Below are 56126 nucleotides of genomic sequence, written 5' to 3' on the forward strand. Positions count from 1 at the left end.
GCGCTCGCCGGGGACATCCGAATACACCATGCGGATCGCCTTGCTGCCGAGCGAGCGGCGCAGGATCGCCGGCTTGCCGGCCTGCAGGGTGGGCTTGTAGACGTAGTACTCGTCCGGGTTGACCGCGCCCTGCACGACCATCTCGCCCAGGCCGAACGAAGAGGTGACGAACACCACGTCGCGGAAGCCGGACTCGGTGTCCAGGGTGAACAGCACGCCGGAGGAACCGACGCCGGAACGCACCATCAGCTGCACGCCGGCCGACAGGAACACGTCTTCATGCTTGAAGCCGTGGTGCACGCGATAGGCGATGGCGCGGTCGTTGTACAGCGAGGCGAACACTTCCTTGACCTTGTGCACGACATCGTCGGCGCCGGTGACGTTGAGGAAGGTTTCCTGCTGGCCGGCGAAGGACGCATCCGGCAGATCCTCGGCGGTGGCCGACGAGCGCACGGCCACGGCCACGTCGCCGCCGCCGTTGTCGGCGCTCAGCTGGGCGTAGGCCGTGCGGATGTCCTGGTCCAGCTGCGGCTGCAGCGGGGCATCGATCACCCAGGTGCGGATTTCCTTGCCCGCGGCGGTCAGCGCGTTGACGTCCTCGACGTCCAGCGTGGCCAGCTTGTCGAAGATGCGCTTGGACAGGTCGTTGTGCGCGATGAAGTCCTTGAAGGCTTCAGCGGTGGTGGCATAACCGCCCGGCACCGACACGCCCAGACCGGCAAGGTTGCCGATCATCTCGCCCAGCGACGAATTCTTGCCGCCTACGCGGGCCAGGTCGGCCAGACGCAGTTCGTGCAACCACAGGATGTTCTCGTTCAAGCGCGATGCTCCGTTTGGCCATCGCCCGAGGCGGGCTGGAATGGCCGCGTCCGTAGGAAGAAGCCGATATGATGCCGGGCAGACCACCGTCGGCACAAGCTTGTGCTGACGGCCTTTTTAGGCTTCGTAGGGGGTAAAAGCGCGCATGTCGACCATCCGTCCGGTGTTCTACGTTTCCGATGGAACCGGTATCACCGCTGAAACCATTGGGCATAGCCTGCTGACCCAGTTCTCCGGGTTCAGCTTCATTACCGACCGCATGTCGTTTGTCGACGACCCCGAAAAGGCGCGTGAAGCCTGTGCCCGGATCCAGGCGGCAGGGGAGCGGTACCAGGTCCGGCCGATCGTGGTGAACTCCTGCGTGGACCAGAGCCTGAGCCTGATCCTGGCCGACAGCGGGGCGCTGATGCTGGATGTGTTCGCACCGTTCATCGAGCCGCTGGAACGCGAGCTGGCCAGCCCGCGCCTGGCGCGGGTCGGCCAGGCCCACGGCATGGTCGATTTCGACACCTACCACCGCCGCATCAACGCGATGAACTTCGCCCTGACCCATGACGATGGCATCGCGGTGAACTACGACGATGCCGACGTGATCCTGGTGGCGGTGTCGCGCGCCGGCAAGACGCCTACCTGCATCTACCTGGCCCTGCATTACGGCGTGCGCGCGGCCAACTACCCGCTGACCGACGAAGACCTGGAAAGCGACCGCCTGCCGCCGCGCCTGCGCAACTACCGGCGCAAACTGTTCGGGCTGACCATCGACCCGGACCGCCTGCAGCAGATCCGCCAGGAACGGCGCCCGAATTCGCGCTACGCCAACCTGGATACCTGCAAGCGCGAGGTGGCCGCGGCCGAAGTGATGTTCCAGATGGAGCGCATTCCGACCCTGAGCACCACCCACACCTCGATCGAGGAGATTTCCAGCAAGGTGCTGGCCACGCTGGGGCTGCAGCGCGAGCTGTATTGATCCTGGTCTGGTAGAGCCGGCCGCTGGCCGGCTGGCTGATGAACCCTCGGCCGCGACGGAGGGCTGCCGGCCAGCGGCCGGCACTACCCAGGGGTTGGCTTGCACGTGTGCGCCCCCACGTTGAATCACCAACGTGTAGGATCGACCCATGGCCCACGCCTCGCCCCGCACCGAACGTATCCCCCGCCTGAGCCGGCTGAGCTGGCTCATGGGCCTGTACGCGGAAAACTACCGCCACCTGGTGCGCCTGTTCGCGCCGGCCGAGCTGGTTGCGGGCAGCTACATCTCTTCGGTGGGCGACGGCCTGGACGTGCGCCTGGACGTGATCGAATGCCACCGCTACACGGTGGAACTGCGCCTGACCTACGACCTGGCCGACCCGGTCACCGGCGAGCCCGATCCGTCGGCCTATGTGCGCCTGTACCGCGACGCGCGCCAGGCCGAGACCACCCACTGCTACGTCGGCCGCCGCTGGCAGGACACGATGGGCCTGTATCCGCCGCCGGCAGAGCTGATCAGCCACCGCATGCGGATGAACACCTTCCTCGGCAAGTGGCTGGAATACCTGGCCGAGCGCGGCCACGGCGTCGCCACCCTGCGTCGCGATTCCGACGGCATCCGCACGCCGACCGAGCGCCGCCTGTCGCTGGTGCGCTGATCGGCCATAATCCGGGGCTGACCTGCCGCTGGATGCTGCCCCATGCCGTACACCCCGATCGTCGCCACCCTGGGCTACGTGCTTTCGCCTGATCGTCGCCAGGTGCTGATGATCCACCGCAATACCCGCCCGGGAGACCACCACCTGGGCAAGTACAACGGGCTGGGCGGCAAGATCGAAGCGGACGAGGACGTGGCCGCGAGCATGCGCCGCGAGATCCAGGAGGAGGCCGGCATCGACTGCACCGGCATGCGCCTGCGCGGCACCATCAGCTGGCCCGGCTTCGGCAAGCACGGCGAGGATTGGCTCGGCTTCGTGTTCGTCATCGATGGCTTCGAAGGTACTCCGCACGGTGGCAACCATGAAGGCACGCTGGAGTGGGTGGAGCTGGACAAGCTGGACACGCTGCCGATGTGGGAGGGCGACCGCAATTTCCTGCCGCTGGTGTTCGATGCCGACCCGCGCCCTTTCCACGGCGTGATGCCGTACAAGGACGGCCGCATGGTGAGCTGGTCCTTCAGCCGGCTGTAACCCGGCGAATCGGGTGGGTGCCGACCTTTCGGGTGGGTGCCAACCCTTCTGGTGGATGCCAACCTTGGTTGGCACGCTCTTCCGGCCAATTAATACCCGGACAATATTGACAGTCACAAATTACCCGGGCAATATTTGCGCATCGCCTCCGATGCCCTTGCCATGCCTGCGTCCCGACTTCCTCCGTTCAGCTGTTTCGACGGCCATCGCCTGGTGGCGTCCGGTACCCCGGAAGTCGCCGCGTTGGCGCTGAAACAGCTGCGCGCCGACAACGCCGCCGGTCCGCTGCTGGTGTTCGACAACGCCACCGGCCGCACCCGCGATTTCGATACGCGCGGCACGGATGCGCAGCTGCTGGCGCGGGTGGCCGAGGCGTTCCCGCCGGCCGTGGAAGCGGATCCGGAAACCCCGTTCGACGATACACCTGCAATCCCACGCGGCCGCGGTCGACCCAAGCTGGGCGTGGTTGCCCGCGAAGTGACACTGCTGCCGCGCCATTGGGCGTGGCTGGCCGAACAGCCGGGCGGGGCCTCGGTGGTGCTGCGCAGGCTGGTGGAATCGGCCAGCCGTGCCGGCGCGGACAGGGACCGGCAGCGCCGGAACAGCGAGCGTGCCTATCACTTCCTGCAGACCATCGGCGGCGACCTGCCGGGCTTCGAGGACGCCATCCGCCTCCTGTTCGCGCATGACCGCGCGGGTTTTGAAACGGCATTGCATGCGTGGCCCGACGACGTGCGCACGCATGCCCTGCGCCTGGCGTTCGATGACCCTGCCGGCATTGCCGACGGCTGAAACACCCCGCGCTCGCTGAGCGACCGCTTCACCTGATCGCGGGCCACGGCCCGTTCCCTTCGTGCGCGCTCTTTGCTGGCTGAAACGCCGGGCAGGGCAGCGCCTTGCCCAGAGACTCCGATGAACCCTCCTGCATCTGCTGCTGCGCCGGTTGCGCAGCCGCTGTGGCGCACCTATCTGACCCTGCTGCTTCCGATGCTGCTGACCAATGCGCTGCAGTTGGCCGCAGGCACACTGGACAACATCTATCTGGGGCACCTGCTTGGCACGCAGGCCGTGGCCGCCGCCGCCGCATTCTTCCCGGCTTTTTTCCTGCTGCTGGCGCTGGTGATGGGCCTGGCGACCGGTGCGATGGTGCTGATCGGCCAGGCCTGGGGCGCCGGTCGGCCACACCAGGCGCGAGCGGTGGCAGGCAGCGCGGTGGCGCTGGTGCTGTCGCTGTCGGTGCTGGTGATGGCGGTGGGCGGCCTCTTCGCGCCGCAGCTGCTGGCAGCACTGGGTACGCCGGCACCGATCCTGGACGAGGCCATCGCCTATGCGCGCGTGTTGTTGCTGGGGGCGCCGGCCTTCTTCCTGCTGTGGCTGGCGACCGCCGTAAGCCGCGCGGTGGGCGATGCGAAGACGCCATTGCACGCGCTGCTGCTGGCCACAGGGGTGGGACTGTTGTGCACGCCACTGCTGATCCTGGGCTGGGCCGGCCTGCCGCGGCTGGGTGCGGCCAGTGCGGCGGTCTCGGCGGTGTTCGCTTCGCTGCTGGCCCTGGTCTGGTTGCTGTGGCGCTGGCATCGTCTGGCACACCCGTTGGCACCGGGCCACGATCTGCTGCGCGCTATCCGTTTCGATCGGGGGCTGATCCGCTCGATGCTGCACATCGGCGTACCGTCTTCGCTGCAGATGTTCAGCCTGGCCATTGCCGAGATTGTGTTGCTGGGCTGGATCAACCGCTACGGCTACACGGCCACGGCGGCCTACGGTGCGGTCAACCAGTTGATGAGCTGGGTGCAGTTGCCAGCCATGTCGCTGGGCATCACCGCCACCATCCTTGCGGCCCACGCGATGGGCGCGGGGCGTGCGGCGCGGTTGCCGGCCATCGCCCGCACCGGCGTGCTGCTGGGGCTGGCGTTGCTGGCGGCGGTGGTGATGCTGGTGATGGCATTGGCGCCCTGGCTGAGCGGCCTGATCCTGGCGGCGCCGGAGGTGCGCGAACTGGCCGCGCTGCAGCTGCGTACGGTGGTCTGGGGCGTGCTGGCAATGGGGGTTGCCGGGGTGCTGGTTGGGGTGATGCGCGGCAGCGGCACGGTTTTGCTGCCAGCGTTGCTGGGCATGTCGGCGGTGTTGCTGGTGGAACTGCCGCTGGCGATGTGGCTGCAGGCGCGGCATGGGCTGGCCGGGCTGTGGTGGGCGTGGCCGCTGGGATTGCTGGCGATGCTGGTGATGCAGGTGTTCTGTTTCGCGCGTTGGCGGCGACGGGTGCAAGGCGGGTAATACCGACCGCTGGCCGGCAACCCGTAACGTTCCGGGCAGCCGGCCAGCGGCCGGCTCTACCACGCGGTCGGATCACAGTCGTTGCGGCGGCTGCGGTGGGCCGGCCACTGGTGATGCAGGTGTTCTGTGTTGCTCGCTGGCGACGGGTGCAGGTTGGGTAGTGCCGGCCGCTGGCCGGCAACGCGGAACGGTCGGGGCAGCCGGCCAGCGGCCGGCTCTACAACGCGGTCGGATCACAGTCGTTGCGGCGGCTGCGCTGGGCCGGCCACTGGTGATGCAGGTGTTCTGTGTTGCTCGCTGGCGACGGGTGCAGGTTGGGTAGTGCCGGCCGCTGGCCGGCAACGCGGAACGGTCGGGGCAGCCGGCCAGCGGCCGGCTCTACAACGTCAGCGCCGCTGTGCCAGCAGCAGATGGAAGTGCTTTTCGCGGGCCTGGCCATCGTTGCCGGGCGCGGTTTCGCGGTGGCTGCGCCAGGCAGAAACGCCGAACCCGGCGACACGCAGCGCCAGCTCCACTGCATCCAGCTCGTGCAGCTGGAAATCGGCGGTGAACGGCAGGCTGCGCATGAAGGTGGCATCGCCGAAGGCCAGGCATAGCCGGCCACCCCGACGCACGACCCGTGCCAGTTCGCCCAGCACCGGCGCCAGGTCTGGCCAGAAGTACAGGGTGTTGACGGCCAGTGCCGCGTCCATCGCGGCATCGGCGATCGGCAGGGCATGGGCGTCGCCATGGCGCATCCCGGCCCGCTCGGCCAGCCCGGCGGCGACGAGCTGCCGGTTGCCGGCCTCGACCATGGCGCTGGACAGTTCGATGCCCAGGTAGCGGCTGTCGCTGGCCTGCAGAAGCAGCGGCGCAAACGCAGCGTTGCCGGGGCCGATCTCCAGCACCCGTTCGCCTGAGGTCACCGCCAGCAGGCCGATCGCGGCCCGGTTGAGCGCGCCATTGCTGCGGTTCATCGATTCGGCCACAGCCTGTGCGGCGTCGCCGTGGGGGTGCCGCAGCTGCGCGGCCAGGGTGGAAGCATCCAGCATCATCATCGTCCGTCGCGGGAATCTGGACGTGGCGGCGGCGGGGTCCGCCGACGACCATAGCGCTGCCTTCGCAGCTTGGGAAGTAGGGGAACCCCGCTTCAGGGTGATGAGGAAATGTCCAGCGTCGCAGTCGGTGAGATCTGGTTGTCCACAGGGGGTGTGGATTACGCGTGGGCAACTTTGTGGATAAGCGGCGACAGGCGCCACCCCCCTAGGCTGTCAAGATGGGTGGCGAAAAATTCACCGCCGGTGAGGACAGGTGAGGGAGCGGTGAAGGATCGGCGCGGCCAGTGCTGTCGCCAGCGGCGGCGCTCGCGGTAACCTGTCGGCCTTGATGCTCCGTGAGACCCCATGAAACGTCACTTCTCGATGCTGCGCGAATTCCAGCTGGCCGACTGGTTCACCCTGGCCAATGCTTTCTGCGGCACCGGTGCGGTGTTCGCCGCTATGCGCTTCCTGCAGGACGGCGAGCGCGGCTACCTGATGTTCGGCATGGCGCTGATCCCGCTGGCCTTCATCTTCGACGCGCTGGACGGGCGCATCGCGCGCTGGCGCAAATCCAGCTCCACCCTGGGCCGCGAGCTGGATTCGCTGTCGGACGTGATCTCCTTCGGTGTGGCCCCGGCCGCACTGGCCTATGCCTGTGGCATGCAGGGCGGGTGGGACTGGCTGGTGCTGAGCTATTTCGTCTGCTGCGGCGTCAGCCGCCTGGCGCGCTACAACGTCACCGCCGAGGCAATGACGGGCGACGAGGGCAAGGTCACGTATTTCGAGGGCACCCCGATCCCGACCAGCCTGGTACTGGTGATCGTGCTGGCGATCGCGGCAGGCACCGGCGCCATCGGCCAGGAAATCTGGTTCGGCCAATGGCAGATCGGCCCGTGGCAGCTGCACCCGATGGTGCTGCTGTTCGCCCTGTCCGGGTCGCTGATGATCAGCAAGACCCTGCGTATTCCCAAGCCATGACCCAGCCTTGCGGAGGCCTGCGATGACCAGCTCGGCCCACGATGCCGGCAGCAGCGATTTCGAAGCCCTGGCCCGGCAGTACTTCGGCGCCTGGGGAGATGCCCTGCGCCACGCGGCGACGCCTGGCGCCCCGGCTGGCGATGGCCCGGGCAGCTGGCAGCGGCTGTTCGACGGGTGGGGCCAGCTGCTGCCCGAACAGGGGCCGGGCGCGCCGGAAGACGCGGTGCGCCGGTTCCGCGAACAGGCCGGTAGCTGGTACGGCACCATGCAGGACGTGGCCGCGCGATTCGCCGGCCGCGACGCCAGCAGCGCCGACGTGGCCCAGGCCTGGCGCGAGGCGGTGCAGGGGCAGGGCGATGGCATGCTGCAATGGATGCTGCAGGGCGCTCGTGGCAGCACCCACGCCGGCGCCGCCGTGCCCGAATTCGCCGCCTGGCTGCAGCAGTTCCAGCTGCAGGCGGGCCCATGGCTGCAGAGCCCGGCGTTTGGTCCGGGCCGTGAGCACCAGGCGCGCTGGCAGGCGCTGCTGCGCGCGCAGGAGGAATACCAGCAGCATTCGCGCGCTTACGTCGAGCAGATCAAGCAGGCGCTGGACGAGGCCTTCGCGTTGTTCGAGCAGCGCCTGGCCCAGCACGAGCAGCCCGGCAGCCAATTGACCAGCGCCCGCGCGATGTTCGACCTGTGGATCGAAGTAGCCGAAGAGGCCTACGCCAAGGTCGCCATATCCGAGCCGTTCCAGCAGGTGTATGCCTCGCTGGGCAACGCACAGATGCGCCTGCGCGCCGGCCTGCAGCGCGAGGTGGAACAGATGAGTGAGCGCGTCGGCCTGCCGACCCGCAGCGAGATGGACGCCGCGCACCGCCGCATCGCCGAGCTGGAGCGCAGCCTGCGTCGACTGCAGGCGCAGGTGGCGGTGCTGGCGGGTACCGCCACCGTGGATCCCGTGGCGCAGCCGGCCCCGGCGAAAGTGAAGCCGGCCGCGCGCAAGGCGGTGAAGAAGGCCGCACCTGCCAACAAGGCGGCCCCCAGCAAGGCGCCTGCAAAAAAAGTGCCCGCAAGGAAGGCGCCTGCGAAGAAGGCCGCCGCCCGCACCTCGTCACGGACGCGTGACCGATGAAGGGACCGCTGGGCTTCAACGCCGACGACCTGATGCAGGAAACCCTGGCCATGCAGCGCAAGCTGCTGGAAGGGCTCACGCTGCTGCCGCAGGTGGAGGACGTGGATTATGGCGTGACCGCCCGCGAGGAAGTCTGGCGCGACGGCAAGGTGGTGCTGTACCGCTTCGTCGGCGAACAGGCGCCGACCCGGCGCACGCCGTTGCTGATTGTCTACGCGCTGGTCAACCGGCCGTACATGGTCGATCTGCAGGCCGATCGCTCACTGGTGCAGAAGCTGCTGGCGCTGGGCCAGGACGTGTACGTGCTGGACTGGGGCTACCCGGACCGCTCCGAGCGCTTCCAGACCCTGGAGGATTATCTGCTGCGCTATGTCGATGGCGCGGTGGACGTGCTGCGCCAGCGCAGTGGTGGACCGGTGGACCTGCTCGGCATCTGCCAGGGCGGCGTGTTCGCGCTGTGCTACGCCGCGCTGCGCCGGCACAAGCTGGGCAAGCTGATCACCATGGTCACCCCGGTCGATTTCCAGACCGCCGACAACATGCTCTCGCACTGGGCGCGGCAGGTGGACGTGGACCTGCTGGTCGACACGCTGGGCAACATCCCGGCCGATCTGATGAATGCCAGCTACCTGATGCTCAAGCCGTTCCGCCTGAACGTGCAGAAGTACGTGGGCCTGCTCGACATCCTCGATGACAAGGCCGCGCTGGAGGATTTCCTGCGCATGGAGAAGTGGATCTTCGACTCACCGGATCTGGCAGGCGAAGCGTTCCGTGACTTCATCAAGCAGTTCTACCAGGGCAATGGATTGGTGAACGGCACGGTGCGGATCGGCGAGGAGGCGGTGGACCTGTCGCAGGTGACCTTGCCGGTGCTGAACATCTACGCCGAGCAGGACCATCTGGTGCCGCCGGATGCGTCGCGTGCGATGCGCGGGCGTCTGGGCACCGAGGACTACACCGAGTCCAGTTTCCGCGGCGGCCATATCGGTATTTACGTGTCCGGTCGCGCACAACGCGAAGTGCCGGCCACGATCGATGGCTGGCTGAAGGCTCGCGACCTGTAGAGTCGAGCTTGCTCGACTGCCCTTGGGGGGATGATGACGTACCGGATTTCGTTGATTCTTGCCGCACTGCTGGCGGCACCCCTGGCCCACGCCGCCCCCGGCCCGCAGGCGCAACGCGAGATCGCCCAGTTGATCTCCAGCCTCGACGGTTCGCAGTGCCGGTTCCAGCGCAATGGCAGCTGGTACGACGGCAGCGATGCGCGCGCGCACCTGCAGCGCAAGTACGACTACCTGCTGAAGAAGGACATGGTCGACAGCGCCGAGCAGTTCATCGAGCGCGCGGCCAGCCAGAGCAGCATGAGCGGCAAGCCCTATCGCATCCAATGTCCCGGGCAGCCTGAACAGACGGCTGCGGCCTGGTTCGGCGCCCGCCTGCAGGCCCTGCGCCAACGCGCGCCGTAGACATGGCCGGGGTGTAGAGTCGAGCCGCGCTCGACTGCGCTTTCTGGTTCCCGAGGAGATGCCACCATGAACACCACACCACGCACGCTGTCGCGTTCACTGAACGACCGCATGATTGCCGGCGTGATGGGTGGCATTGCCCATCGCTTTGGCTGGAACGCCACACTGGTACGGATCGTGTTCGTGCTGGTCTCGATCGGCTCGGCGGCCTTCCCCGGCATCCTGGTCTACCTGATCCTGTGGCTGCTGATCCCGAACGAGGCCGATTGAACGCCGCCTCCCGGCCCTGGCCACTCTGGCTGCGCGCGCTGCAGGTGCTGGGCGCGGTGTGGACGCTGCCCAATACGCTGATCGGCCTGATCGGTGGCCTGGCGGGCCTGCTGGGTGGGGCGACGCTGCGCTGGAGCGCCCGCGACTGTGCACTCATCTTCGATCACTGGCCGTGGGGGCCGGGCGGGGCGATCACGCTGGGCAATGTGATCCTGCATACCGGGCACGACCTGGGCATGTCCTGCCGCACCTATGCGCATCAGGCCGGGTGGGGCGTGGAGCCGCTGATCCGGCTGGACGACCACGAGCGCGCGCACGTCTACCAGTATCTGGTGCTGGGGCCGCTGTACCTGCCGGTGTACCTGCTCTGCGGCGGGGTGAGCGCGCGCAATCCGTTCGAGCGCGCGGCGGATCATTACGCCCGGTTCGGGCAGGGTTGGTGGCCGTAGGTTTCCAGCCAACGGCGCAGCCCCTCGTGGCTTGGTCGCGGAATCCCTGCTTCCTGGGGGCTGGCCGGGTGGGTGGGGCTGGCGGGGACGCCGTGAACCCATCCATGGGGGCTTAGCCGCGGCATCCATGCCGCGGATACCCCGCCACCCCCACCCACCCGGCCGCTGACAGTTTCCGTGCGCGTCCAGCCACGGAAAAGAAAAAAGAAAATCAAAAGCAAAAGCGGCCTGGCCGGCTGCTTTGTTGCTTCCTGTAGAGCCAAGCGATGCCCGGCTCACGAGCAAGCGCAGCGCGCGACCCGCTTTTGCTGTTCTTTTTCTTCTCCGTGGGTGGACGCGCCCGGAAACTGTCAGGGGGCAGTCGGGGTGGGTTCGCGGGACCGTTGGCGCCATGGATGGCGCCATCGAGCCCCCATGGACGGGTTTACGGCGTGTCCCGCGAACCCACCCCGACCGACCCAATCACATGAAACGCATTCTGCGACCAAGCCACGAGGGGCTGCGCCGTTGGCGGGAATCCCCCGCGGATTCGTTAGCCGGAAGTTAAAGATCCGTAAGCATTCTGCTGCGATCCCGCAGTCATCTGCATGCAACCGATCGTCATTAGCCTTCGTGACGTTCCAGTCAGGTTCGACGCGGTAAGCTCTCCCTCGATGAGCTCGCAGCATCGCTCATCGAGTGCAGTACGCAGTAGCAATTTGGAGGAATACATCACATGGCAATCGTTCTTTATGTCGGTGGTAGCAAGGATGGCGAGAAGGGCGTGGTGCCCTACGGCTTCAGCAAATCCCGCGCCGACACCGCGCTGGGGCCGGAGTTCTACACGGAGCGGTTCATGGAACTGCAGGGTGTCGGCAAGGTCCGCCTGATGGCCCTGGAAAGCATGCGTGACGACATCGTCATGCAGCGCGCCGCCCGCCACTACCGCTGACCTTCGCAACACGCGGCAGGGCGCGCCCACCATCGTGCGCCCGCGCCGGCATCCCAGCCCAGGGCCGGTCCGAGCCCTCTCTCCGCCAGGATGCCGGCGTCCACTCCGGGTACGCCGCTGAACCTCGCCGCCTGTCAATGCCTTGTCCGGCTCCGTCGTCGGTTGCCAGAATGGGGTCTTCCCGTAACGCGGCACAGACCTGAAGCAATGCACGACGCCAAGAACGCCCAGAGCGCGCTCGCCCAGCAGATCGCCCAGACCATCGCCGACGAGATCGGTGCCCAGTCGGCCCAGGTACGTGCCGCCGTCGGCCTGCTCGACGAGGGCGCCAGCGTTCCGTTCATCGCGCGCTACCGCAAGGAAGTGACCGGGGGCCTGGATGACACCCAGCTGCGCAACCTGGAAGTGCGCCTGACCTACCTGCGCGAACTGGAAGACCGGCGCGCGGCGGTGCTGGCCAGCATCGGCGAGCAGGGCAAGCTCAGCGACGAGCTGCGCAACGACATCCTGGCGGCCGATACCAAGAGCCGTCTGGAAGACCTGTACCTGCCGTACAAGCCCAGGCGCCGTACCCGCGCGCAGATCGCCCGCGAGGCCGGGCTAGAGCCGCTGGCCGATGGCCTGCTGGACGATCCGACGCAGGACCCGCAGGTGTTTGCTGCCAGCTTCGTCGATACCGACAAGGGCGTGGCCGATACCAAGGCCGCGCTGGAGGGCGCGCGCGCGATCCTGATGGAGCGCTGGGGCGAGGACGCCGCGCTGGTGGGTGAGCTGCGCACCTGGCTGGGCGAAACAGGGGTGATCCGCGCCCGCGTGGCCGAGGGCAAGGAAACCGAAGGCGCCAAGTACCGCGACTATTTCGAGCATGCCGAGGCACTGGCGAAGATCCCGTCGCACCGGTTGCTGGCGCTGTTCCGTGCGCGGCGCGAGGAAATCCTGTTCCTGGAGCTGGACCCGGGCAACGATGCCGAGGTCGGCCACCAGTACGCCGAAGGGCGCGTGGCGCGCAAGGCCGGCATCGCCGACCAGGGCCGAGCCGCTGACCGCTGGCTGCTGGATGCCTGCCGCCTGACCTGGCGCGCCAAGCTGCACACCCACCTGTTGCTGGACCTGTTCAACCAGGCCCGCGAGAAGGCCGAAGCCGAGGCCATCGCAGTCTTCGGCGACAACCTCAAGGATCTGCTGCTGGCCGCGCCGGCCGGCCCGAAGACCGTGCTGGGCCTGGACCCGGGCATCCGCACCGGCTGCAAGATCGCCGTGGTCGACGCCACCGGCAAGCTGGTCGCGACCGACACCATCTACCCGCACGAGCCGCGCCGGCAGTGGGACCAGTCGCTGCAGACGATCAAGCAGCTGTGCGCCAAGCACAACGTGGAACTGATCGCGATCGGCAACGGCACCGCCAGCCGCGAGACCGACAAGCTGGCCGGTGAAGCGATCAAAGCGGCCGCCAACCCGAAGCTGCAGAAGGTGGTGGTCAGCGAGGCCGGCGCGTCGGTGTACTCGGCGTCCGAGTTCGCCGCCAGGGAATTCCCGGGCCTGGATGTGTCGCTGCGCGGCGCAGTGTCGATCGCGCGCCGACTGCAGGATCCGCTGGCCGAACTGGTCAAGATCGAACCCAAGGCGATCGGCGTGGGCCAGTACCAGCACGACGTGGACCAGTACCGCCTGGCGCGGGCGCTGGATGCGCGGGTCGAGGATTGCGTGAACGCCGTTGGCGTCTACGTGAACACGGCCTCGGCGGCGCTGCTGTCACGCGTGTCCGGCCTGTCGGCCACGGTGGCCGAGAACATCGTCCGCCATCGGGACGACAACGGCCCGTTCAAGCGCCGCAAGGACCTGCTGAAGGTCGCGCGCCTGGGCGAAAAGACCTTCGAGCAGTGCGCCGGCTTCCTGCGCATCGCCGATGGCGACCAGCCGCTGGATGCCTCGGCGGTGCACCCGGAAGCCTACCCGGTAGTGGAGCGCATCGTGGCCAGCACCGCGCGGCCGATCAAGGCGCTGATCGGCGACGGCAGCTTCCTGCGTGGGCTGAAGGCCGAGCAGTTCACCGATGCCACCTTCGGCGTGCCGACCGTGCGCGACATCCTCAAGGAACTGGAGAAGCCGGGTCGTGACCCGCGCCCCGAGTTCAAGGCGGCGCGTTTCGCCGAGGGCGTGGAGGACATCAAGGATCTGCGCGAAGGCATGGTGCTGGAAGGCGTGGTCAGCAACGTGGCGGCCTTTGGGGCCTTTGTCGATATCGGCGTGCACCAGGACGGCCTGATCCACATCTCGGCGCTGTCCGATACGTTCGTGAAAGACCCGCGTGACGTGGTCAAGGCCGGCGACATCGTCAAGGTGAAGGTGCTGGAGGTGGACGTGGCGCGCAAGCGCATCGCCCTGACCCGGCGCCTGGACGACACCCCCGGCCAGGCCACCAGCCGCCCGGGCCAGCGCGACGAGCGCGGCCAGGGGCAGCGGCCGCGCCGTGACGTGGGCGGCCAGAACCGTGGGCCGAACCGCGGCCAGGGCAATGGCGGCCGCCCCGGCCCGTCGGCAGCACCGGCCAACAATGCCCTGGCCGAAGCCTTCGCCCGCGCCAAGCGCAGTTGAGGATCGTGGCCCCCGTCACGGTTGATCCGGGGCGGGGGGCTTGTCGGTTTTCCCCGTGATTGCGCACACTGGCGCTTGAGGGGAGGCGTTCGGCCCCCCCGCTGTCGCTGGGGAGGGCCATGACGCCAGCACGACCCGCCGTCTTCGTTGCAGGCTGCAGCGCGCCGCTGCGGCAGATGCGTGCCTGCGCGGGCGGGGGAACGGGTTGATGGCGGGCCAGGGAAACAACGGCAACGGGCTGCTTGAACGACGCCTGCAGGAGTTGGCCGAAGAGCGGCGCCGGCTGGCGATGATCATCGACGGCACGGCGGCCGGTACCTGGGAATGGAACGTGCAGACCGGCCAGATGCGGGTCAATGCACGCTGGGCCGAGATCGTCGGCTACCGCCTGGAAGAGCTGCAGCCGATCTGCCAGGAAACCTTCCTGAAGCTGGTACATCCGGATGACATCGCGTTGTCTGATGCCGCGCTGGAGGATCATTTCGCCGGCCGCAGCGACAACTACGCCTGCCTGCTGCGCATGCGGCACAGGAACGGCCAGTGGATCTGGATCCAGGACCGCGGCCGGGTCTTCGAATGGGATGGGCAGGGCCGGCCGCTGTGGATGGCCGGCGCACATGCCGACGTGACCGAGCTGCAGCAGGCGCGGCAGGATGCGGCCGAAACCCGCCAGCGCCTGCAGGCGGTGGTCGATGCGTCCGACGAGGTGGCGGTGATCGCCACCGATACCGATGGCACCATCACCCTGTTCAATACCGGTGCGCAGCGCCTGCTGGGCTACAGCGCTCCGGAGGTGGTCGGCCAGCGCCGGCTCGATGCCTTCCATGATCCGGCCGAGCTGAACGCCTGGCTGCAGCCGCTGGCCGATGCCGAGGGCAACCTTCCCGGCGTGTTCGAAGCGCTGAGTGCGCGTGCCGACGGGCAGACCTACTCGCGGCAGTGGACCTTGCTGCGCAAGGATGGCCAGCCACGGCAGGTGCGCCTGTCGATCAGCCGCATGGATGGGGCCAACGGGGTGCGCATCGGCTATGTCGGCATGGCCATCGACATCACCGAGATCCTGCAGGCCCGTGCCGAGGCCCGCCTGTCGGCGGAAAAGTTCGCCGGTGCGTTCACGTCCGCCGCGCTGGGCATGGCCCTGGTTTCGCTGGAAGGGCGCTGGCTGGACGTCAACGACGCGCTGTGCCGGATCCTGGGTTACCCGCGCGAAGAGCTGCTGCAGGTCGATTTCCAGCGCCTGACCCATCCCGACGACCTGCAGGCCGATCTGGCGCTGGTGCACGATCTGCTGGCCGGGCGGCGCAGCCACTACCACCTGGAAAAACGCTATCTCGACCGCGATGGGCGGGTGATCTGGACTCGGTTGTCGGTGTCGCTGGTGCGCAACGAGCATGGCCAGCCGGTGCATTTCGTGTCGCAGATCCAGGACATCACCGCCCAGCGCAGCAGCGAGCAGCGCTTGTTCGAGAGCGAGCAGCGCAGCCGCCTTACGCTTGATGCGGTGGCTGACCTGGTGCTCAGCGTCAACCTGGATGGTCGTATCGACTATGCCAATGCTGCGGCCGTGCGCATGCTGGCCGGCGATGGCGCACTGTCGCTGGCCGGGCACAAGGTGCAGGACGTGCTGGCGCTGACCACCGAATACGCGCCGGGCTCAGTGCTGGATGTCTCGGTGCTGCTGGACCCGGAAAGCAATGCCGTGGACCTGCATGCCGATCTGCTGTTGCGGCTGGGCACGGCAACGGTACCGGTGGACCTGACCCGCGCGTGGCTGCGCGATGACGAAGGCCATGTGCGCGGTGCGGTCTGGGTGCTGCGCGACGACACCCAGCAGCGTGCGCGCCAGCGCGAGGCACGGCACCTGGCCGAGATCGACCCGCTGACCGAACTGAGCAACCGCCGTGGTTTCGAAGTACACCTGCAGCAGGCCATCACCCGCGTCGAGCGTACCGGCCAGGCGGCCTCGCTGATGTACATCGACCTGGACCGCTTCAAGCCGGTCAACGACACCTGGGGCCATCTGGCTGGTGATGCCGTGCTGTGGGCGGTGGCCAGTGTGCTGCGCCATGGCGTGCGTGACTCGGACGTGGTGGCGCGGCTGGGCGGTGACGAATTCGCGGTGATCCTGTCCGGCTGCACGCCGCGCCGTGCAGCGCGCATCGGTGGCGAACTGCTGCATACGCTGGCATCGCTGTCCATTCCCTGGGACCAGGACCGGCTGCGGGTCGGTGCCAGTATCGGTGTCGCGCCGCTGGCCGGCGGCATGAGCGTGGACCAGGCTGTGGCCGCGGCCGACGCCCAGTGCTACCGGGCCAAGGCGATGGGCCGCAACAACGTGCAGGTGCAGGGCGAACTGTCCGAGCTGCCGGGTGACGACGGCGAAACGGGCTGAACCGGCCCGCACCGTGGTGGTGGATGAAGGATGTTTCATTTGCCCGTGCCGGCTGATTTGGCGAGCATGGGCCAGTCTCGACTCCAGCGGTGCCCATGTCGCGCGTATTGACCATCGAGGATGACGCCATCACTGCCCAGGAAATCGTGGCCGAGCTGGGCAGCCATGGCCTGCACGTGGACTGGGTGGCCGATGGTCGTGAAGGCCTGGTGCGCGCGGCCAGCGGCGACTATGACGTGATCACGCTGGACCGCATGCTGCCTGGCCTGGACGGCCTGGCCATCGTCACCACGCTGCGGCGGATCGGCGTTGCCACGCCGGTGCTGATGCTCAGCGCGTTGTCCGACGTGGACGAGCGCGTGCGCGGCCTGCGCGCCGGTGGCGACGACTACCTGACCAAGCCGTTCGCCTCCGACGAGATGGCCGCGCGGGTGGAAGTGCTGTTGCGTCGCCGCCAGCAGCCGGCCAGCAACGAGACCGTGCTGCGGGTCGGCGACCTGCAGCTGGACCTGCTGGCGCGCACCGCCCACCGTGGCGGGCGCAGCCTGAGCCTGCTGCCGACCGAGTTCAAGCTGCTGGAGTACCTGATGCGCAACGCCGGGCAGGTGCTGACCCGGATGATGCTGTTCGAGGAAGTGTGGGGCTACCACTTCGACCCGGGCACCAACCTCATCGACGTGCATATCGGCCGCCTGCGGCGCAAGCTGGACCAGACCGATGCACCGTCGCTGATCCGTACCGTGCGCGGCAGTGGCTATGTCCTCAGCGAAACTGTCTGACGGCTGGCGTTCGTCCAGCAGCCGCCTGCTGGGGCTGTACAGCCTGCTGTTCGTGGCCTGGTCGTGCGTGCTGCTGGGGGTGCTGTACTGGCGGGTATCGCTGTACTTGGACGAGCTCGCGCAGTCCGCGGTGCTGCAACGCGCACATCTGTTCGAGCACTTCACCGGCGATGGGCTGACCGCGGCGCTGCGCGAGAACCGCCGCTACGACCTGCATGGCATTGATGCCTACGGCCTGTTCAACCCCGACGGAAAACCGCTTGCGGGCATGCTGAAGTCGCTGCCGGCACAGCTGCCACTCGATGGCAGCGCACACCCGGTTTCCGGATTGCCCATCGCCGATGTGAACGCGCGAGGCAAGCGCGGCTTCGGTCTGGCGATGCCGACCCGCGACGGCCGCATCCTGGTGCTGGTGCGCTACAGCGGGCCGTTGAACGAGGTCAATCACCTGATCCTCGACGCGCTGTTGTGGGGCGTTTCACTGACCCTGGTGCCGGGGCTGCTGGGCTGGCACCTGTTGCGACGGCGGCCGCTGCGACGCATCCAGGCCATCGAACAGGCGACCGCGCAGATCGTGGCCGGCAACCTCGGCCAGCGCCTGCCGCTGTCCAACCGGCGCGATGAACTGGACATGCTGGCGGCCATCGTCAACGCCATGCTCGACCGCATCGAGCAGCTGATGACCGAGGTCAAAGGGGTATGCGACAACATCGCCCACGACCTGCGCACCCCGCTGACGCGCGTGCGTGCGCAGCTGTACCGCATGCGCCAGCAGGTGGCCGACGGTGATCCACAATCGCTGCCGCTGGAGCAGGTACTGGAGGAGACAGATACCCTGATGGCACGCTTCCGCGCGCTGCTGCGGATCTCCGAGCTGGAGGATCACCAGCGTCGTTCCGGGTTCAGCATGCTGACGCCGGACACGCTGCTGCAGGAGATCCACGCCTTCTATGCACCGCTGGCGGAGGAGAAAGGGCAGGTGTTGCTGCTGGAGTTGGACGCCGATCTGCCGGGCGTGATGGGTGATCGTGGCCTGCTGTTCGAAGCGATCGGCAACCTGCTCGACAATGCGATCCGGTTCGCACCGGAGGGCGGCGGCGTGCAGCTGTCGGCGCGGGTGGAAGACGGCGCGACCTGCATCGCGGTGGAGGATTCCGGGCCGGGCATACCCGAGACGGAGCGCAGCCTGGTGTTCCAGCGTTTCCATCGCGCGGAGGCCAGCAAGGGCGGTGGATTCGGCCTGGGCCTGTCGATCGTGGCAGCCATTGCGGGGTTGCATGGGTTCCGCCTGCAGGTGACGTCGTCCTCGCTGGGCGGCGCGTGCTTCAGCCTGCTGTGCCGGCCGCAGGTGCTGTAGGGGTGTTTTTCTGCAGGACTTGCAGCCCTGCACCTGCCGCAATCAACGTCAACGTCAAAAGCGGGCAGTCCGTGGGTTGGCGGGGTGGGTCCGGTTGCGGGGGACGCCGTGAACCCGTCCCTGGGGGCTTGGCCGCGGCATCCATGCCGCGGACACCCCCGCAACCGGACCCACCCCGCCTTCGACAGATTTCTGCGATCTGTCGGAATGGCGCTCTGCTCTGGTGGGTGTCGACCTTGGTCGACACGGTAGATCTGACCCAAATTTGATTATCGATATCTGTCGGATGTGTCGACCAAGGTCGACATCCACCAACAGCCACGGGAATCTGTCAGAGGTGGGGCGGTGTCGGAGTGCGGGGTGTCAGCCGCATGGGCCCGAGGCATGCCTCGGGCGGGTTGGGCAGGACGCCCAACCCCGGTCTTGCCGTGTGCGCAGGAACGCGCACACGAGCAAGCGGCTGCCAAGCCCCCAGGGATGGGTTCACGGCGTCCCCGCACTCCGACACCGCCCCGCCATCCCACGGAATGCTGCTGTTGCTGTTGCTTGAAGGCTTCGGCAGGTGCAGGGCGCAGCCCTGCCGAACCCACTTCCTTCATGAAATATGTTTCATCTGCGGCACAGCCTTGTTTTAGCCGGTAGCGCCGATACTTGCCGGCCTGCGCTGCCCGCGGTGGGCAGTGGCACCGTCGGAGAGCCGCATGCTCGGGTTGGTCAGGACCGCGCTCAACAAGCCTTATACCTTCGTGGTGATGGCCATTTTCATCTGCATCGTCGGTCCGCTCAGCGCGCTGCGCACCCCCACCGATGTATTCCCCGATATCGGCATCCCCGTCATCGCCGTGGTCTGGCAGTACACCGGCCTGTCGCCGGATGCGATGGCCGGGCGCGTGATTTCCCCCTATGAGCGTGCGCTCAGCACCACCGTCAACGACATCGAGCACATCGAATCGCAGTCGCTGGCGGGCATGGGCGTGGTCAAGGTGTTCTTCCAGCCCGGCGTGGACATCCGCACCGCCAATGCGCAGATCACCGCCATCTCGCAGACCATCGTCAAGCAGATGCCGGCCGGCATGACCCCGCCGCTGATCCTCAACTACAGCGCCTCCACCGTGCCGGTGCTGCAGATGGCGTTCTCCAGCCCGACCCTGGGTGAATCGCAGATCCGTGACCTGGCGCAGAACACCGTGCGCCCGCCGCTGACCTCGATCCCCGGCATGGCCATCCCCGCACCCTACGGCGGCAGGCAGCGCCAGATCACCCTCGATCTGGACCCCCAGGCGATGGCGGCCAAGGGCCTGTCCGCACAGGACGTGGGCAACGCGCTGGCCGCGCAGAACCAGATCACCCCGGTCGGCACCGCCAAGCTGGGCAGCAACGAATTCACCGTGTTGCTCAACAACAGCCCCAGCGAAATCGAAGCGCTGAACGACCTGCCGATCCGCACCGTCAACGGTGCGGTGGTCACCATCGGCCAGGTCGCCCACGTGCGCGATGGCTCGCCGCCGCAGACCAACATCGTGCGGGTCAACGGTGGCCACTCGGTGCTGATGGCGGCGCTGAAGAATGGCGACGCCTCGACCCTGACCCTGGTCAGCCGTATCCGCGCCATGCTGCCGCAGATCGGCGAAACCCTGCCGCCGTCGCTGAAGATATCGTTGCTCGGCGATGCGTCCACCTTCGTGCGTGAATCGATCAGCAGCGTCGCCCGCGAGGGCATCATCGCCGCGCTGCTGACCAGCGTGATGATCCTGGTGTTCCTCGGCAGCTGGCGCTCGACCGTGATCATCGCCGCCTCGATTCCGTTGGCGGTGCTGTCGGCCATCGCACTGCTTTCCGCCGCCGGGCAGACGCTCAATGTGATGACCCTGGGTGGCCTGGCACTGGCCGTGGGCATCCTGGTCGACGATGCCACCGTCACCATCGAGAACGTCAACTGGCACCTGGAGCAGGGCAAGGGCGTACGCGAGGCGATCCTTGATGGCGCCGCGCAGATCGTTGGCCCGGCATTCGTGTCGCTGCTGTGCATCTGCATCGTGTTCGTGCCGATGTTCCTGCTCGACGGCATCGCCGGCTATCTGTTCCGACCGATGGCGCTGGCGGTGATCTTCGCCATGGCCAGCTCGTTCGTGCTGTCGCGCACGCTGGTGCCGACCATGGCGTTGTACCTGTTGCGTCCGCACCGGGTGGAGGGCGGGGCAGGCCATCATCCCGAGGATGCGTTCCTCAACCATCATGAAGGCGATCATCCGCAACCGCGTCGCGCACGGATGGCGGCCACGCTGGTGCGCTGGCAGCAGCGCTTCGAAGCCGGATTCTCCGCCACCCGCGACCGCTACCACGCGCTGCTGGGCCTGGCACTGGCGCACCGGGGCCGCTTCCTGCTCGGTTTCATGGCCTGCGTGCTGGTGTCCTTCGCGCTGCTGCCAACCCTGGGCCAGGACTTCTTCCCTGCCACCGAGGCCGGTGCATTGTCGCTGCATGTGCGCCTGCCCTTGGGCACGCGCATCGAGGAAACCGCTGCATCATTCGACCGCATCGAAGCGCGCATCCGCCAGGAACTGCCGCCGCAGGAAATCGATGCCATCGTCGACAACCTCGGCCTGCCGATGACCGGCATCAACATGGCTTACAGCGCTACCGGCACCATCGGTCCGCAGGATGGTGACATCCAGGTCTCGCTGAAACCGGGTCACGGCGATGCCGCCGAATACGCGCGACGCCTGCGCGAGGTACTGCCTTCGGCCTTCCCGGGCGCCAGCTTTGCGTTTCTGCCCGCCGATACCAGCAGCCAGATCCTCAACTTCGGTTCGCCGGCACCGCTGGACGTGCGCATCGCCGGACCGGATGCGGCCGGCAATCGCGCCTATGCGCAGGAACTGCAGCGCCGCCTGCGCCACGTGCCGGGCCTGGTCGACCTGCGCCTGCAGCAACCCGATGGCTACCCGACCCTGAAGGTGGAGGTCGATCGGCTTCGCGCCAATGGGCTGGGCATCACCGAGCGCGATGTCACCAACAGCATGGTGGCGTCGCTGGCCGGTAGCGGCCAGGTCGCCCCGACATTCTGGTTGAGCCCGAAGAACGGCATCTCCTACAGCGTGGTCGCCGCCACGCCGCAGTACCGCATGGACAGCCTGGCCGCACTTCAGGCGCTGCCGGTCACCGGCAGCGGTGGTGGCGTGCCACAGGTGCTCGGTGGCCTGGCCGAGATCCAGCGCGGCTCCAGTTCGGCGGTCGTTACCCATTACAACGTGCAACCCACGCTGGACGTATATGCCAGCGTGCAGGGCCGCGATCTCGGCGCCGTGGCGGCCGACGTGCAGAAGATCATCGATGGCATGGCAGGCCAGCGGCCGCGCGGCACCGAGGTTGGCCTGCACGGCCAGATCGATGCGTTGCACGTGGCCTTCACCGGCCTCGGCTACGGCCTGCTGGCCGCGATCGTGCTGATCTACCTGCTGATCGTCATCAACTTCCAGTCCTGGACCGATCCGTTCGTGATCATCACCGCGTTGCCGGCGGGCCTGGCAGGCGTGGTCTGGATGCTGTTCCTGACCCACACCACGTTGTCGGTGCCGGCGCTGACCGGGGCCATCCTGTGCATGGGCGTGGCCACGGCCAATTCGATCCTGGTGGTCAGTTTCTGCCGCGAGCGCCTGGCCGAGCACGGCGACGCGGTCAAGGCCGCACTGGAAGGGGGGTTTACCCGCTTCCGCCCGGTCTGCATGACCGCGCTGGCGATGATCCTGGGCATGCTGCCGACTGCACTGTCCACTGAACAGAATGCACCGCTGGGCCGCGCGGTGATCGGCGGCCTGCTGCTGGCCACGTGCGCCACGCTGCTGTTCGTGCCGGTGGTGTTCGCATTGGCCCACTCCCGTAAAACCCGTACTGCTCCTGCCGGAGAACCCCTGCATGTCTGAGTCTTCGCTGCCGCAGCATTCGCTGCGCCGTCCTCTGGTCCTGGCCGCCGCCGTGGTGGTCATCCTCGTTGCCGGTGGCCTGGCCCTGCGCGCGCAGCAGGCACACGCCGTGGTCGAGTGGACCGAGCGCCAGGCGGTGCCGTCGGTGCAGGTGGTCACCGCCGGGGCGCGGGGTGCTGCGGGAACGATGACACTGCCGTCGCACCTGAGTGCCTGGACCGAAGCACCGATCCACGCCCGCGTGGGCGGCTACCTGAAGTCGTGGAGCGCCGACATCGGCCAGCCGGTGAAGGCGGGGCAGGTGCTGGCGGTAATCGACAGCCCGGAGCTGGACCAGCAGATCGCGCAGGCGCATGCCCACCTGCTGCAGGTGCAGGCCGACGCGGCGCTGGCCAAGGTCAGCGCCGAGCGCTGGCAGGGCATGCTCGGCAGCCATTCGGTATCGCGCCAGGAAGCCGACGAGAAGCAGGCCAATGCGGTGGCCGCACAGGCCAGCGTGGAAGCGGCGCAGGCCGACTACGCGCGGCTGCAGGAACTCGGTCGTTACCGCACCTTGCGTGCGCCGTTCGATGGCACCGTCACCTCGCGGCAGACCGATGTCGGCCAGTTGATCCGCGCCGATGACAGCGGGCGCGAGTTGTTCAACATCGCCGATACCCGACGCCTGCGCCTGATGGTGCCGGTACCGCAGAACAGCGCGGCCAGCATCCATCCCGGGCTGCAGGCAACCTTGCAAGTACCGGGCCAGGAGGGACGCCACTTCACCGCGATCCTGCAGGGAGACTCCAGCGCGATCGACCGCAGTTCCGGCACCCTGCTGGCACAGTTCGTGGTCGACAATGCCGATGGCGCACTGCTGCCCGGCAGCTACGCGGAAGTGACGCTGCCACTGCAGGGCGGAGGAGCTGGCGTGAGCGTGCCAGCGGATGTGTTGATCTTCCGGGCCAAGGGCACCCAGGTGGCGGTGGTCGACAGCAAGGACATCGTGCACCTGCGCGACATCCATATCGCCAGTGACCTGGGCAGCACGCTGCGCGTCGACCGTGGCCTGCAGGCCGGGGACAGGGTCATTCCCAATCCGCCTGATGCACTGCGCGAAGGTGACCGGGTGCATGTGGTGGCCGGCGGACAGGAGCCCACGCATGCCCGCGGCTGAACGCGCTGCTGTACTGGCGGCGGTGGCGCTGGCATTGGCTGGCTGCTCGCTGGCGCCCGCCTACCAGGTGCCAGCGGTGGCAGTTCCGGTGGCCTATGAACGTGCAGGGGCCGCTGCCGGATCAGGGGCGCTGCCACAGGCGTGGTGGCAGGCCTTCCAGGACCCGGTGCTGGACCGGCTGCAACAGCAGTTGGGCGCAGCCAACCCGAGCCTGGCGTTGGCCGTGGCGCACTACGATGCAGCGCGTGCCGCAGCAGGTGAAGTGGCATCGGCGCGGGCGCCGCAGGTCGGCTTCAGTACCGGCCCGGTGCGCCAGCGGCAGTCCGATGACAAGCCGCTGCGCAGCGCCACCCAGCCAGCCATCTATGACAGCAATACCGCCACGTTCTCGCTGTCGTTCGACCTTGATCTGTGGGGCCGCCTGCGCAACGCGGCTGCCGCGGGCAAGGCGCGTGCCGAAGCCAGTGGCGATGACCTTGCCGCTGCGCGGCTGAGCCTGTCGCAGCAGTTGGCCGGGCTCTATCTGCAGCTTCGCGGCGCCGAGGCGCAGCAGGCGATCCTGCATGACAGCATCGAGGACTACCGGCAGGCGTTGGCGCTGACCGAAGACCGTTTCCGTGGCGAGATCGCTTCGCAACTGGACGTATCGCGGGCGCAGCACCAACTGGCCAGCGCGCAAGCCGATCTGGATGCGCTCGACGGCCGCCATGAACTGCTGCGGCATGCCATCGCCGAACTGGTTGGCGCGCCGGCCACCGGCTTCGTCATCGCCGACGCGGGTCTGCCAGCCCTGCCATCGGTGCCTGCCGATCTGCCCAGCAGCCTGCTGCAGCGACGGCCGGATATCGCTGCCGCTGAGCGCCGGGTGTTCGCTGCCAATGCGGGCATCGGTGTGGCGCGCGCCGCGTGGTTCCCGCAGCTCAGTCTCAGCGGCCTGCTGGGTGGCCAGACCTCGGGTGGCAGTGCCCTGCTCGACGCGGGTAACCGCTACTGGGCGCTGGGTCCGCTGGCGGCGCTGCCGGTGTTCGATGGCGGCCGTCGCAAGGCGGCCAAGGCCGAGGCCTATGCCGAGTTCGACGCGGCCTCGGCGCAGTACCGGGCCACCGTGCTGGCCGCGATCCGCCAGGTGGAAGACCAGTTGACCCTGCTGCGCCAGCTCGATGCGCAGCGCGGCCACGAGCAGGATGCGGTGACTGCGGCGCGGCGTGCCGAGCAGATCGCCAATGACCGTTACACCGGTGGTGCGGTGAGCTACCTGGACGTGGTCAGCGCGCAGACCGATGCCCGCCAGGCGCAGTTGGGGCTGCAGGACATCCAGAGCCGGCAGCTGCAGGCCAGCGCGGCGTTGATGGCGGCGCTGGGCGGAGGCTGGTCGCGATAGCCGCTGGAGGCGGTCTCAGCCTGTGAGAGGGCGGGGCGGAACAATCGCCCCATCCACCCCGGACAGGAGAGTGCACGATGATGGCCTGGAATCGAACTGTCGTCGCCGCCTACGCACCGGCGATGATTGGCTGGTGCCTGGCGCTGGCCGGCGGCTTGCGCCTGGAACAACTGCGAGGCGACCTGCATGCGCAGGCGTTGCTGCCGCTGCTGCACGGCGGCGTTGTAGCGTTGCTGGTGCTGACACTGGCCTGCACGCTGGCCGCAAGCGCGGTGCTGTGGCGGGCCAACCGGCCATCACCACGAACCGCCGCCCCGTGATCTACAGCGCAGCGGCTTCCATCAGCACGAACCGGCAGGGCGCACGCTGGAAGGCGTTGATCTGTGGCACCAGGCGCTGGAAGTGGTCGCTGGCGCAGTGGAGGTCGAGCGCGGCGCGGTCCGGCCAGAGCTCGATGAAGACGAAGTGCCCGGGATCCTTCTGGTCAACGAACAGTTCATAGCTGACGCACAGCGGCTCGCGCTGCGTGCACGCGACCAGCTCCCGGTAAAGCGGAAGCACGGTTTCCACGGCATCGGGATGGATGAAATCCTCGGCGATCACCTTGAGCATGTCGGTACCTGCAACGCGGGCCCTGCAGGATAGTGCCGACGCAGGGCCGGCACCATCCACCGTCAGCGCAATACTGCGTCCGCACTGACCAGCTGCACATCGTGCATCTGGTTGAGGTAAGCCTCGTAGTAGCCCTTGTGCGAGGCACCGACGATGGCCAGCATGCGGCTGCCGGGGTGCAGGCCCAGCACGTCGCGCATGTTGGCGACCATGCGCAGGTTGCGGGTTTCCCAATAGCCGACATACATCCTGCCGAACGCCTTGGCTGACGGCTCGACGAGTGTCGCGCCGAAGTCGCTCCGGTACGCGTCCATCGCCGCTGCGGGGCTGTTGTAGGCCCTGTACAGCGCCAGCACGCCGTCGGGCTTGTCCAGGTCGGCCACCAGGCGCTTGTCGGCGTCCCGCCGCGCCTGCGAGTGCTTGTTCTTCCAGGCGCCGGTGATGGCGGCGCTGGCCGCCGCTTCGTCCTCGGCAGGCGTGGGCGAATCGGCGGTGTGGTCGTCCACGGCCCAGAGACGCTCATGGCCGAGGCGCGCAGCGACTTCGGCAGCGATCAGATTCGTTTCATTGCGGCGAGCCAGGCCTTGGTCGAGGAACTCGACCAGGGCCGCGCTCAGCCCGTCGCCGTCCTTGCGTTCGGCGGCGGCCAGGCGCAGCCACTGCACCTGGGCCGATCCCCGTTCGCCCGCCGCCAGGAACAGTGCGGCCAGCCGACGACGCTGGGCAGGCGTCGGATCATCTGGCCAGTTCGAGAGCAGGCGCTCGACCTCGGTGTTCGCAGCGGGCACGTCCAGCCCGGTCGCGGCCTGTGCGGCCGAAGTGTCGAAGCAGTAGGTGGCCACGCTTTCCGCGTAGCGGGCGGGGTAGCGGCGCATGAAATCACACTGCAGGCCGGACAGATCCTCGGTGGCGATCAGCTCGGGTTTCCAGGCGACCAGCCGCTGCAGCAACGGCTCAAGCAGGGCCGGCTGGAAGGTCTTGGGCAGCCCGGACAAGTGCGTGCTGCCCAGTACCAGCACTTCGTTCGGGCGCCCGGCGGGCGGCCCCTTCAACTGGTCGGGATGGAAGGTCGGGCGATAGGGGGCATCGGCGGCCAGGGCGCCGGCGCTGCACAGGCCCAGGATCAGGAAGCTGGCCAAGCGTGTGAACATGCGATCTCCGTGTCAGTGAACGTCCTGCAGTCCGCTGCATGCTGGCCATTTTCATCTGCCTCGGAATCTCCCGTTGGTCATGCAAACCTTTTCGGCTTGATCTGCATCGACGTTCGGGCGAGCCTGTGCTCAATGAAGGCAACGACGACCCCTATCCCGCGTGCCAGCGACTGGACCATCGGCAGCCCGCGGCTGAGCCTTCGGCCCTTCACAACGGATGACGCAGGCGAGGCGTTCATCGCGATCACGCCGGGGCTGACCCGCTACATGGCGTTCGATCCGCCGGCATCGGAGCAGGCATTCGCCGTGGTCTGGCGCGCGTGGTTGCTCACCATCGCCGATGGTTCGGACTTCACATTCGTCATCCGCCGCCGCACGGACCACACCTTCCTTGGCCTGGCAGGCCTGCATCGTACCGGTGATGCGGAACCCGAGCTGGGCATCTGGATCGCTGAATCCATGCATGGGCAGGGCTATGGCCGCGAAGCCGTGTCGGCGGTGCTGGCGTCCGCATCCCTGCGGCTGGACTGCGCCGCATTCCGTTACCCGGTAGCCGAGCAGAACGCGCCCAGCCGGCGCCTGGCGGAATCCCTCGGCGGTGTCCCCGTCGCGCGTGAGCAAGCTGTGAAGTACATCGCGATTGTCTACCGCATCCCAGCAATAGCATCGCAAGTTGAGACAGGCGTCGCGGAATCCCGCTAAAGCCGCCCGCCCCATCGCCGATATCCCCTCTGGATCCCGCTCCAGTCACCCGCTGCAGGACCCCAGGCTGCCCCCGATGGGCGGTCCGCGCTGTGTGTTCCGCCGCTCCCAGATGCCGATCGCACCCGCACCAGATGTTCTTGCCAGCCGCTCGAGGGGTGCCCACCCGGTACCTGTAGTCCCAAGCAACTGAAGTTGCCGCCGGGCATCCCGCCCGTCGGGTCGCAACCGCTTACCGGACACCGAGGATCAGACAATGCTCATTCCAGGCTTCACGGCGGGCGCGCAGGCGCCGGCCGAGCTGCATACCCGTTGGTCGCCGTGGCGTGCGCTGCTGGGCGCGCTGGCCCCGCAGCAGCGCACCCGCACCGAGCCGGCGGCGACCCACCGCGCCGAGCTCGAAGCCCAGGTTGCGGCGTTGCACCGCGTGCAGGCGGTCATCGAGTTCGCACTCGACGGCACCATCCTGCAGGCCAATGACAACTTCCTGCAGGCGATGGGCTACCGGCTGGACGAGATCCAGGGCAAGCACCATTCGCTGTTCGTCGATCCCGAACTGGCACGCAGCGCGGAATACCGTGATTTCTGGGCGAGGCTCGGGCGCGGCGAGTACGATGCCGGGCAGTACCGTCGCTTCGGCAAGGGCCAGCGCGAGATCTGGATCCAGGCGTCGTACAACCCGGTTCTTGACCAGCAGGGGCGGCCGTACAAGGTGGTCAAGTTCGCCACCGACATCACGGCGCAGAAGCTGCAGGCGGCCGATTCCGCGGGGCAGCTTGCCGCGATTGGAAAGTCGCAGGCGGTGATCGAGTTCAGCATGGATGGCCGCATCCTCTCGGCCAACGACAACTTCCTCGCCACCACCGGCTACAGCCTTGATGAGGTGCGTGGCCAGCATCATTCGCTGTTCGTCGAGCCGGGGCATCGCAGCAGCGATGAATACCTCCGGTTCTGGGAAAAGCTCGGGCGCGGCGAATACGATGCCGGGCAGTACCGCCGCCTCGGCAAGGGCGGGCGCGAAGTCTGGATCCAGGCCTCCTACAATCCGATCCTCGACCTCAACGGCAAACCGTTCAAGGTCGTCAAGTACGCCACCGACATCACCGCGCAGGTGCATGAGAACCAGGCGATGCAGCGTGCGGTTGCGCAGACCCGCGAGGTGGTGGCCGCAGCCAAGCAGGGCGATCTGACCCGGCGCGTGGCCACGGCCGACAAGCAGGGCGCGATCGCCGAACTGTGCGACGGCGTCAACTCGCTGGTCGAGGCGATGGCCGCGATCATCGGCCAGATCAAGTTCGCCGCCGATACCATCGCGGTCGGTGCGACCGAGATCGCCCAGGGCAACAGCGACCTGTCGCAGCGCACCGAGCAGCAGGCGGCGTCGCTGGAGGAAACCGCGGTGTCGATGAAGGGGCTCGCCGAGACAGTGCAGCGCACCGCCACCAACGCGCGCCAGGCCAGCCAGCTGGCCGGTGGGGCGGCCGATGTCGCCGCACGGGGCGGCAGCGTGGTGCACGAGGTGGTGGAGACGATGGCGGTGATCAATGCATCTTCGCGGCGCATCGTCGACATCATCGGAGTGATCGATGGCATCGCCTTCCAGACCAACATCCTCGCACTGAATGCCGCGGTGGAGGCTGCGCGTGCCGGCGAACATGGCCGCGGCTTCGCGGTGGTCGCCACCGAGATCCGCGAGCTGTCGCAGCGTTCGGCCAGCGCCGCCAAGGAGATCAAGCAGCTGATCGATGAGTCGGTGGCCAACGTCGGGGCCGGTACCGCCCAGGTCGAGAGTGCCGGCCGCACCATGGACGAGATCGTGACCAACGTGCGCCGGGTCAGCGATCTGATGACCGAGATCAGCACCGCCTCGCAACAGCAGAGCGATGACATCCAGCAGATGAACCATGCGGTGGACCTGATCGACCAGGGCACCCAGCAGAACGCGGCCCTGGTCGAAGAGGCCTCGGCTGCCGCGCGCAGCATGGAGGAGCAGTCGGCGCACCTGTTGCAGACCGTGGCCAGCTTCCGTGTCCAGGAAGGGGCTGGCCATGCGCATGGGGTACCGGCGCTGCGCGCGGTCTAGGCGCGCTGGCCGGACGGGGCCTCGGCGGTGCCGGGCGCCGGGGCGAGGTGCACGCAGTTGCGCCCGTCACGCTTGGCGCGATACAGGGCCTGGTCGGCGTGAGCGACCAGGTCACTGGGTTCGCGCTCATCGCCGGCGGCCTGCCAGGCCACGCCCACGCTGATGGTCACCTGGCCGTCTGCAGCCGGCAGTGCGGCGCTTTCGACGGCGGCGCGCAGCCGTTCGCCCAGCTCCAGCGCGTGCATTGCCTCGGCCGAGGGCAGGGCGGCGATGAACTCCTCGCCACCGTAGCGGGCCAGCAGGTCATCGCCGCGCTGCAGGCAACCATCGAGGATCGCGGCAACCGCGCGCAGGCGGCGGTCACCCTCCGGGTGCCCATAGGTATCATTGAGCCGCTTGAAGTGATCGATGTCGATCATCAGCACCGCCAGGCCCAGGCCCTGGCGGCGGGCACGGCGGTGGGCCGCGCCGAGTGATTCATCGAAGCTGCGCCGGTTGCCCAGCCCGGTGAGCGCATCGCGCCGGGCCAGCGTTTCCAGTTCATCGCGCTGGCGCTGGATGTCGATCTGGCTCAGCACACTGCGCAGGGCATAGCCGAGCAGGGCGCCGAGGAAGCCCAGCGTGGCCAGGGTCGGCTGCAGGCGGGCGACCAGTAGCGCCACCATCATCAACAGCAGGGGCAGCATCAACGGCACGCCGGCATCGACGATGCGCCGCAGAGTGAGGGAAATCTCCGCCGCGGCGCGGCGACGACGGCTGCCGGCCATCACTGCCAGCAGCACGAACAGTCCGCTGATCAGCAGGTCCCCCCAGCTGCCATCGGGCAGTTGCGGCTGGTAGGTGTTGATGTAGAGCGCCAGCAGGAAGTAGCCCAGTGTGTAGAGGGTCAGTGTCCGGAAGAAATCGCGGCGGTCGGGATTGTCCTCGGCAATGAAGCGGATCAGTGCGAAGCAGAACACCAGGCTGTTCTGCACGCTGCTCATCGTCTTCAGGCACTGCGTCCACAACGCGGGGTTCAGCGGGGCCATGGCCTGGGTGTGCACGTAGTACAGCAGCCACAGCAGTGCAATGATCGACAGGTCCACCGCACGGATGGCGCGGCTTCCGCCTCCCGGGCTGGCGGCGACGTAGGTCAGGGGAATCCGGTAGAACACGTACAGGATCAGCGATGACACGGTCATCTGCGCGGGATCGAGGCCAGCCACGTTGCGGTACAGCAGGGCCAGCAATGCAAGCGAGAACAGCGCGACGGCGGCGCCAAGCATCCGCCATTTGCAGGCCGCGCGGCTGTCGCGTGCACGCCGCGCGCAGGCCAGTGCGGCCAGCAGTGGGGCGGTGATCAGCATCAGGTAGGAGCCGACCGGCTCCTGCGGGCCGATCAAGGCAATGACGAGCGCGTGCGTGACCACAAAAAACAGTGCTGCACGCAACGTCATGCATTCCCCCGCCCCGATCCGGCGCGATCACGATAGGCAGATGTGCGTGAGGCTGGCAAGAAAAGTGTGCGCTGCGTCTAATGCCAACGTTGTCACAAGTCGCAGTTGTGTTTCAGCGAGGGGGCGTGGCCGTACCTTCGAGATGGGCGAACATCCAGAAATTGCGGGGCTGCCCCCGTACACGGCGATAGGCGTGCAGCAGGCCTTCCCGCTGCATGCCGAGGCGTTCCAGCACGGCGATCGAGCGGGCATTGCTGTCGAGGACAGTCGCCTGGATGCGGACCAGGCGGCGTACTGCGTGCCCCCAGTCGAGCACTGCGCGCGCCGCATGGGTGGCCAGCCCTTGTCCCTGCCAATGCGGGTCGAGGTCATACGCGAGCTCGGCGCGGCCGTGCAGGAGATCGATGCCGTTCAAGCCGATGGTGCCGATCAACCCGTCCTCGGCATCGGCCAGCGCCCAGCGCTGATCGGGGCCGCCCGGCATGTAGCGGGCGACCTGCTGGCGCAAGGCGTGTTCCGAGATGTCGCCCCAGCTGGTGTGTTCGATCACGCCCGGCAGAGAGAGGTAGCGGGACCATGCGGCCGCATCATCGGTCCGCAGGGGGCGCAGACGTGCGGGCAAGGTGTCTGGAAGTGACGGCACATTCGACGCAGGCATGCCGGGCAGTGTGGACACCCTGGGCCTGGAAAAGCAAAAGGCCAGGTCATGGACCTGGCCTTTGATGCAGTGGTGCCGGTGAAAGGACTCGAACCTTCATGGGGTCACCCCCGGCTGATTTTGAGTCAGCTGCGTATACCATTCCGCCACACCGGCAGGCAGCGCGTGAGTGTAACCGAGGTCGGCAGGGCTTTCATAGGGGCAGGGCCATTCGGGGCGCTTCCTGTCGGCATCGGCCCCGTGGTGGCTATACTGCGGCGGCGTGAATACCTCCAGGAGCGGTAGCCGATGACAGTGTTGCAGGACCTGAGGGTGCTGGTGGTCGAGAACGACGAAATGAGTGCCGCGCTGCTGCAGATGCAGCTGGTGCATGCCGGCGCGACCGTGGTCGGGTTGGCGGCGAGCGTGGACGAAGCGCTGCGCCTGCTGGAGGATTCGGCGCCGGACGTGGCCCTGCTCGACTATCGCCTGGCCCGCAACGAGACCAGCGAGCCCGTGGCGGCAGCGCTGTCGGCACGCGGTGTGCCGTTCGTGCTGGCCACCGGCATGCTGGCCGAGCAGTTGCCGGCGTCGATGCTGGCCGGGGTGCTGCTGGTCAAGCCGTACCTGTCGGTGGATCTGTCCAAGGCGCTGGTGCGCGCGGTGGGGCATTCCCGCGTCAAGGCCTGATTGGCCCCGGCGGAGAGGACCGGCGTATGCTGCCGTGGCCTGAATGCTCAGGCCTACAAGGAGAGTGGCATGAAGAAGTGGATCAAGCGCATGGTTGCCGCGGGTGTCCTTTCGATGGCGGTCTTCGGTGGTACCGCGACTGCGGCATGGTGCGGCCAGCCCTGCTTCCAGCTCTACAAGAGCTGCATCGCGCGCGGCGGTGAGGTCGAGCAGTGCCTGCAGGAACAAGCCTTCTGCGAAGAGGCGATGTGCGGCGGCAACCCCTGATCCAGAAACCCCGCCCAGGCGGGGTTTTTCATAGGCGCGTGGTGTTCATCCGGCTTCGTCGTACACGTAGCGGATGTCCTCGCGGTCGTCGAGGATGCGGTATTGCAGGGCCAGGTCATCCGGGTCCGGATTGAGCCAGGCGTCCAGGTGCTCCCGGCGGATCGGCACCACGCCGCGGTCATGCCCGGCGGCGGCGACATCGGGTGGCGGGGCGTCGGTGATCGTGGCAAACGACAGCAGCCGGCCTTCCGGCCCTTCCCACTCCGCCCACAGGCAGGCCAGCAGCAGGTCGCGTGGCGGATCGGGGCGGAATTCCAGCACCACGTCCTGTTCCTTCTCGTCGGCGCCCAGCGTGCGTGCGTCGATGGCGTGGCGGGGCACGTGCTCATAGAACGCCTGCACGACCACGACCCCATGGCGCAGCCCGAATGCGCCGCGCCAGTAGCCTTCCAGGCTGTCGCGCCGTGCATTGTAGGTGCCGGGGTAGAGCACGTCGTTGCGTGCTGGCGTGTCCGGCAGCCGGCACTGGTAGCGCATCGGCTTGATCACCCGCTGGCCGTTGTCGCTGACCATGACCGGTGCGTAGGTGCCCGGGAAGATGCGGTTGTCGCGCGGCAGCAGCTGCACCCGATGCAGATCCTCCAGCCGGGCCTGCGCGCGCTCGATGCGGTTGCCGGCCACGCGCAGGTCGTTGCGCGCCTTCTGGGTGGGGCGGGTCGCCAGCGTGGCGTGGGCGATATCGCGTCGTTCGCGCTGCCGGACCAGCTCGGCCTCCAGTGCCTGCTGCTCCTGGGCATGCCATTGCTGGATCTTTGCCACGATGTCGCGGCCCTGTTCCGTGCGCGCGCCGGCAAAGCCGTCGTCCATGGCTTTTGGGGTTTTCGGGCGCTTCTTGCCGGGATCGTGCGCGTACAGCTCGGCGAATTCCTCCAGCGAGAGAATGGCGCCGAACTCGCGCACCAGCTTGGCGTAGTCGGCGCGGATCAGGGCGGAATAGCACATGCGAACTCTGCCGGTGTGGGTCGCAGCGGCTGCGACGTGGATGCGGCAGGATAGCCCGACCCATCAGGAGATGCCGCATGAATGAATCCGCCACCTGCCAGTTCCGCGAAGCCGTGCCCACGGTCGAGGACTACTGCCGGCTGCGTGTACTGGCAGGCCTCAGTGCCAAGCATCAGGAAGCCGCTGCGCGCGCATTGCCCAATACCCTGTTCGGCGTATGCGCCTACCAGGGCAATGAGCTGGTAGCGATGGGGCGCATCGTCGGCGATGACGGCTGCCACCTGCAGGTCTGCGACATCGCCGTGCTGCCACGCCTGCAGGGGCAGGGCCTGGGCAAGGAGGTGATGCGGCGGCTGGACGACTGGATGCGGGCCAGCCTGCCGCCGTCGGCGTACGTCAGCCTGCTGGCCGATGGTGAAGCGCACCGGTTGTATGCACAGTTCGGCTTCGCGCCCACCGCGCCGGCGTCGATCGGGATGTATCGGCGCTTCTGAAATGAGTGCCTGGATTCCAGGCAAAGAAAAACCCCGGCCGAAGCCGGGGTTCTCAAGAATTGGCGTCCCCACGGGGATTCGAACCCCGGTCGCCACCGTGAAAGGGTGATGTCCTAGGCCTCTAGACGATGGGGACGCACGAAAAACTTCAAGTTGTAGAACCTTCGACGGCCTAATGTCGAAGTGGTGGAGCCAAGCGGGATCGAACCGCTGACCTCCTGCATGCCATGCAGGCGCTCTCCCAGCTGAGCTATGGCCCCGATGAAACCTCGGATGATCTGCCGGGAGCAGAGTCCGTTTGAAACTGGCGTCCCCACGGGGATTCGAACCCCGGTCGCCACCGTGAAAGGGTGATGTCCTAGGCCTCTAGACGATGGGGACGCACGAAAAACTTCAAGTTGTAGAACCTTCGACGGCCTAATGTCGAAAGTGGTGGAGCCAAGCGGGATCGAACCGCTGACCTCCTGCATGCCATGCAGGCGCTCTCCCAGCTGAGCTATGGCCCCGTGTTACCGAGCCGCCTATCATACCTGCGTGTTCACGTTTGTGGAAGCCTTTTTCAACTTTTTTCGTCCCGGTTCATCCGAAGCCACAGGGGCAGGGGAACCGCAACGCCACAACCTGAATGCCGGTAGGCGGTGAACAAAAAAGACCCGGTTATCGGCCGGGTCCTCGTTGTTCGTGATGAGTGGCGTCCCCACGGGGATTCGAACCCCGGTCGCCACCGTGAAAGGGTGATGTCCTAGGCCTCTAGACGATGGGGACGCAATTCTCATCAATGTTCTTTAGCGACCTTTCGACGGCCTAATGCCGAAAGATTGGTGGAGCCAAGCGGGATCGAACCGCTGACCTCCTGCATGCCATGCAGGCGCTCTCCCAGCTGAGCTATGGCCCCACGTCGCTGAGGAGCGAAATAATAGCCTTGCCCCAGGGGGTTGGCAAGCATTTGTTGCACTTTTCTTCACGCACGCTGCGCGGCAGATTCCTGTCGCCGTGGCTACGCGTTGTCGCCGGTCAGCGCCGCCAGGATCGGGCATTGATCCAGCGCACCATGCCCGGGGCAGGCGTCGACCAGCTGCGAAAGCGCGGTGTGCATGCGCTGCAGTTCGGCCATCCGTTGCGCGATGTCCTGCAGGCGGGCCTGGGCGGTGTCGCGCACGCTGCCCATGTCCTGCGAGTGACGATCGCTGAGCGCGAGCAGTTCGCCGATCTCGTCCAGGCTGAAGCCCAGCGCTTTGGCGCGGCGGATGAAGCGCAGCCTGCGCAGGTCCGGCTCGCCGAAGATGCGGTAGCCACCGGCCGAGCGCGCCGCCGTCGGCAGCAGCTGCTGCCGCTCGTAGTAGCGGACGGTATCGATCGGCACGCCGGCCTGGCGGGCCAGTTGTCCAATGTTCATGGCGGATTCCTGCAGGTGCTGCCGCTCATTGTGAAGCCTGGAGTCTGGTCGAGGGTCAAGGCTGGGCCCGAAGTGCGTATTCAGGGCACTTTGCAACTTTCTTCATAGCCCCGCCGCGGGACCAGTTCCTACCCTTCGCCTGAACCGGCCGTTCGATGGCCTGTAACAAACCGAGGAGGTGGTCTGTGGATGGAATCAGGAACGAGGGATTCGTCGAGGTCGCGGTGGTCGAGTACCCGGGAGGCGATCCGTCCGCCGCTTCCGTACTGGCTGAGATGGCTCATGTCGCCAATCGTCTGGCCCAGCAACAGCGCCGGCCGTTCAAGCGTGTGCTGGTCACGCGCTGGATCGTACCCGCCAGTCAGACTGGTGTGCACCGCATCGCCGGTGCGGAAATGCTCGATGCCGCCATTCCTGCGGTGATCGCCGTTCCCGGGCAGATCAGTCCCGGCACCTGCCTGCGTGCCGAAGAAGTCGTGTTGGACTGGCTGCGTGCCCACTATGACGGTGGCAGCCTGCTGGCTGCAGCCAGCGAAGGTGTGAGCGTTCTTGCGCGTGCGGGCCTGCTGGCCGGGCGAACGGTCAGCGGGCCTGATCTGGGGCGACACCCGGGGTTGCAGGCGCAGGCCGTGAGCTGGGTGCCGAGCGAGCGTGCGCTGGTCGATGACGGCGATCTGCTGACCGTCGGCGGCTCGCAGGCGTGGCGTTTCCTGGGGCTTCGGCTGCTGTACCGGCTGCATGGACAGGGGGTGGCCAGCGCGGTGGCGCAACAGTTGGGCATCACGGTGCCGGATGGGGTACAGCAGGATCTGGAGCGCTTCAGCGCCAATTTCGCGCATGGTGATCGCGATGTATTGAAGGCGCAGCGCTGGCTGCATACGACCGCCGCGCGTGGTGCCACCCTGGCCGCGATCTGTGAGGTTTCCGGGCTGGAACCGCGGACGCTGCAGCGACGCTTCCTCCGGGCCACCGGTCTGCGGCCCATCGAGTATTGCCAGCGGCTGCGCATCGCCAAGGCGCAGACGCTGCTGCAGCAGGGCGCCGGTATCGACGAAGTGGCCTGGGGGGTGGGCTATGCCGACCAGAGCGCGTTCCGGCGCCTGTTCCTTCGCATTGTGGGCATGACGCCCGCCAACTATCGCCGCCACGTCAGCTGCAAGCGACGCGAGCGGCCGCTGATGCCTTCGGTCGCAGGCAGCCTGCGTGGGCTGCAGGCGCCGACGGGTGCGCAGCTGGGGCGAAGCGCCGCGTGAGACATCGATGTTGCAGTCGTGCTTGCAACCTGGGCGTGACGCTTCGACCATGGAGTGGATGAATGATTGAACAGGTGGGTTGATGTCGAGTGTTGGACCGGTTCCGATGCCGGTGGTGTTGATTCTTGTGTGCGCTGCGCTGGCCATGGCGGTTGCCCGCCTGTGGCCACGCGGAAACGCCCCGGAGCCGCTGCCGTCGGCGGCCAGCATGGTGCTGGACATGCTCCTGATCGGCCTGCTGTGCGGTCGCATCAGTTTCGTGGCACTGAATTTCGCGCTGTATCGTGGCGCGCCCTGGAGCATTCTTCAGATCACCGATGGTGGCTATCATCTGGTGGTGGTGGTGCTGGCGGGGCTTGCGTGGGGGCTGTGGCGCCTGCGCCGATGGCCCGTGTTACGTGCGCCGGTGCTGACAGCGGCCCTGGTCGGCGTATTGCTCTGGTTTGGAGGGAGCCAGGTATTGTCGCTGTGGCAGGAGCGCCAGATGCCATTGCCGACGCTGCAGGTGACGGATCTGCAGGGTGGCCAGGTTGATCTGCAACAGTTCCGGGGCTCGCCGCTGGTACTGAATCTGTGGGCCACATGGTGTGGCCCCTGCCGCCGAGAAATGCCGGTGCTGGCCGCGGCGCAGCAGGCACATGCCGATGTGCAGTTCGTATTCCTCAATCAAGGCGAAACCCTGGATGAGGTCCAGGGTTTTCTCGCCGACGAGCGGCTGGTGCTGGGGAACGTGTTGCTGGACGACGACGCGGCCGCATCAACCGTGCTGGGCGTGCAGGCCTATCCTTCGACCCTCTTTTTCGATGCCGACGGGCGCCTGCGTGAACTGCACCTGGGCGAACTGACCGCCGCTGGTCTTGAACACAAACTGCGCCGGCTGCGGTAGCCTGCGCGGGCATCTCACTACGGAGTTCCCATGTTGTCGACTTCCCTGCGCACCGCTCCGGCGTTGCTGTTGTTGCCGGTCATGCTGGCATTGGCCGCCTGCAGCCAGGCCCAGACTCCGCCAGGCAAAGCTGCGCCGGCACCGGCGGCAAGCGCGCCGGCCGCTGCCAAGGGTGACCGTCCCGCAGTGTTGAAGGGCATCGAAAAGCACGGCTTCGAAGTGGTTGCCGAATTCGATGCGCCGGGTGGACTGCGTGGCTTCGCCGGTGTGGTGGGGGGGCAGCAGCCGGCTGCGGCCTACGTCACCGCTGACGGCAAGCATGTGCTGGTCGGCAGCCTGTTCGATGCCGAAGGCAACGACGTGGCTGCCGATGCAGTGGAGAAGCTGGTCGCTGCGCCGATGTCGGCCAAGATGTGGACCAAGCTGGAGTCCAGTGCCTGGGTGCGTGATGGCAAGGCCGACGCGCCGCGTGTGGTCTATACCTTCAGCGATGCCAACTGCCCGTACTGCCACAAGTTCTGGGAAGCGGCCCGCCCATGGGTCGATGCAGGCAAGGTGCAGCTGCGGCACATCATGGTCGGCGTAATCCGCGAGGACAGCCCGGCCAAGGCTGCGGCCATCCTGTCGGCGCGCGACCCGAGTGCGGCGCTGCTCGAGAACGAGCACCAGTTCGACCGCGGTGGCATCAAGGCGCTGCCAAGCATCAGCCGCGAAATCGCGGGCAAACTCGATGCCAACCAGGTGTTGATGATCGAGATGGGCTTCCAGGGTACTCCGGGCATTCTGTTCCAGGATGCACAGGGCCAGGTGCAGCGTCGTGCCGGCCTGCCGCAGGGGGATGACCTGCAGACGGTGCTCGGCCCGCGCTGATCGGAACCCGCATCGCATGACGTGAACCGCAGGCCCGCATGGTGACATGCGGGCCTGCTGCGTTCAGCGGCCCAGGCGGGCACAGCCACCTGCGCAGCACCTGTTCTTCGTCACGTCTGAATCGTGACTGACATCAAGCATCGCGCCTTGATTCCAATCAAGGCCAAGAACGACAGCCGGATTAGCCTGTGACGCATGGAATACAGCGTCACTACGCGATGGATGCCGCGTTCGCCAGCCCCCAATCGGGGTCGGCCGGCTCAGCCATTCACGACACTCTCACTCCCTGCTTGTTACCCAGACCGCTGCGGTCGCCACCTCTCTGGCAGCGCGGCCTTGATGGAGTCGACATGGGGGCAGGCAGGACAGTGTCATCGTTCTGTTGCCTGCCACGCGCAGGCTGACCGGTGTCGTCGACGCAGTACCTGCATTTCCAGCAACGGCAACGCGAGGCCAGGGTGGCGCATGCGTGCGCTCCGGGAACGTGATGCGAATGTTCGTCCGGGGAGGATGCAATGCGTGTGGCGGTACTGAGTCTGGCGTGTCTGGGTGCACTGGCGATCACGCCAGCGTATGCGCAACAGCACGATGCGGAGGATACACAGGCACTGCGGCGCGAGATTGCCGCCATGCGGCAGGCGCTGGAAGGCATGCAGCAGCGCCTGGATCGGCTTGAACAACGCGACGCGACGCCTGCGCCTGCGTTGGCGCAGATGCCGGCAGCGCCTGTAGCAGCTGGTGCTGCAACGACGGCTGCGACCGATGTAGTCCATCGCACCCAGGTGCCGGGTGTGGCACAGCCGGTGCTGCCGCAACGCGACTCCGTGGCTGACCCGTCCACCGCCGCATCGCGTCCGGACAGTGCGGCGGGCCCGACCGATCCCGATCTGAAGGGCTTCTTTGCCATCCCGGGAACCGACACGGTGATCCGCATCGGGGGCTACGCCAAGCTCGATGCCATTGCCGACTCGCGCGCGGCGGGTGACGAAGACCAGTTCATTCCCTCGTCGATGCCGGTGGGGGGCAGTCATCGCGACGTGTCCAACTTCAACATCCATGCCAAGCAGACCCGCTTCAGTTTCGAGGCGCGGCGACCGACCACGCACGGCAATCTGCGCTTCTACCTGGAAAACGACTTCTTCGGCAGCAGCGATGGCTACGAGTTCCGGCTGCGCCATGCCTATGGCCAGCTTGGCAATACCTACGCCGGCTACGGCTACTCCAGCTTCATGGACCCGGACAGCCTGCCCGACACGCTGGATTTCGCAGGGCCGGGCGGTGCCGGTTATCTGCTGGTGGCGGGCATCCACCACAGCTTCGCGATGGGCAAGGGCAACACGCTCACCGTCGCCGCTGAAGACCCGAAGACCGAACTGGCCGGGGCCACCGAGGAACGGGCCGCAGTGAACCGCCTGCCCGATGTGACGGTGACCGCGCGCATGGAGCGTGACTGGGGCCATCTGCAACTGGGTGCGGTGGCGCGCAGCCTGGCCTATGACGGCGATGGCGAGCGCGACCGGCGCATGGCCGGCGGCCTGCAGCTCAGTGGCTCGGCCTCGGTGGGCGAGCGCGACCTGTTGTTGTTTGGTGCCCTGGGTGGCCGCGGCCTAAGTCGCTACACCGCCGACCTGACCGGCTCCGGGCTGGATGCCGTGGTCGGCGCCGATGGCCGCCTGGATGCATTGGACCTGCATGGTGGCTTCGTGGGCTACACCCATTACTGGTCCGAGCTGTGGCGCTCGAACCTGATCTTCGGCCAGTTGACCCTGGAGCGGAATGCGGCACTGGCGGCCGACGCGTTCCGGCAGAGCCGCTACGGCGTGTTCAACCTGATCTGGAGCCCGGCGCCGTCGTGGACGATGGGCATGGAGCTGCTGTACGGCCGCCTGGAACAGCAGGGCGGCACGCGCGGCGACACGGTCCGGGTGCAGGGCAGCCTGCAATACAACTTCATCAAGTAAGCGCCAGCGGCCGTACGCCAGCGCAACCGTCCCCACGCCCGGCCGTACCGGGCTCATGCCAGTACAGGAGATTGTCATGGCAGAAGCAAAGAAAATCGGGGTGGTCGGAGCCACCTTCCTCGTCGCCGGCAACATGATGGGCTCGGGTGTGTTCCTGTTGCCGTCCAGCCTGGCCAAGATCGGCACCGCCTCGATCTGGGGCTGGCTGATCACCACTGCCGGCGCGTTGCTGCTGGCCTTCGTGTTCGCCAAGCTGGGCAAGCTGGCACCGAAGGCGGGTGGTCCTTATGCCTACGCGCGTGACTGGTTCGGGCCGTACATGGGCTTCCAGACCAACACCATCTACTGGTTCGCCAACTGGATCGGTAATGTCGCCATTCCGATCGCCGCGGTGGGGTACTTCAGCTACTTCTTCCCGATCCTGTCCGAACCGCTGGTGCGCTGCATCGCGGTGCTGGTGCTGGTATGGGCGCTGAGCTTTGCCAACATGATCGGCCCGGCCTTCGTCAGCCGCGTGCAGACGGTCACCACCAGCTTCGCGCTGGTGCCGATCCTGGGCATCGCCATCTTCGGCTGGTTCTTCTTCGATGCCGACATCTTCAAGGGCGCCTACAACGTGTCCGGTGAATCCAACTTCGGCGCGATCTCCAGCGCCGCGGCACTGACCCTGTGGGCCTTCATCGGCGTCGAATCGGCCTCGGTGACCGCCGGCGTGGTCGAGAACCCGGAAAAGAACGTGGCCCGGGCCACGCTGGCGGGCGTGTTCCTGGCTGCCATCGCCTATATCGCCAGCTCCTCGGTGATCATGGGCATGGTGCCCAACGGTGAACTGCAGACCTCCGATGCGCCGTTTGCGCTGGCCGCGGCCAAGGCGGTCGGTGGCTGGGGCGGTGCGCTGGTCAGCCTGTGCGCCTTCATCGGTGCTGCCGGTTCGCTGGGCGGCTGGATCCTGCTGACCGCGCAGAGCGCCAAGGCGGCGTCGGATGACGGCCTGTTCCCGAGCATCTTCAGCAAGACCAACAAGGATGACGTGCCGGTCAAGGGCGTGCTGATCGTGGCCGTGCTGATGACCCTGGCCGTGCTGGTCACCTCCACCTCGGAAACCGCGTCCGCGCAGTTCGACGTGATCACGTCGGCGGCGGTGGTGCTGACGCTGCTGCCCTACATCTACTCGTGCGTGGCGTGCTACTTCGTGGTCGAGCGTTCGCACACGCTGGTCCATACCGGAGCGTTCTGGACCCTGACCAGCCTGACCGTCGTGTACTGCCTGTGGGCGATCTACGGCTCGTCGGGAACCATCGTGCAGTACGCCTTCCTGTTCGTGCTGTTCATCACCGTGTTCTATCCCTTCTTCAGCGAGGAGCGCCGCCAGCAGCGGCAGCGCGCCCGCGAGGCCTCGGCGATCAGCGCCGGCGCCCAGCGTTCCTGAGTTAGACAAGGAGAATCAACGTGTACTTCAAGTCCCTGGACTATCCGGTCATTGTCATCGACAACGACTACGAGTCGCCGCGCATCGGTGGCATCCTGATCCGTGCGCTGGTGGAAGAGCTGCGCAGCAACGACCAGCGCGTGCTGTGCGGCCTGAACCTGGATGATGCCCGTGCCGGTGCCCGCACCTACGTGGCCGCTTCGGCCGTGCTGATCTCGATCGATGGCAGCGAAGAGGTGGACGGCGAGTTCCAGCGCCTGACCGCGTTCCTGCGTGAGCAGAGCGCGCGCCGCGCCAACCTGCCGGTGTTCCTGTACGGCGAGCGCCGTACCATCGAGAAGGTGCCGAGCAAGCTGCTCAAGTACATCCATGGCTTCATCTTCCTGTTTGAAGACACCAAGAGCTTCATCTCGCGGCAGGTGATGCGTGCGGCCGAAGACTACATGAAGAACCTGCTGCCGCCGTTCTTCAAGGCCCTGATCCACCATGCGGCCGAGTCGAACTACTCCTGGCATACGCCGGGCCATGCCGGCGGCGTGGCGTTCACCAAGTCGCCGGTCGGCCGCGCCTTCCACCAGTTCTACGGTGAGAACACCCTGCGCAGCGATCTGTCGATCTCGGTGCCGGAGCTGGGTTCGCTGCTCGACCACACCGGCCCGATCAAGGATGCCGAGAACGAGGCAGCGCGCAACTTCGGCGCCGACCATACCTTCTTCGTCACCAACGGCACCTCCACCGCCAACAAGATCGTGTGGCACGGTACGGTGGCGCGTGGCGACGTGGTGTTCGTCGATCGCAATTGCCACAAGTCGCTGCTGCACGCGCTGATCATGACCGGCGCGGTGCCGGTGTACTTCACCCCCAGCCGCAACGCGCACGGCATCATTGGCCCGATCAGCCTGGACCAGTTCACGCCGGAATCGCTGCAGCAGCGCATCGCCGCCAATCCGCTGGCCAGCAAGGCCTACCAGGCCGGCTCCAAGCCGCGCATCGCGGTGGTCACCAACTCGACCTACGACGGCCTGTGCTACAACGCCGAGAAGATCGCCGACGAGATCGGCAGCGCGGTCGACTTCCTGCACTTCGACGAAGCCTGGTACGCCTACGCCGCGTTCCATCCGTTCTACGAGAACCACTACGGCATGGCCAAGGGCAAGCCACGTGAGCAGGATGCGATCATCTTCACCACCCATTCCACCCACAAGCTGCTGGCCGCGTTCTCGCAGGCGTCGATGATCCACGTGCGCAATTCCGCACATCGCAACCTGGACGCCGAGCGCTTCAACGAGTCGTTCATGATGCACACCTCGACCAGCCCGCATTACGGGGTGATTGCGGCCTGTGACGTGGCCTCGAAGATGATGGAAGGTGACGCCGGCCGCTCGCTGGTGCAGGAAATGCATGACGAGGCGATCGCCTTCCGCCGCGCGATGCTGCACGTGCGCGATGACCTCGGCCGCGACGACTGGTGGTTCAGCGTGTGGCAGCCCACCAAGCTCGAGCGCAGCCTGGACAAGGGCGATACGCCGGCACCGCTGGTGGCCAAGCGCGAGGAGTGGTACCTGCAGCCGGATGCGCACTGGCACGGCTTCGAGAATCTGGTTGACGACTATGTGCTGATCGACCCGATCAAGGTAACCCTGCTGACCCCGGGGCTGGCGATGGACGGCAGCATGGGCAAGCTGGGCATCCCGGCGGCGGTGCTGAGCAAGTTCCTGTGGGGCCGCGGCATCACCGTGGAGAAGACCAACCTGTACTCGGTGCTGTTCCTGTTCTCGATGGGCATCACCAAAGGCAAGTGGAGTACGCTGGTCACCGAGCTGATGGCGTTCAAGGAGCTGTACGACCGCAACGCGCCGCTGAGCCAGGCACTGCCGTCGCTGGCCGCTGACTACCCCAATGCCTATGCCGGCTGGGGCCTGCGTGACCTGTGCGATGCGCTGCACGCGTTCAACCAGGAATTCTCGGTGGCCAAGGTGATGCGCGAAATGTACGTGGACCTGCCGACCCCGGTGATGACCCCGGCCGACGCCTACAATCACCTGGTGAAGGGCGAGATCGAGCGGGTCGACATCGAGCAGCTCAGTGGCCGCGTCGCCGCCACCATGCTGGTGCCGTACCCGCCGGGCATTCCGACCATCATGCCGGGCGAACGCTTCGGCGACAGCGACGAGCCGATCATCCAGTCGCTGCGCATCGCCCGCGAGCAGAATGCCCGTTTCCCGGGCTTCGAGTCGGACGTGCACGGGCTGATCATCGAGCACGATGGCGATGAGGCCTCGTACAGGGTGGAGGTGCTGAAGGCCTGACCGGCGACGGTCGGCCCTTCGGCGAACGATGGATACTGCGCGCGAGCAACGCATCCTGAAGTTCTCGATCGGGGTGACCATCGCGGTCAGCGCGGTCGGCTTCATCGGTGGCCTGCTGGTGGGATCGCAGGCCATCCTGTTCGATGGTATCTACAGTCTGGTCGACGTTGCCCTGACGCTGGTGTCGTTGTCGGTACTGCGGCTGGTGGCGCGGGAACAGAGCCCGCGCTTCCAGTACGGTTACTGGCACCTGGAGCCGATGGTGGAGGCACTCGGTGGGGTGATTCTGTCGCTGGCCTGCGTGTATGCGCTGGCCAACGCGGTGATTGGCCTGACCACGGGCGGGCACGAAGTGAAGTTCGGGCCCGCGCTGTGGTGGGCGGCGTTGCTGAGTGCCAGCAACCTGGCAATGGCCGCGTTCGTCGCGCAGCGTGCGCGGCGCCTGCGCTCGGCGTTGCTGTGGCTGGACGTGCGTGGCTGGCTGCTGGGCGGATTGATGAGCCTGGCCGTGGTGCTGGCCTTCGTGCTGGCGCTGGTCCTGCACGGCGGCCAGTGGCACCACTGGGTGCCATACCTGGATTCGATCGTGCTGGCGTTGATCAGCCTGGCGGTACTGCCGGTGCCGGCGCGCAGCGCGTGGAAGGCCATGCGTGAAGTGCTGCAGGTGGCGCCGGATGACCTGGACCGGCGCGTGCAGCAGGTGATGCAGGCGTTCGTGGCCGAGCGCGGCTATGCCGGCTTCACCAGCCACGTGGCGAAGATGGGGCGGATGCGCTTCATCGAGATCCATGTGCTGGCCGACCCGGCGACACCGCTGGGCTCGGTGGGCCAGGTCGATGCGATGCGTGACGAGATCGCGGTACGGCTGGATGCACGTGGCAGCACGTTCTGGCTGACCATCGATTTCACTGCCGATCCGGCCTGGACGTGATCCGGGAACTGTAGCGCCGAGCCCGTGCTCGGCTCCACAACGGACAGGATCGTTGCGCGTGCCGGACTACTCTGTTGCGTCGGATGTATTTGACCTCAACCGGAGTTGAGGTCACAGACTGCTGCGCAATCCCGGTCATCCATACGAGGCCTTGGGCGCCTAGCGCAGGTAGTACTCCACCGGTACCACCAGTTCCTGCGGCGCCTTCAGTTCAGCGGGAATGGGCGGCAGCGGTTGCGCGCGGCGGAAGGTCTGCAGCGCGGCGTCGTCCAGCATCGGCTGGCCACTGGACTGCTCCAGCCGCAGTGCCAGCAGCCGCCCCTCACGGTCGATGCTGGCCCTGACCCAGGCCGTGCCCTGCTGGCGTCGTGAGCGCGCGGCGGCAGGGTAGTAGCGGTACCGCTCCAGCCGCGCCATCAGGCGGGCTTCCCACTGGTCGCTGGCGGCGCCGGCCTGGAAGTCCGCAGGGGGTGCGTCTGGAGCGGGCGGCGCGGCCGTGATCGATGCCGGTGCGGGACTTGCATCGGTCGCGGCCGCAGGCGGGGCGATCGGCAGCGGCTGGCGGCCACGGCCACCGGTCTCGCTGGCCGCCAGCTCACCCTCGCGCGCTGGGGTGGGGGTAGGCGGTGGGGGCGATTTCGTCGGCTGCGATGCACGTGCCTGCTGCGCCTGGCTGGGGGTGTCGGCCTGGCGTTCCTCCACCGGTTGCGGCGGCGTGGCCGGTGCCAGCAGGCGCAGGCTGATGCGCACGTCCTGTTCCGGGGGTGGCAGCGCGGGCGGCGTGGCCACCCAGTGCACCAGCAGCAGCAAGGGCAGCAGGTGCAGGCCGATGCTGATAACAACGGCCTGCCAGTGGTGGCCACGCTCAGTCATCGCCCAGCACCCACAGCAGGTCGGCATCGGTGGCGTCGACCTGTTCGCCTGGAGACGCCAGCACGATCACCAGCGCCGGGGTACCCGGTGGCAGATGGCCCGGCACGCCGGTACCGCGCAGTACATGCCAGCGCCCGGCGACCAACAGCGCCGGGGCCGGCGCATCGGTCAGTACCTGTGCCATGCGGCGATCGCGGGCGTACTGTACGGCCAGCATCCCGTCCAGCATCGGTGCTGCGTCTGCATGCTGTGCCAGCACCACCGCCGACAACCGTTGCCGAGCCGCAGCAACCGGAAATGCTACCGGTTCTGTAGAGGCCAGCAGGGTGTTGACCTCGGCGCGCGACAGGTTGCCGCCGACCAGCGCAATGCCTGCAGCCGCGGCGTCCTGCACCAGACCACCGTAGGCGGCCCACGGCCAGCGCGCGTCCCAGTCCAGCAGTTCCTGCAGGCGTGAGCCGTCGGTGTGATTGCCCTTGGCCAGCCAGCGCTGCACGCGTTGCAGGCGGGGCTGGCGTTCGCTGGCGATCATTTCCATCACCAGCGCACCCTGCGGGCGCTGCTGGTGCAGTGCCTGCAGCAACCAGCGCTGGGCGGCATGGTCGCCCGCAAGGTCATGACGCTCGCCCAGCAGCAGTCGTTGCGCGCCGGCCGCACGCTGGATGAACATGGACTCGTCCAGCGGCTGGCCGCTGGCCAGATCGATCACCTTGCCGGGCATCGGCTGTGCGCTGGCCAGGGAGGTCAGCGCAAGCAGGCACAGCAGCAGCCAACGGCGGCTAGAACGCCACATTGACGCCCATCGAGACGGTGCGGCCACGGCCGTTGCCGCGGTCAAGGATCGGGCTGAAGATGCTGTCGATCGAGGCATTGTTGTTATAGGCCTTGTTCTGCAGGTTTTCGATGTTCAGCCACAGCGTGGTATTGGGCTGGGGCTTGAAGCTGGCGTAGAAGTCCAGCAGTACACCGGTACCGCCGGTCTTGCGGGTCTGGAAGAAGTCGTAGCCTTCCTCGGTGGGACCGGAGTATTCGGCGCGCAGGCCGGCCTGCACGCGCTGCTGCCACCAGCGGCCGCCCACATCCAGCGTCCAGTAGCGGTCGGGCAGGGCGGTGATGTCTTCCAGGTTGACGAACTCGATGGCCGGCGCGCTGGTCTGCGATCGGGTCCAGCTGAGGGTGGCGTGGTAATGCTCGCTGGCGTAGTGCGCCTCCAGCTCGATGCCGCGCATGCGCACGATGCCCTGGTGGTTCATCCAGCGCGTGGTGGTACTGAAGTCGTCGGCATCCAGCGTATCGGTCCAGGCATTGAGCTGCGGATCGCTGTCGATTGGCACCACGAACGGCGCCACTTCCGGCGGATGCACGATCAGCAGGTACTGCGGCTTGATGTAGTCGCGGATGCGGTTGTCGAAGCGGGTGATGCGCAGCTGGGCCAGGTCGCCGTCAACCAGCAGCGAGTCGGTGCTGAGGTTGGCGCCGAACTGCAGGTTGCGCGAGCGCTCGCGACGCAGGAACGGATTGGCACCTACGCCATCGGCATCGCTCATGCCCTCCAGCGGAATCTTCTCGAAGAACATTTCCTGCACCCGTGGTGGCCGCGAGGTGCGCGAGACTTCGGCGAACAGCTGCAGCCAGTCGGTGGCCTGCAGAGAGACCGCCAGGCTGGGGCTGAGTGCACGCTCGGTGCGGCGCACATCGATGTCGCCGCCGTTGATCTCCGCGCACTGGCCCGGCACCTCGGAACAGCCGGGGATATGGCCACGGATGCCGTAGCGGTCCTGGCGCAGGCCGGCGGTCAGTGCATAGATGTCGTACTGCAGTTCCAGCGTGCTGAACACGCTGTCGAGCTGGCTGCGCCCCTGCGGGTTGGCGCCGCGCAGGGTAGGCGTATCGGCCACGAAGATGTCCGACTGGTGCTTGATGCCGGTGTTCCAGCGCGCCTGCAGCGCGCCGATGTCGAAGCGGCTGGTGTTGTCGAGGGTCCAGCTGCTCAGGCTGCTGTGGGTACGACGGCCGATGTAGCTGGAGTCTTCCACCGGCGGGTAGAACAGCCGGGTCTTGTTGCTGGCGAAGGTCGCACGCAGGTCGACCCACGGGGAGTAGGGCGTGTAGTGGTAGCTGGCGCGCTGGTTGCGTGCGGAAATCTGCCACGGGTAGTTGTGGTAGAAGTCGTTTTCGTAACGCATGTGGCTCAGGTCGAGCCGATGCTGGTCGCTGGGCTGCAGGCGCGCCTTCAGCAGCCAGCTGCTGGGCTGCTGGCTGCCGGGGTCGGCCTTGTTGGTCTGCCCGCGTGCCGTCGCGTATTCGCCGCTGCGGCTGCTGCTGGCGGCGGCGAGCAGGCCGAACTGGCGGTCGCCACCGTCTTCGCTGTGGCGCCATGCGCCGGCGAAGGTGCGGCCATTTCCATAACCGTTGTTGCCATGCCGGTAGCCTGCACGCAGGCCCCAATCGCGGCCTTCGCCAAGCAGATCATCGATGTCCAGGGTGCGGAAGTTGGCGCTGCCGGCCAGCGTACCGGCGCCATCGCCACCGGCGACCGCGCCGCGCTGCACGTCCACGCCGGCCAGCAGGAACGGATCGACGTAGGCGAACGGACCACCCGATCCATGGCCGGCGTTGTTGCGGAAGGTCTGGGTGACACCGTCGATCATGGTGTTGACCCGGCCGGCGCCGGTCATGCCGCGGATGTTGACCTGCAGGCCGGGCTGGCTGCGCGAATGGAAGCTGTGGGTTCCGGGCATCGAGCGCAGCAGGCTGTTGCCATCCTGGCGCTCGGCCATCGCCACCCGCTCACTGCCTACAGCGGGAGCGAAGCCATCGCGGGTGGCGGGCACGTACTGGCTGGCGCCGGTGCCTGGTGCCTGGCCATGCGCGGTGTCGCCCTGCACGCGCAGTGGCCCGGTGCGGCGGCTGCCGTCGCTGCGCTCGGCGGGCGCCGGTTCGAGGGTGGCCCGGCGTGCATCGATGAAGCGTGGGCGCAGGCCAGTGCCGGCCAGCAGGCGTGACAGCGCCTGTGCGTCATCGAAGTCACCGCGCAGGGCCGGTGCAGGATGACCGGTGGGCAATGCCGCGCCGATCACCAGGTCGACGCCGGTCAGGCGGCTGTACGCATCCAGCGCGGCGGCCAGTGGCTGCGCGGGCAGATCATAGGTGCGGGTGGCCACCTGCGCGTGGGCGCTGGAGGGCAACAGCGGAACCGTGCTGGCACAGGCCAGCGACAGGGCAAGAACAAGGGGGCGGTGGCACAGCATCGAAGGCTCCAGGGGCTGACGCAGAGCGTCGTCATCCTGGGTAGACGCAGCCGCAGGCCCGATGTCAGGGTGCATCAGCATGTTCCCTGCGCGGCGGCAACCAGACCTGCACGCCCGCGCCCAGACGCAGCACGCGCACGTGCAGCTGCGCGGCCAGTTGATCGCGGTTGCTGGCTGCGCCGTCGGCACTGCCCAGCAGGGTGACCGGTTGCTGGCGCAGGCGCGCGCCGATGATCCAGGTGTGCCCGCCGTGCCAGCGGTCCAGGCCTTCGGTGACATCGGCGAGGGGGGCCGAGACCCAGTGCAGGCGTCGTTCGCGCCAGGCGAGGCCGCCGCTGTCTGCCGGCTGGGCGGCAGGCGGTGACTGTCCGTTGAAGCGTACCTGTTGCCCTTCGGCCGCCTGCACGGTCCCGCCGCCGTCCTCTACCCGGACGCGATGTTCGGTGACCGTGACCCTGCTGCTGTTGCCCTGCACGACGAGGTCGAAGGCAGTACCCAGCGCAGTGACCGTGCCATGCGGCGTATGCACCTGGAACGGCCGGCGGGCGTCGGCGGCGACCTTGAACCAGGCCTGGCCGCGTTGCAGTTGCAACTGGCGATGTTGCCCATCAACGCGCACATGCACTTCGCTGCCCGGCGACAGCAGGACATGCGAACCGTCCGGCAGCGCTTCGTCGCGGATTTCGCCAGCGGCGGTGCGCAGCACCTGCGCGGCCGGCGGCGGGGCAGGGCGGCCATACAGTCCAAGCGCGCACAGCAGCAGCGCCGCAATACCGGCTTCACCCAGGTGGCGGCGGCGCCGGCGTTGCTGCTGGCGCTGAAGGCTGGGGGTGGCGGCACCGGCCTGCCACAGCTGCTGCAGGTGCTGGTACTGCAGGGCATGGCGCGGGTCGGCCTGGCACCATTGGTTGAACGCGTTCTCATCGCGTTCGCCGTCGTGCCCATCCAGCCACCAGCGGGCGGCTTCGCGTGCGATGGTGTCCTGGCTCATGGGCCAGGTACCTGCTGCAGGGCGACCAGGGCGCGCAGCAGATGGCCATGCGCGGTTTGACGGCTGATGCCGAGCTGGCGCCCGATCTCGGCCAGGGCCATCTGCTCGACACGGGCGAGCAGGAATACCTGGCGCGAGCGCGGTGGCAGCGCGGCGATGATCGCATCGAGATGACGCAGCTGTTCGGCGTCGAGCAGGCGCTGGTCCGGTAGCGGTGCGGGATCGGCGATGGCATGCAGCTGGGTGTCGTCCAGCGCCTCTTCGCGCCGGCGCTGGCGCTGCCGGTAGTGATCGGCGATCAGGTTGTGGGCAACGCGATACAGATAGGCGCGGCCATTGTTCAGCAGGCCGCTGGCGGCGACCTTGACGATACGCAGCCAGGTTTCCTGGACGACGTCATCGGCATCGCTGCGTTGCGGGAGTTTGCGGCGGACATGGGCGTGCAGCGGCCGGTAATGGGCCGCGCACAGCTGCGCGACATCCGTCGGTTCGACAGGCGTGGACACGGGGCGGGCGACAACTGGGAAAGGGAACAGCCCGCGGCGGCAAGGGCAGCGGCAGCACCTTACAGCAAAAGAGAATCATTTGCATCAATGGGCGGTCATCAGCCAGTGATGGGACCGCCAGCCGTTGGCCGGCATGCCCCCAAACGGGTCAAAGATCGCGGTACTGGATCTGCGCGGCGAGCACGCGCAGGCCGTCAGCGTTGCTGGACAGGATGCGCTCCTCGCCGATACCTTTCTGCCGCTTCAGCTGGAAGCCCTGTTCGCTGGGCAGCTGTGCGGCGATGACGTCCATGCGCAGCAGGGCGTCGGGGCCGCTGCAGTCGAAGTGGCCCCAGTAGGCGCCATCGCGGTAGACCTGCAACCGGTAATTCATCGTGGTATCTCCGGCAGGTCCTGCAGCCAGTGGTCGAACATCGCGGTGGCGGCGGCTGCCAGCGGCGCACCATAGCGGCGCGCCTGCGCGCGCAGGTCGTTCGGGTCGATGCCGGCCTGGGCCAGTTCCAGGGTGTGGCCAATCAGCCAGCGTTCGAACTGGCGCGCGTCCAGCTCCGGATGGCACTGCAGGCCCAGCGCGTGCTGACCGATGGCAAATGCCTGGTGGCGGCAGGCGGGCGTGCTGGCCAGGCGGCGTGCGCCGGGCGGGAGTTCGAAGCCCTCACCGTGCCAATGCAGTACCGGAATGCCCTGCAGGGCCTGCAGGGACGAGCGCTGGCCGTCATCGGTGAGCAGCAGTGGCGCGAAACCGATCTCCTTGCCGCCACTGGCAACGACGCTGGCGCCGAGCGCGCGCGCCATCAGCTGCGCGCCGAGGCAGATGCCGAGGGTTGGCCGCTGCTGCTGCAGGCGACGCCGCAGCAGGGCGATGCTGTCGGTGACGAAGGGATAGGTTTCTGTGTCATTGGCACTGATCGGGCCACCCAGCACGACCAGCAGTTCGGCTGCTTCGGCATCGTCGAGCGGGTCGACACCGGCCTGCAGCACCTGCAGCTGCCAGCCCTGCGCCAGCAGCAGCGGCTTCAGGGTGCCGAGGTCTTCGAAGGCAACGTGCTGCAGGACCACCGCGTGCTTCATGCCGGCGCTCCGCTGTGGGGCCAGTAGAAACTGTCCGGGGTGGCGCGGGCGCCGAAGATGGCCTGTCCGACGCGGACCACGGTGGCGCCTTCCTCGATGGCCACTTCGAAGTCACCGGACATGCCCATCGACAGCTGCGAGAGGTCGAGGCCGGCGGGCGCGGAGCACTGCAGCTGGTCGCGCAGTTCGCGCAGGCGCACGAAGCAGGCGCGCACGCGCTCGACATCCGGGGTGAACACGGCCAGGGTCATCAGGCCGCGCACGCGCAGACGATCGAAGGCCGGCAGCTGCTGCACGAAGCCCTCCACCGCGCCGGGCTCGAGTCCGTACTTGCTGGGCTCGGCCGAGGTATTGACCTGTACGAACACCTCCAGCGTGCGATCTTCCAGCTGCAGGCGCTGCTGCAGGGCCTCGGCCACGCGCAGGCTGTCCAGCGCCTGGAACTCGCTGGCGAAGCGCGCCACGTAGCGCGCCTTGTTGGTCTGCAGGTGGCCGATCACCGACCAGTGCACGCCCAGGTCGGCCATGGCCTCGGCCTTGCGCTGTGCCTCCTGGACCTTGTTCTCGCCCAGTTCGTGGCAACCAGCGGCCACGGCCATGCGGATGCGGGCGTCATCGACGGTCTTGCTGACCGGCAGCAGGCGCACGCTGGCCGGATCACGGCCAGCGCGGGCGCAGGCGTCGGCGATGCGCTGGCGCACGGTGGCCAGGTTGGCGGCGATCTGTTCAACAGACTGGGCCATGGGCCAGTCGGCGGCAGCAAGGGGCATGCGGGCACCTCCAATGCGGAATGGCCAGGGTGGGATACACTGGCACAGGACAAGATTTATTTTGGCATAGGACAAAATGAAAATCACCGGGCATAGCGCCGAGTCGATCTTCGACAGCATCCGCGACGGCATCGGCAAGGGCCGCCTGCCGGCCGGCAGCGTGCTGCCGCCGGTGCGTGAGCTGGCCGAGCAGCTGGGGGTGAACCGCAACACCGTGGCCGCAGCCTACAAGCGGCTGGACGCGGCGGGCCTGGCCAGCACTGCCGGCCGTCGCGGCACGGTGGTGCGCGGCTTGCCGTCGGCAATGGCACGCGAAGGAAGCACGCCGGGAGTGGCCCTGCATGACCTGGCCAGTGGCAACCCGGACCCGCGCCTGCTGCCGAACCTGCGACTGGCTCCGGCGGCGCCACGGTTGTATGGGGTGGGCACGGTCGACCCGCGGTTGCAGGCGCTGGCACGGGCCTCGCTGGATGCGGATTGCCCCGAGGGGTATGCCCTGGAGCTGACCCATGGCGCGGTCGATGGCATCGAGCGCCTGTTGGCGGCGTGGCTGCTGCCGGGTGATCGCATCGCGGTGGAAGATCCATGTTTCCTCGGCAGCCTCAACGTACTCAACGCGGTGGGCCATGCGCCGTTGCCGGTGGTGGTGGATGCGCATGGCATGCAGGTCGAATCGCTGCGTGCCGCACTGGAGGCCGGCGCACGCGCGGTGCTGCTGACCCCGCGTGCGCACAATCCGACCGGGGCCAGCCTGGATGCGAAGCGCGCACGGGCGCTGCGGCAGCTGCTTGCCCACTATCCGCAGGTGGCAGTGCTGATCGACGATCACTACGCGCTGCTCTCGCAGCAGGCCTACCATTCGGTGCTGCCGCTCGATGGCCGGCGCTGGGGGTTGTTGCGCTCGCTGTCCAAGCCGCTCGGCCCCGACCTGCGGCTGGCCTGGCTGGCCTGTGATGAGGAAACCGCGGCGCGGTTGCGGTTGCGGTTGGCCTCGGGCACGGGCTGGGTCAGCCACCTTCTGCAGGACGCGGCCACCTCGGTGCTGGGCTCGGCGTCGCAGCGGGCGAAGATCGCGTCGGCAGGCGAGCGTTACCAGCAGCGCCTGCAGTCGCTGCAGGAACTGCTGCGTGCACGTGGCGTGGCGACGCCGCAGCCGATGGAAGGGCTGAACCTGTGGCTGCCATTGCCGGCCGACAGCCATCCGCAGGTGCTGGCGCTGGCCGCGCGTGGCTGGCATGTGCGCGCGGGCGAGGTGTTCGCGGTGGCGGCCCCCGGGCATGGCCTGCGCATCACCTGCGCGGCGCTGGGGCCGGTGCAGCAGCGGCAGCTGGCCGACGATCTGGCGGCGGTGTCTGGACTGTAGAGTCGAGCTTGCTCGACTGCTCGTGCCAACAACAGTCGAGCAAGCTCGACTCTACAAAGGTGAAGCAAAGTCGAGCAAGCTCGACGCTACAAAAGCAGATCAGGGCGCGGCGTTGGCGCCCGGGCGCACGTAGTAGGACTGGCCGCTGTCATCGACGAACATCAGTTCCGGCTTGCCCTGCCAGGAGGTGAGCATTGCGCCGGTATTGTTCTGGTGCTTGACCATCAGGCTGGCGCCGCGGTCCGGGTTGGCCACCACCTTGAACACTTCAGTGGTTCCGGTGGCATCGTCAAGGGTCAGCAGGGCCTCGCCGCCGCGGTCGCTGGTGCCATAGCCACCGCGTTCGGAGCCGTCCGGGCCGAGCAGGATCAGGCCTGACAGGGCGGTCGCGCGCGGCCCCTGGGTGCGGCCCTGGCTGCGTGGATCGGGAACCGGTGCGCCGAGGATCACCCGTGGTTGTCCGCTTTCATCGTGGATGACCAGCCCGCGTGCTTCGATGATGCGCTGTGGCGATTGGCTGCGGTGCAGGCTCCAGGCGGTCCAGCCGGACACCAGCAGGGCGAGGGTGGCGACCACCAGCGTGGTCAGCAGCAGTGCACGGGGCATCGTGTCGTCCTTCCTTGGATGTGCCGACGATAGCGGATGCAAAAGGGGATGGGTAGAGTCGACCGGGTAGAGTCGACTGTTAGTCGACTATCGCGCGCAGCGCGCGAATTTCTGGAGCCTGATCGAAGGGCAGTCGACTAACAGTCGACTCTACCTCTATCTGGTCGACATCACCCAGTGGCCGTTACGCAGTCATTTCCGGTATCAGTGGAAATCGCGGCTGTGGCTGCGCAGTCCCTGCAGTAGTTCATCCAGGCAGTGCATGCGCTGCACGATGACATGCTGCACGCCATCGACGCGCTCCAGGCGGCCATCGATCTGCATCAGCTGGGTATCAACCAGCACCCGGTGCTGGCGATCAGCGAGGTGCCGCCAGACCACCGCGTTGACCATGCCGGTTTCGTCCTCAAGGGTGAGGAAGGTCACGCCACTGGCGGTCTGCGGACGCTGGCGCATGCGTACCAGACCGGCAATGCGCACGCGGCGGCCATGGCCGTGAGCCGCCAGTTGCGCGGCGTCCAGGCAGCCACGAGTGCGCAGCTGTGCGCGCAGGAACGAGATCGGATGGCGGCCAAGCGTGGTGCCGGTACTGCGGTAGTCGGCCTGCATGTCTTCCCAGGTGCTGGGCAGCGGCAACGGCACGCGGGCCTCGGCGGTGGCGCGGGCGTGATCGAACAGCGGCAGCCGGTTTTCCACGCCGGAGATATCCCAGCGCGCACGATGGCGATGGCCGCTGAGCCCACGCAACGCGCCAGCATCGGCGAGCAGGCCCTGTTGGCGACGGTCCAGCGCGGTGCGCTGGCACAGGTCGCCCACGTCGTCGAAGGGGCGCCGCGCACGTTCTCGCATGATGGCCTGCACGGCAGGTTCGTTGCAGCCATCAATCAGGCGCAGGCCGAGCCGGATCGCAGCGGGCCCCTTGCTGAAATCCAGGGTGCAGTCCCAGTCGCTGTGGCGCACGTCCACCGGCAGCACGCGGATGCCATGCCGGCGCGCGTCCTGCAGCAGCTGGTCGGGGCTGTAGAAGCCCAGTGGCTGGCTGTTGATCAGGCTGGCGGTGAACGCGGCCGGGTGGTGGCACTTCAGCCAGCAGCTGGCATAGGTCAGCAGGGCGAAGCTGGCGGCGTGGCTTTCCGGAAAGCCGTAATCGCCGAAGCCCTTGATCTGCTCGAACAGGTGTTCGCCGTATTCGCGGCTGAAGCCGTTCTTCAACATCCCGGCCAGCAGCTTCTCGCGATGCGGTTCCAGCCCGCCACGGCGCTTCCACGCGGCCATCGAGCGGCGCAGGGCATCGGCCTCGCCCGGGGTGTAGCTGGCCGCATCCACCGCCAGCTGCATCACCTGTTCCTGGAACAGCGGCACGCCCAGGGTGCGCGCGAACACGCGCTCCAGCTGCGGCGGGTACAGCGGTTCTTCCAGGTTGTCCAGCGCCTGTGGGCCTTTTTCGCGCAGCAGCCGGCGGCGCTCCAGGTAGGGGTGCACCATGTCGCCCTGGATCGGGCCGGGGCGCACGATCGCCAC

At 67.3% G+C, this 56126-nt stretch carries 51 protein-coding genes and 7 tRNA genes (2 of these 58 running past the window's edge); 33 read left to right on the plus strand and 25 right to left on the minus strand.

What is annotated here, in order from left to right:
- Positions 1-819, minus strand: partial view of a phosphoenolpyruvate synthase gene (gene ppsA / locus N5C18_RS19455; RefSeq protein ID WP_008267432.1) — the beginning only. 1560 nt of this gene lie to the left of the window's left edge; only the first 819 of its 2379 coding nucleotides appear in the window; it begins with the start codon at positions 817-819; its stop codon lies off the left edge, out of view.
- Between the two features lie 145 nt (positions 820-964).
- On the opposite strand from ppsA, the gene N5C18_RS19460 reads away from it, so the two are divergent.
- The 5 genes from N5C18_RS19460 (at position 965) to N5C18_RS19480 (ending at position 5252) form a co-directional block, all read left to right on the plus strand.
- On the plus strand, positions 965-1786 hold the full coding sequence (locus N5C18_RS19460) for a pyruvate, water dikinase regulatory protein (RefSeq protein WP_006452040.1): 822 nt from the start codon (positions 965-967) through the stop codon (positions 1784-1786).
- 148 nt (positions 1787-1934) lie between these two features.
- Positions 1935-2444 carry a DUF1249 domain-containing protein gene (locus tag N5C18_RS19465; RefSeq protein WP_053450142.1) on the plus strand — a complete coding sequence of 170 codons (510 nt, stop codon included), beginning with the start codon at positions 1935-1937 and terminating at the stop codon, positions 2442-2444.
- 42 nt (positions 2445-2486) lie between these two features.
- Positions 2487-2975: an 8-oxo-dGTP diphosphatase gene (locus N5C18_RS19470; protein WP_053450141.1), complete on the plus strand. Its 489-nt coding sequence runs from the start codon at positions 2487-2489 to the stop codon at positions 2973-2975.
- A gap of 162 nt (positions 2976-3137) precedes the next feature.
- Entirely contained in the window at positions 3138-3767 is a 630-nt protein-coding gene (locus N5C18_RS19475) for a DUF2239 family protein (RefSeq protein ID WP_053511284.1), read from the plus strand.
- 120 nt (positions 3768-3887) lie between these two features.
- Positions 3888-5252: an MATE family efflux transporter gene (locus N5C18_RS19480; RefSeq protein ID WP_279945447.1), complete on the plus strand. Its 1365-nt coding sequence runs from the start codon at positions 3888-3890 to the stop codon at positions 5250-5252.
- Between the two features lie 386 nt (positions 5253-5638).
- Here N5C18_RS19480 and N5C18_RS19485 read toward each other — a convergent pair whose 3' ends face one another.
- A complete protein-coding gene (locus N5C18_RS19485; protein ID WP_279945448.1) occupies positions 5639-6289 on the minus strand; it encodes a methyltransferase domain-containing protein in 651 nt (216 codons plus the stop codon).
- 345 nt (positions 6290-6634) lie between these two features.
- Between N5C18_RS19485 and N5C18_RS19490 the strand changes: the two genes are divergently transcribed.
- From N5C18_RS19490 to N5C18_RS19560, 15 genes are all read left to right on the plus strand, one after another.
- Entirely contained in the window at positions 6635-7249 is a 615-nt protein-coding gene (locus N5C18_RS19490; RefSeq protein ID WP_006452013.1) for a phosphatidylcholine/phosphatidylserine synthase, read from the plus strand.
- Positions 7250-7271: 22 nt separating this feature from the next.
- Complete coding sequence (phaE, locus tag N5C18_RS19495; protein ID WP_279945449.1) at positions 7272-8366, plus strand: class III poly(R)-hydroxyalkanoic acid synthase subunit PhaE; 1095 nt, start codon at positions 7272-7274, stop codon at positions 8364-8366.
- Positions 8363-9430, plus strand: coding sequence for a class III poly(R)-hydroxyalkanoic acid synthase subunit PhaC (phaC, locus tag N5C18_RS19500; protein ID WP_164087386.1), 1068 nt, complete (start codon positions 8363-8365; stop codon positions 9428-9430). Before phaE ends, phaC begins: the two co-directional genes overlap by 4 nt.
- Before the next feature lie 33 nt (positions 9431-9463).
- Entirely contained in the window at positions 9464-9832 is a 369-nt protein-coding gene (locus N5C18_RS19505; RefSeq protein WP_053511285.1) for a YfeK family protein, read from the plus strand.
- Positions 9833-9898: 66 nt separating this feature from the next.
- Positions 9899-10102, plus strand: coding sequence for a PspC domain-containing protein (locus N5C18_RS19510; RefSeq protein WP_006452007.1), 204 nt, complete (start codon positions 9899-9901; stop codon positions 10100-10102).
- The gene (locus N5C18_RS19515) at positions 10099-10551 is read left to right on the plus strand and encodes a hypothetical protein (protein WP_053511281.1); all 453 of its coding nucleotides are present in this window, start codon (positions 10099-10101) and stop codon (positions 10549-10551) included. The genes N5C18_RS19510 and N5C18_RS19515 overlap by 4 nt, the downstream gene beginning before the upstream one ends.
- A gap of 715 nt (positions 10552-11266) precedes the next feature.
- Entirely contained in the window at positions 11267-11482 is a 216-nt protein-coding gene (locus N5C18_RS19520; protein ID WP_006452005.1) for a hypothetical protein, read from the plus strand.
- A 207-nt stretch (positions 11483-11689) separates the two neighbouring features.
- Positions 11690-14077, plus strand: coding sequence for a Tex family protein (locus N5C18_RS19525; RefSeq protein ID WP_279945450.1), 2388 nt, complete (start codon positions 11690-11692; stop codon positions 14075-14077).
- A gap of 208 nt (positions 14078-14285) precedes the next feature.
- Positions 14286-16469 carry a PAS domain S-box protein gene (locus N5C18_RS19530; RefSeq protein ID WP_053450134.1) on the plus strand — a complete coding sequence of 728 codons (2184 nt, stop codon included), beginning with the start codon at positions 14286-14288 and terminating at the stop codon, positions 16467-16469.
- 95 nt (positions 16470-16564) lie between these two features.
- Positions 16565-17248, plus strand: a complete 684-nt coding sequence (locus N5C18_RS19535) for a response regulator transcription factor (RefSeq protein WP_279945451.1) — start codon at positions 16565-16567, stop codon at positions 17246-17248.
- Positions 17226-18605 carry an ATP-binding protein gene (locus N5C18_RS19540; RefSeq protein WP_279945452.1) on the plus strand — a complete coding sequence of 460 codons (1380 nt, stop codon included), beginning with the start codon at positions 17226-17228 and terminating at the stop codon, positions 18603-18605. The genes N5C18_RS19535 and N5C18_RS19540 overlap by 23 nt, the downstream gene beginning before the upstream one ends.
- Before the next feature lie 701 nt (positions 18606-19306).
- A complete protein-coding gene (locus tag N5C18_RS19545) occupies positions 19307-22528 on the plus strand; it encodes an efflux RND transporter permease subunit (RefSeq protein WP_279945453.1) in 3222 nt (1073 codons plus the stop codon).
- On the plus strand, positions 22521-23684 hold the full coding sequence (locus tag N5C18_RS19550; RefSeq protein ID WP_279945454.1) for an efflux RND transporter periplasmic adaptor subunit: 1164 nt from the start codon (positions 22521-22523) through the stop codon (positions 23682-23684). Before N5C18_RS19545 ends, N5C18_RS19550 begins: the two co-directional genes overlap by 8 nt.
- Positions 23671-25065 (plus strand): efflux transporter outer membrane subunit, encoded by a 1395-nt coding sequence (locus tag N5C18_RS19555; protein WP_279945455.1) that lies wholly within the window; start codon positions 23671-23673, stop codon positions 25063-25065. Before N5C18_RS19550 ends, N5C18_RS19555 begins: the two co-directional genes overlap by 14 nt.
- A gap of 77 nt (positions 25066-25142) precedes the next feature.
- Positions 25143-25385: a hypothetical protein gene (locus N5C18_RS19560; protein ID WP_053511694.1), complete on the plus strand. Its 243-nt coding sequence runs from the start codon at positions 25143-25145 to the stop codon at positions 25383-25385.
- Position 25386: 1 nt separating this feature from the next.
- On the opposite strand, the gene N5C18_RS19565 is transcribed toward N5C18_RS19560, so the two are convergent.
- On the minus strand, positions 25387-25677 hold the full coding sequence (locus N5C18_RS19565; RefSeq protein ID WP_053511695.1) for a putative quinol monooxygenase: 291 nt from the start codon (positions 25675-25677) through the stop codon (positions 25387-25389).
- A 62-nt stretch (positions 25678-25739) separates the two neighbouring features.
- On the minus strand, positions 25740-26828 hold the full coding sequence (locus N5C18_RS19570) for a DUF5694 domain-containing protein (protein ID WP_279945456.1): 1089 nt from the start codon (positions 26826-26828) through the stop codon (positions 25740-25742).
- Between the two features lie 96 nt (positions 26829-26924).
- On the opposite strand from N5C18_RS19570, the gene N5C18_RS19575 reads away from it, so the two are divergent.
- Together N5C18_RS19575 and N5C18_RS19580 are read left to right on the plus strand one after the other, a co-directional pair.
- Complete coding sequence (locus N5C18_RS19575; protein ID WP_239544536.1) at positions 26925-27530, plus strand: GNAT family N-acetyltransferase; 606 nt, start codon at positions 26925-26927, stop codon at positions 27528-27530.
- 256 nt (positions 27531-27786) lie between these two features.
- On the plus strand, positions 27787-29613 hold the full coding sequence (locus tag N5C18_RS19580; RefSeq protein ID WP_164242774.1) for a methyl-accepting chemotaxis protein: 1827 nt from the start codon (positions 27787-27789) through the stop codon (positions 29611-29613).
- Here the strand turns inward: N5C18_RS19580 and N5C18_RS19585 are convergent.
- The 3 genes from N5C18_RS19585 to N5C18_RS19595 form a co-directional block, all read right to left on the minus strand.
- Positions 29610-31049 (minus strand): GGDEF domain-containing protein, encoded by a 1440-nt coding sequence (locus N5C18_RS19585; RefSeq protein ID WP_279945457.1) that lies wholly within the window; start codon positions 31047-31049, stop codon positions 29610-29612. The genes N5C18_RS19580 and N5C18_RS19585 overlap by 4 nt on opposite strands.
- A gap of 112 nt (positions 31050-31161) precedes the next feature.
- Positions 31162-31725, minus strand: coding sequence for a GNAT family protein (locus N5C18_RS19590; RefSeq protein ID WP_239544540.1), 564 nt, complete (start codon positions 31723-31725; stop codon positions 31162-31164).
- A gap of 52 nt (positions 31726-31777) precedes the next feature.
- A tRNA-Leu gene (locus N5C18_RS19595) sits at positions 31778-31863 on the minus strand.
- Positions 31864-31995: 132 nt separating this feature from the next.
- Here N5C18_RS19595 and N5C18_RS19600 point away from each other — a divergent pair.
- Positions 31996-32376 (plus strand): response regulator, encoded by a 381-nt coding sequence (locus N5C18_RS19600; protein WP_053511700.1) that lies wholly within the window; start codon positions 31996-31998, stop codon positions 32374-32376.
- Positions 32377-32445: 69 nt separating this feature from the next.
- Positions 32446-32643 carry a hypothetical protein gene (locus tag N5C18_RS19605; protein ID WP_006461763.1) on the plus strand — a complete coding sequence of 66 codons (198 nt, stop codon included), beginning with the start codon at positions 32446-32448 and terminating at the stop codon, positions 32641-32643.
- Positions 32644-32688: 45 nt separating this feature from the next.
- Here N5C18_RS19605 and N5C18_RS19610 read toward each other — a convergent pair whose 3' ends face one another.
- Complete coding sequence (locus N5C18_RS19610; protein ID WP_053511701.1) at positions 32689-33645, minus strand: SOS response-associated peptidase family protein; 957 nt, start codon at positions 33643-33645, stop codon at positions 32689-32691.
- Positions 33646-33722: 77 nt separating this feature from the next.
- Here N5C18_RS19610 and N5C18_RS19615 point away from each other — a divergent pair, with 77 nt between their 5' ends.
- Positions 33723-34139 carry a GNAT family N-acetyltransferase gene (locus tag N5C18_RS19615; protein WP_279945458.1) on the plus strand — a complete coding sequence of 139 codons (417 nt, stop codon included), beginning with the start codon at positions 33723-33725 and terminating at the stop codon, positions 34137-34139.
- Between the two features lie 60 nt (positions 34140-34199).
- On the opposite strand, the gene N5C18_RS19620 is transcribed toward N5C18_RS19615, so the two are convergent.
- From N5C18_RS19620 to N5C18_RS19650, 7 genes are all read right to left on the minus strand, one after another.
- Positions 34200-34275 (minus strand) — tRNA-Glu (locus N5C18_RS19620).
- Positions 34276-34323: 48 nt separating this feature from the next.
- Positions 34324-34399: transfer RNA gene (locus N5C18_RS19625), tRNA-Ala, on the minus strand.
- 45 nt (positions 34400-34444) lie between these two features.
- A tRNA-Glu gene (locus N5C18_RS19630) sits at positions 34445-34520 on the minus strand.
- 49 nt (positions 34521-34569) lie between these two features.
- A tRNA-Ala gene (locus N5C18_RS19635) sits at positions 34570-34645 on the minus strand.
- A 183-nt stretch (positions 34646-34828) separates the two neighbouring features.
- Positions 34829-34904 (minus strand) — tRNA-Glu (locus N5C18_RS19640).
- A 54-nt stretch (positions 34905-34958) separates the two neighbouring features.
- Positions 34959-35034: transfer RNA gene (locus N5C18_RS19645), tRNA-Ala, on the minus strand.
- A gap of 102 nt (positions 35035-35136) precedes the next feature.
- Positions 35137-35535 carry a heavy metal-responsive transcriptional regulator gene (locus N5C18_RS19650; RefSeq protein ID WP_053450073.1) on the minus strand — a complete coding sequence of 133 codons (399 nt, stop codon included), beginning with the start codon at positions 35533-35535 and terminating at the stop codon, positions 35137-35139.
- Between the two features lie 185 nt (positions 35536-35720).
- On the opposite strand from N5C18_RS19650, the gene N5C18_RS19655 reads away from it, so the two are divergent.
- The 7 genes from N5C18_RS19655 to N5C18_RS19685 all read left to right on the plus strand — a co-directional run bounded on the left by N5C18_RS19655 (position 35721) and on the right by N5C18_RS19685 (position 45174).
- Positions 35721-36788, plus strand: a complete 1068-nt coding sequence (locus N5C18_RS19655; protein WP_053510834.1) for a helix-turn-helix domain-containing protein — start codon at positions 35721-35723, stop codon at positions 36786-36788.
- 82 nt (positions 36789-36870) lie between these two features.
- Positions 36871-37674 carry a TlpA disulfide reductase family protein gene (locus N5C18_RS19660; protein ID WP_279945459.1) on the plus strand — a complete coding sequence of 268 codons (804 nt, stop codon included), beginning with the start codon at positions 36871-36873 and terminating at the stop codon, positions 37672-37674.
- Positions 37675-37704: 30 nt separating this feature from the next.
- Positions 37705-38544, plus strand: coding sequence for a thiol:disulfide interchange protein DsbG (dsbG, locus tag N5C18_RS19665; RefSeq protein ID WP_053510838.1), 840 nt, complete (start codon positions 37705-37707; stop codon positions 38542-38544).
- A gap of 515 nt (positions 38545-39059) precedes the next feature.
- Positions 39060-40505, plus strand: coding sequence for a DcaP family trimeric outer membrane transporter (locus N5C18_RS19670; protein ID WP_164242818.1), 1446 nt, complete (start codon positions 39060-39062; stop codon positions 40503-40505).
- A 76-nt stretch (positions 40506-40581) separates the two neighbouring features.
- Positions 40582-41934 (plus strand): arginine/agmatine antiporter, encoded by a 1353-nt coding sequence (gene adiC, locus N5C18_RS19675; protein ID WP_006461445.1) that lies wholly within the window; start codon positions 40582-40584, stop codon positions 41932-41934.
- A gap of 20 nt (positions 41935-41954) precedes the next feature.
- Positions 41955-44243, plus strand: a complete 2289-nt coding sequence (locus N5C18_RS19680) for an Orn/Lys/Arg decarboxylase N-terminal domain-containing protein (protein WP_279945460.1) — start codon at positions 41955-41957, stop codon at positions 44241-44243.
- A 28-nt stretch (positions 44244-44271) separates the two neighbouring features.
- Positions 44272-45174 (plus strand): cation diffusion facilitator family transporter, encoded by a 903-nt coding sequence (locus tag N5C18_RS19685; RefSeq protein WP_279945461.1) that lies wholly within the window; start codon positions 44272-44274, stop codon positions 45172-45174.
- Between the two features lie 159 nt (positions 45175-45333).
- On the opposite strand, the gene N5C18_RS19690 is transcribed toward N5C18_RS19685, so the two are convergent.
- The 8 genes from N5C18_RS19690 to N5C18_RS19725 form a co-directional block, all read right to left on the minus strand.
- The gene (locus N5C18_RS19690; RefSeq protein WP_279945462.1) at positions 45334-46047 is read right to left on the minus strand and encodes an energy transducer TonB; all 714 of its coding nucleotides are present in this window, start codon (positions 46045-46047) and stop codon (positions 45334-45336) included.
- Positions 46040-46840, minus strand: a complete 801-nt coding sequence (locus tag N5C18_RS19695; RefSeq protein WP_279945463.1) for a ChaN family lipoprotein — start codon at positions 46838-46840, stop codon at positions 46040-46042. The genes N5C18_RS19690 and N5C18_RS19695 overlap by 8 nt, the downstream gene beginning before the upstream one ends.
- Positions 46827-49298 carry a TonB-dependent receptor gene (locus N5C18_RS19700; RefSeq protein ID WP_279945464.1) on the minus strand — a complete coding sequence of 824 codons (2472 nt, stop codon included), beginning with the start codon at positions 49296-49298 and terminating at the stop codon, positions 46827-46829. The genes N5C18_RS19695 and N5C18_RS19700 overlap by 14 nt, the downstream gene beginning before the upstream one ends.
- 64 nt (positions 49299-49362) lie before the next feature.
- Complete coding sequence (locus tag N5C18_RS19705) at positions 49363-50289, minus strand: FecR domain-containing protein (protein ID WP_279945465.1); 927 nt, start codon at positions 50287-50289, stop codon at positions 49363-49365.
- Complete coding sequence (locus N5C18_RS19710) at positions 50286-50795, minus strand: sigma-70 family RNA polymerase sigma factor (protein WP_053510851.1); 510 nt, start codon at positions 50793-50795, stop codon at positions 50286-50288. Before N5C18_RS19710 ends, N5C18_RS19705 begins: the two co-directional genes overlap by 4 nt.
- Positions 50796-50943: 148 nt before the next feature.
- Entirely contained in the window at positions 50944-51168 is a 225-nt protein-coding gene (locus N5C18_RS19715) for a hypothetical protein (protein WP_197564089.1), read from the minus strand.
- The gene (locus N5C18_RS19720) at positions 51165-51866 is read right to left on the minus strand and encodes a glutamine amidotransferase (protein WP_279945466.1); all 702 of its coding nucleotides are present in this window, start codon (positions 51864-51866) and stop codon (positions 51165-51167) included. Before N5C18_RS19720 ends, N5C18_RS19715 begins: the two co-directional genes overlap by 4 nt.
- Complete coding sequence (locus N5C18_RS19725) at positions 51863-52636, minus strand: YggS family pyridoxal phosphate-dependent enzyme (protein WP_053510856.1); 774 nt, start codon at positions 52634-52636, stop codon at positions 51863-51865. Before N5C18_RS19725 ends, N5C18_RS19720 begins: the two co-directional genes overlap by 4 nt.
- 76 nt (positions 52637-52712) lie before the next feature.
- Here N5C18_RS19725 and ptsJ point away from each other — a divergent pair, with 76 nt between their 5' ends.
- A complete protein-coding gene (gene ptsJ, locus N5C18_RS19730; protein WP_279945467.1) occupies positions 52713-53999 on the plus strand; it encodes a transcriptional regulator PtsJ in 1287 nt (428 codons plus the stop codon).
- Between the two features lie 99 nt (positions 54000-54098).
- Here ptsJ and N5C18_RS19735 read toward each other — a convergent pair whose 3' ends face one another.
- Positions 54099-54605: a hypothetical protein gene (locus N5C18_RS19735; RefSeq protein WP_053510859.1), complete on the minus strand. Its 507-nt coding sequence runs from the start codon at positions 54603-54605 to the stop codon at positions 54099-54101.
- 204 nt (positions 54606-54809) lie between these two features.
- A protein-coding gene (locus N5C18_RS19740) for an error-prone DNA polymerase (protein WP_279945468.1) crosses the window boundary here: on the minus strand, positions 54810-56126 show its final stretch. The gene runs 1794 nt beyond the window's last position; only the last 1317 of its 3111 coding nucleotides appear in the window; the start codon falls outside the window, past its right edge; it ends in the stop codon at positions 54810-54812.

The sequence above is a fragment of the Stenotrophomonas sp. GD03930 genome (genome assembly GCF_029839665.1).
Classification (GTDB): Bacteria; Pseudomonadota; Gammaproteobacteria; order Xanthomonadales; family Xanthomonadaceae; genus Stenotrophomonas; species Stenotrophomonas forensis.

Excerpts from the sequence above, each read along its gene's own strand:
- phaE (WP_279945449.1), top strand. The coding sequence starts at position 7,272 with ATGACCAGCTCGGCCCACGATGCCGGCAGCAGCGATTTCGAAGCCCTG.
- N5C18_RS19555 (WP_279945455.1), top strand. The coding sequence starts at position 23,671 with ATGCCCGCGGCTGAACGCGCTGCTGTACTGGCGGCGGTGGCGCTGGCA.
- N5C18_RS19695 (WP_279945463.1), bottom strand. The coding sequence starts at position 46,840 with ATGTGGCGTTCTAGCCGCCGTTGGCTGCTGCTGTGCCTGCTTGCGCTG.
- N5C18_RS19460 (WP_006452040.1), top strand. The coding sequence starts at position 965 with ATGTCGACCATCCGTCCGGTGTTCTACGTTTCCGATGGAACCGGTATC.
- N5C18_RS19470 (WP_053450141.1), top strand. The coding sequence starts at position 2,487 with ATGCCGTACACCCCGATCGTCGCCACCCTGGGCTACGTGCTTTCGCCT.
- dsbG (WP_053510838.1), top strand. The coding sequence starts at position 37,705 with ATGTTGTCGACTTCCCTGCGCACCGCTCCGGCGTTGCTGTTGTTGCCG.
- N5C18_RS19670 (WP_164242818.1), top strand. The coding sequence starts at position 39,060 with ATGCGTGTGGCGGTACTGAGTCTGGCGTGTCTGGGTGCACTGGCGATC.
- N5C18_RS19660 (WP_279945459.1), top strand. The coding sequence starts at position 36,871 with ATGTCGAGTGTTGGACCGGTTCCGATGCCGGTGGTGTTGATTCTTGTG.
- N5C18_RS19605 (WP_006461763.1), top strand. The coding sequence starts at position 32,446 with ATGAAGAAGTGGATCAAGCGCATGGTTGCCGCGGGTGTCCTTTCGATG.
- N5C18_RS19505 (WP_053511285.1), top strand. The coding sequence starts at position 9,464 with ATGACGTACCGGATTTCGTTGATTCTTGCCGCACTGCTGGCGGCACCC.
- N5C18_RS19610 (WP_053511701.1), bottom strand. The coding sequence starts at position 33,645 with ATGTGCTATTCCGCCCTGATCCGCGCCGACTACGCCAAGCTGGTGCGC.
- N5C18_RS19540 (WP_279945452.1), top strand. The coding sequence starts at position 17,226 with ATGTCCTCAGCGAAACTGTCTGACGGCTGGCGTTCGTCCAGCAGCCGC.
- N5C18_RS19650 (WP_053450073.1), bottom strand. The coding sequence starts at position 35,535 with ATGAACATTGGACAACTGGCCCGCCAGGCCGGCGTGCCGATCGATACC.
- N5C18_RS19720 (WP_279945466.1), bottom strand. The coding sequence starts at position 51,866 with ATGAAGCACGCGGTGGTCCTGCAGCACGTTGCCTTCGAAGACCTCGGC.
- N5C18_RS19600 (WP_053511700.1), top strand. The coding sequence starts at position 31,996 with ATGACAGTGTTGCAGGACCTGAGGGTGCTGGTGGTCGAGAACGACGAA.
- N5C18_RS19685 (WP_279945461.1), top strand. The coding sequence starts at position 44,272 with ATGGATACTGCGCGCGAGCAACGCATCCTGAAGTTCTCGATCGGGGTG.
- phaC (WP_164087386.1), top strand. The coding sequence starts at position 8,363 with ATGAAGGGACCGCTGGGCTTCAACGCCGACGACCTGATGCAGGAAACC.
- N5C18_RS19585 (WP_279945457.1), bottom strand. The coding sequence starts at position 31,049 with ATGACGTTGCGTGCAGCACTGTTTTTTGTGGTCACGCACGCGCTCGTC.
- N5C18_RS19725 (WP_053510856.1), bottom strand. The coding sequence starts at position 52,636 with ATGCCCCTTGCTGCCGCCGACTGGCCCATGGCCCAGTCTGTTGAACAG.
- N5C18_RS19615 (WP_279945458.1), top strand. The coding sequence starts at position 33,723 with ATGAATGAATCCGCCACCTGCCAGTTCCGCGAAGCCGTGCCCACGGTC.
- N5C18_RS19705 (WP_279945465.1), bottom strand. The coding sequence starts at position 50,289 with ATGAGCCAGGACACCATCGCACGCGAAGCCGCCCGCTGGTGGCTGGAT.
- N5C18_RS19545 (WP_279945453.1), top strand. The coding sequence starts at position 19,307 with ATGCTCGGGTTGGTCAGGACCGCGCTCAACAAGCCTTATACCTTCGTG.
- N5C18_RS19490 (WP_006452013.1), top strand. The coding sequence starts at position 6,635 with ATGAAACGTCACTTCTCGATGCTGCGCGAATTCCAGCTGGCCGACTGG.
- N5C18_RS19580 (WP_164242774.1), top strand. The coding sequence starts at position 27,787 with ATGCTCATTCCAGGCTTCACGGCGGGCGCGCAGGCGCCGGCCGAGCTG.
- adiC (WP_006461445.1), top strand. The coding sequence starts at position 40,582 with ATGGCAGAAGCAAAGAAAATCGGGGTGGTCGGAGCCACCTTCCTCGTC.
- N5C18_RS19565 (WP_053511695.1), bottom strand. The coding sequence starts at position 25,677 with ATGCTCAAGGTGATCGCCGAGGATTTCATCCATCCCGATGCCGTGGAA.
- N5C18_RS19525 (WP_279945450.1), top strand. The coding sequence starts at position 11,690 with ATGCACGACGCCAAGAACGCCCAGAGCGCGCTCGCCCAGCAGATCGCC.
- N5C18_RS19510 (WP_006452007.1), top strand. The coding sequence starts at position 9,899 with ATGAACACCACACCACGCACGCTGTCGCGTTCACTGAACGACCGCATG.
- N5C18_RS19485 (WP_279945448.1), bottom strand. The coding sequence starts at position 6,289 with ATGATGATGCTGGATGCTTCCACCCTGGCCGCGCAGCTGCGGCACCCC.
- N5C18_RS19550 (WP_279945454.1), top strand. The coding sequence starts at position 22,521 with ATGTCTGAGTCTTCGCTGCCGCAGCATTCGCTGCGCCGTCCTCTGGTC.
- N5C18_RS19520 (WP_006452005.1), top strand. The coding sequence starts at position 11,267 with ATGGCAATCGTTCTTTATGTCGGTGGTAGCAAGGATGGCGAGAAGGGC.
- N5C18_RS19480 (WP_279945447.1), top strand. The coding sequence starts at position 3,888 with ATGAACCCTCCTGCATCTGCTGCTGCGCCGGTTGCGCAGCCGCTGTGG.
- ptsJ (WP_279945467.1), top strand. The coding sequence starts at position 52,713 with ATGAAAATCACCGGGCATAGCGCCGAGTCGATCTTCGACAGCATCCGC.
- N5C18_RS19560 (WP_053511694.1), top strand. The coding sequence starts at position 25,143 with ATGATGGCCTGGAATCGAACTGTCGTCGCCGCCTACGCACCGGCGATG.
- N5C18_RS19715 (WP_197564089.1), bottom strand. The coding sequence starts at position 51,168 with ATGAATTACCGGTTGCAGGTCTACCGCGATGGCGCCTACTGGGGCCAC.
- N5C18_RS19465 (WP_053450142.1), top strand. The coding sequence starts at position 1,935 with ATGGCCCACGCCTCGCCCCGCACCGAACGTATCCCCCGCCTGAGCCGG.
- N5C18_RS19570 (WP_279945456.1), bottom strand. The coding sequence starts at position 26,828 with ATGTTCACACGCTTGGCCAGCTTCCTGATCCTGGGCCTGTGCAGCGCC.
- N5C18_RS19735 (WP_053510859.1), bottom strand. The coding sequence starts at position 54,605 with ATGCCCCGTGCACTGCTGCTGACCACGCTGGTGGTCGCCACCCTCGCC.
- N5C18_RS19700 (WP_279945464.1), bottom strand. The coding sequence starts at position 49,298 with ATGCTGTGCCACCGCCCCCTTGTTCTTGCCCTGTCGCTGGCCTGTGCC.
- N5C18_RS19530 (WP_053450134.1), top strand. The coding sequence starts at position 14,286 with ATGGCGGGCCAGGGAAACAACGGCAACGGGCTGCTTGAACGACGCCTG.
- N5C18_RS19690 (WP_279945462.1), bottom strand. The coding sequence starts at position 46,047 with ATGACTGAGCGTGGCCACCACTGGCAGGCCGTTGTTATCAGCATCGGC.
- N5C18_RS19535 (WP_279945451.1), top strand. The coding sequence starts at position 16,565 with ATGTCGCGCGTATTGACCATCGAGGATGACGCCATCACTGCCCAGGAA.
- N5C18_RS19475 (WP_053511284.1), top strand. The coding sequence starts at position 3,138 with ATGCCTGCGTCCCGACTTCCTCCGTTCAGCTGTTTCGACGGCCATCGC.